Genomic DNA, 49,642 nt, shown 5'->3' with positions numbered 1-49,642 from the left:
CGCTCGACCGGAATGCTCGCTGGATCGACCACATGACACTCGATACCGCGTGCCCGTAGCGCCCGATAGATCCAGAACGCGTCCTGGCCGGCTTCTTAACTCACGACAAGGTGCACGCCCGCGGGCAGCGACCACTTCAGCTTCTGTCGTTCGATCACTTCCAGCACGGCCTGTAGGCGCGCGGGGGCTTGCGGTTGCGCTACGGTGTACACCGCCGGCTGCTCCCGCTGCCCGTCGTGCAACGCTACCTTCCACTTCGCCGCAGCGAGTTCGAGTGACACCGCCAGCGCCGGTTCCGCAGTACGCGTGTATCCCTGATCTGTACGCATGATGCTCTCCCGTGAGCAAACCTCGGTACGCCGATTTTAGGCGTTAGCCAGTCGACGACCTGGATGCTTCATAGGATCTGTTTTCAGCGCGGTTGTTCACGCGCGCGCAGGCCTTGACGAAAACCTGCTTCACATTCGCTAGCCCAGGGATCTCTGCTTTCGCGGCCGGGTAGCTTCGCAGCTGGTCGGTGACGATTTTCTTCGGCGCGACAGAACAGGCCGCCAACACCCGTTTGAAGAAGCGTTTGGCCGCCGCCTTGTCGCGCCGCTTCTGAAGCAAGGTGTCGAGTTCAATGCCGTGCTCATCGACTGCACGCCACGGCAGCCAGGGCTCGCCGCGTAGTGTCACGAACATCTCGTCGAGGTGCCATGTGCTGCCCGGCTTGCGCCGGGCAGTCTTGACCTGACGCGCAAAACCGGCACCTTACTTGTCCGTCCACCGCCGGATCGATTCATGGCTGACAACCACGCCGCGCTCGAACAGTAGCTCCTCGATGTCGCGAAGGCTGAGTTGAAAGCGGAAATACCACCGAACCGCGTGGCTGATGACTGACGCCGGGAATCGATGGCCATGGTAGAGCGATTTCGTCGTCTTCATCGCGTCGTCTTAGCTGACCAGCGCGCTAACGTGACAATGCCGATCAGCCTGCATTGCCCGCTTACCGACAAAACGCGGCATCTATTCGGTCTCGCCGAATTCGAGCGAATGAAGCGCAGCGCGTCACTCGTGAACGCCGCGCGCGGCGGTATCGTCGACGAGGGGGCGCTAATCGAGGCACTCGACCGCAAGCTGATCGCAAATGCCGCGCTCGACGTCCTCGAGCAGGAACCGCCAGCGGCCGATCATCCGCTGCTATCCAGCGCGCGCACCGATCTGATCGTGACGCCGCATGTTGCATGGCGGACCCAGGTGGCCATGACGCGGCTCGTCATGCAACTCGCACAAGGCATCGAAGAGCATTACGCGCAGCATTGAGAACAGCACTTGAAGAGGCCGTGCCGCGTCAGCGCCAGCGTGCGAGCGGCGCACGTACAGGTCGAGACGGCCAGCGTCGTCCCAGAGGAGATCCGCCAGCCACAAGCGACGCTCAAAGAGCGCAAGCAGCAGGTGGAGCGGCGGGTCGGACAATCACCACGAGCGTCGCTCCCAAATCAACGCGAGACGTTCGCTTAACAGGATTCGAACCACCGCCTTTCGGCCCTCGTGAACTCTCGCACAATCGGACCTTGCAGACAGTGATGCCGCTTCAATAAGTTTCAATCTCGTCCATGCGCTTTCGACCGCCGAACACTTGCGTTCGCGCCGACACATCGTCGCCTTCGTGCTACACACCCCACCTTAGCGCCGGCGTGTGCACCGCGCTGTCCCAATGCTTCGTCATCTCTTCGTCGAGCATGCAAAGTGTGATCGAAGCGCCCGCCATCTCGAGCGAAGTGGTCAGCGCGCCCACCTGCACGCGCGCAATTTTCAGATCGCGCTTTTGAAGCCAGGCGCGCGTAGAGTTAAAGAGAAGATAAAGCTCGCCAAGCGGCGTGCCACCAAGGCCGTTCACAAGCACCAGCAAGCTAGCCCCCGCAGGTGGCTTGAGATCGTCGACGATAGCCGTTAGCAACTCCCCCGCGATCGTGTCGGCCGACGCAAATTTCGCGCGCCGCCTGCCCGGTTCGCCATGAATGCCGACGCCGACTTCTATCTCATCGTCGCCGATCTTGAACGTCAGCGTGCCAGCTGCCGGCACCGTGCAACTGGAGAATGCGACACCCATCGAAGCCGTGTGCTTGTTGATCCGGTCGCCAAACATCTTGCATTCATCGAGGTTCGCACCGCTTTCAGCCAGGCTGCCCACCAGTTTCTCGACGATCACCGCGCCCGCAACCCCGCGCCGTCCGGTCGTATAGCTGGAGTTCTCTACCGCGACGTCATCGTTGATGAGGACCATCGCATTTGGCACCTCGGACATCTCCGACGCCATTTCGAAGTTCATCAGATCGCCCGAGTAGTTCTTCACGATGAAGAGCACGCCGGCGCCGGTATCGACGGCCTTGGCGGCGGCCATCATCTGGTCCGGCGTCGGCGACGTGAAGATCTGGCCCGGGCAAGCGGCGTCGAGCATGCCATTGCCGACAAACCCTGCATGGAGCGGTTCGTGCCCCGAGCCGCCGCCCGATATCAGCGCGACCTTGCCAGGCTTCAGGTCCTTGCGCCGCACGAACACCGGTTCGCGATTGAGTACGACCAGGTCGGCATGGGCTGCGGCGAATCCTGCCAGACTCTCGGCGAGAAAATCGTCCACATGATTGATGAATTTTTTCACGGTCTCCTGCTCCTTTATCCGTTGGGTTGCGCAAGCCGCGCGCATACCGAAGCAATCATGATCTGGCTGGAGCGCGCGCCGGGATCGATATGTCCGCGCGAACGCTCGCCGAGAAACGACGCCCGTCCCTTGGTCGCCAACATGTCGCGGGTCGCAAGCATATTCTGCTCGGCGACTTGCGGCAGCGTGTCGAGCACCACGCGCGCCGCAGCGCTTTCTGCGGCAAGTTCCTGGAAGCGCTTCGCGACCGGAATCAAAACGTCCATCATCGTCTTGCTACCGACGCCGGTCTTGCCGCGTTGCCCGACGGCCTCGACGGCCGCCGCGAAGATGTGGGCGAAGCCGGTCACATCCATTGCATGGCCCACGGACGCTTTCGCCATTCCGTTCAGCAACGAGAAGAACAATGGCCCGGACGATCCGCCCACCGTGGAGAGCACCTTGGAAGCCGCGATCTCGAGCGCGGGGCCGAACGCTTGCGCCTCGATCTCCGCGCGCACCGCAAGCAGGGCTTCCATGCCGCGCAGCAGATTGAAGATATGATCGCCATCGCCGATCTGCTGGTCGAGTGACGCGATCTCGTCGGTATGCTCCTTCAACGTCGCATAGGCAGCGTCGATGCACGCCATGACCGTTTTGCCGTTCATGTCGGAACCCTCCTGCCGTCGGCACGGAAATATAAAAGGCTGCGCGCCGGCAGCGACACGCCGACCGCTTGCCCCGGCAAAAAATTGCGCTCCGCAACGGTCGTTGCGACGACGGCGGTTCCCGCGCGATCGAGAATCAGCAGATGGCGCAGCGGCGAATATTCGAGCACCGTCAGATTGAGTGCGTCCTGTACGCCACGCGCATCGCCCACGTCAGGGTCATGCAACACGATGTCCTCGGGACGGATCGCGACAGTCGCCGTTCCCTTCGGCAGGTGCGCCGAATCGAACAGCATGGGCGGCAGCAGGTTGATCGGCGGAGAGCCGAGCCGCTGCGCGGCGCTGAGCGACACCGGATTGCCATACACCTCGCGCGGCGTGCCGAGCTGCACGAGACGCCCATGTTCGAGAATGCCGATGCGATCCGCGAGCGTGGTCGCTTCGACCTGATCGTGCGTGACGTAGATGATCGTCGCGCCGATCGTACGATGCAGGCGCTTGAGTTCGATGCGCAACTCTTCACGCAGCTTCGCATCGAGCGACGACAGCGGCTCGTCCATCAGAAACACCTTGGGTTGCCGCACGAGCGCGCGCCCTATCGCCACACGCTGCATTTCGCCGCCGGACAGATGCGTCGCCATGTTCTGGAGCTTTGATTCCATGTGCAGCATCTCCGCGACCGCGTGAACACGCGCACGCACGTCCGCCTCGCTGATGCGCCGTCTTGGCGAGCGCAACGGAAACGCCAGGTTGCCAAACACGGTCAGATGCGGATACAGCGAATATTGCTGGAAGATAAACGCGACGTCGCGATCGGACGGATGCACGCCGGTCGCAAGCGCACCGTCGATCAGCACGTTGCCCGCATCCGGCCGCTCCAGCCCGGCGATCAGACGCAGCGTCGTGGTCTTGCCTGCGCCGCTCGGCCCGAGCAGGACCACGAACTCGCCGTCCATCACATCGATCGAAAGATCGTCGACCGCGACGATATCGCCAAATCGTTTCGACACATTGCGCAACTGGATTTCAGCCATGAGCTTCTCCGTGTGCAGGAATCGTGTGAGCGGCGCGCGGCAGCAGCCGGCCGCTCTGCGCGTCGTACAGCAGCGTGCGTTCCTTGCGGAACGACAAACCGACCGGCGATCCGGCAGGCAAACCATCGTCTTTTCCCACCCGCACCCTCATCACGCCCAGCGCGGTCTCGACCACCAGCACCTGATGCGAACCGAGGTACTCATCGGCGATGACCTTGCCGCGCAGCGGGCCGTTCTGATCGATCGCCACATGCTCGGGACGAATGCCCAGCAGCACACGTTCAGCGGCGACTTCACAGTGAGGCACCTGGACCTGTACCCCGTGCAGACGGACTTCTTCGTGCCCCGCGTCCACGCCGCCATCGACTGGCAGGAAATTCATCGGCGGACTGCCGATGAAGTTGCCGACGAACACCGTTGCCGGAAAGTGATAGATTTCGTGCGGCGGCCCGGCTTGCAGCAATTCACCCTTATTCATCACGACAATGTCGTCGGCCATCGCCATCGCTTCGCTCTGGTCGTGCGTCACATAGACGGTCGTGGCGGAAAGCGCGTTATGCAGCTTGCGCAACTCAAGACACATCAGCTCACGAAAATCCGCGTCGAGCGTGCCGAGTGGTTCGTCCATCAGGAACGCCTTCGGCTGCCGCACGATCGCGCGGCCCAGCGCGACGCGCTGCCGATCGCCGCCAGACAGCCCACCGGTCTTGCGATCGAGAATGTTCTCGATACGCAGCAGGTGCGCGGCTGCATCCACGCGTGCCGCGATCTCCTTGCGCGACACATGCTCGTTCTTCAGCGGAAAGGCGATGTTATTACGCACTGTCATATGCGGATAGAGCGCGAACATCTGGAACACAAACGCGATGTCGCGCTGGCGCGCGCGCAATGCCGTCACGTCCTCACCGTCTATCAGAATCGTGCCGGAGGTGGGCAATTCGAGGCCGGCTATCATCCGCAGCGTCGTCGTTTTGCCGCAGCCGGAAGGACCCAGCAACACGACAAAGCGCCCGGCGCCGATCGTCAGACTGGTGTCGCGCACCGCGACGAAGTCGTCGAAGCGCTTGTGAAGGTTGGCAAGAACGATCGTGGACATGGTGTCAGTCCGGGAAATGGCTGGTCACGACGAACGCGAGCGCGCCTACCAGGATGACCGGAAACGACCATGTGAACAACGTCAACGAAAACGGCTGCACCAGCATCGCCATGCCGAGAACAATCAGTGCAGTCGACACCGCTTCGCTGTAGCCACGGCGCAGATAATGTCTTTGCGGCAAAACGGAGTCTCGTTTCATTTGCGCACCGCTCCGAAGGTGATGCCGCGCAACAAATGTTTGCGCAGCACCACAGTGAAGATAAGGATAGGCAGCACGAACAGGGTCGTCGCCGCCGCGACGGCCGGCCAGTCCTGCCCGCCTTCGCCGATGATGAACGGAATGAACGGCGGCATGGTCTGCGCATCGCCGCTTGTAAGCAGTGACGCGAATGCATACTCGTTCCACGCGAAGATCAGGCAGAAAATCGCGGTTGCGGCAATGCCGGTGATGGCCTGCGGCAGCACCACCTTGACGAAAGCCTGCAGCCGCGTGTACCCGTCGACGAGCGCGGCCTCCTCGTATTCGCGTGGAATCTCGTCCATGAAGCCCTTCAGAAGCCAGACGGCCAGCGATACATTCACCGCCGTATAGAGGACGATCATGCCAACATAGCTGTCGCTCAGGCCGAGTGCCCGATACATCAGGTAGATCGGAATCGCGACTGCGATCGGCGGCATCATGCGCGTCGACAGGATGAAGAACAGCAGGTCGTCGGCGAGCGGTACCTTGAAACGCGAAAACGCATAAGCCGCCAGCGTGCCGAGAAATACCGCGAGAAAGGTCGAGCCGAAACCGATCACGAGCGAATTTACGAAGCGCGGCAAGACCTTCGAAGGCCCGGCGATCACCATGTTTCGCCTGCGCACATCGCGCTCATACCAGGTCTGCGCGGGCGGCAGACTGGCGATGAACTCGGGAGTCTGCCGCGAACGGATCGTGAACAGGTTCACATAGCCTTCCATCGACGGCTGAAACAGCAGCACGGGCGGATAGGCAATCGCGTCTTCCTGCGTCTTGAAACTCGTCAGGAAGATCCACACCATCGGCAAGGTTGCAACCAGCGCGTAGGTGATGACAACCGCCGCGGCGAAGCGCTTGCCGCGTGGCGACGACGCCACCACCGAATGTTGGGTCGTAGTCGGTCTCATCGCTGTTTCACCCGGTTGAGGGCCTTGACATAGATGTTCGCCGCACCGAACACCGTCACAAACAGAATGATGGCTAGCGCCGAAGAGTAGCCCGTCTGCCATTTCTCGAAAGCGGCACGCTTCAATGTGATTGACACGGTTTCAGTCACCGAACCCGGACCGCCCGAAGTCAGCAGGTTCACCATGTCGAACATCTTGAAGTTCTCGATGCCGCGAAACAGCACGGCGAGCATCAGGAACGGCAAGGTCATTGGCAATGTGATCGACCAGAACTGCCGCCACGGTGTGGCGCGATCCACTTCAGCCGCTTCGTAGATGTAGTCGGGAATCGACCGTAGGCCCGCGAGGCAGATGAGCATCACGTAGGGGGTCCACATCCACGTATCGACCATCACGATGGTCCACGGCGCGAGCGACACGTCGCCGATCATCTGGAATGAACCGGGCGCAATGCCGGTGAAGAAGCCGACGATATCGTTGAAGAGGCCCGTTTGCGGTTGCAGCAGAAAGGTCCAGAAGTTGCCCACGACTGCCGGTGACAGCATCATCGGCAGCAGGATCAGCGTGGTCCAGAAGCTATGACCGCGAAACTGCCGGTTGATCAGCAACGCGAGGCCGAAACCCAGTAGAACCTCGAGTCCGACCGACCAGAACACGAAACGCGCCGTCACCTGCATCGCGTACCAGATGTCTTCGTCGCTGAGAATGTCGACGTAGTTGTCGATACCGACAAAGCGCGCCGGCACACTCGGCATATTCGACTTGAAGTTCGTGAACGACAGACGTAACGCCCAGATCAACGGAAAGATGTTGATCGCGAGCAGCAGCAGGATGGTTGGAAGGATGAACAGCCACGCAATGGCTCTGTCCGATAACCCGGCCAGACGTGTGCGCGCATGCGCCGACGCCCGCGACTCCAGCCCCGCCGACGAAAAAGGCTTGTTTGCCAACATGCCTGGCTCCTTTAAGCGGACCGGCGGCATCCGTGCAGGGGCCGCCGGTCCAGTCCTGGATACACGCTAATTCTTACCTTCGGCCTTGAAGACCTTGTCCCAGTCTTTGACCAGCAGATCCAGCGTCTCCTTGGCCGTGCCTTTGTCGGCCACCACATAGTCATGCACGCGTTTTTGCATGTCGAGCAGCAATTCTGCATAGGCGGGTTCAGCCCAGAAGTCCTTCACGATCGACATCGACTTCAGGAATGCCGGCGCAAAAGGCGCACTCTTCGGAAAGTCGGGCGCATCCACCACCGACTTCGCCGCCGAATAGCCGCCCAGCTGCCACCATTTCTTCTGAACATCCGGCTGCGCGAACCATTTGATGTACTCGAGCGCGTCGTCCTTATGATCCGAATAAGAGACGACAGAAATGCCCTGTCCGCCAAGCTGCGTGTACTGCTGCAATTCACGCGGATTGACGAAGAAACCAATCTTGTCGCCGCCGACGTTCGGGTCTTTGTAGAGTCCTGGGAAGAATGCAAACCAGTTCATCTGCATCGCCACCTGGCCAGACTTGAAGGCGTCCAGTCCTTCCTGCATGTACGCGTTGGTCATGCCGGGCGCCGTGCAGCACTTGTAAAGCGCCTTGTAATACTCCAGCCCCTTGACCGCGCCCGGCGAGTTGACGAAGCCGTCCAGGTGATAGGGTTTCTTGGGGTCTTGATACTCGAAGCCGAAGTTGTAAAGCGCATTGGTCACCCCCATCGTGATTCCTTCAGAACCGCGCTCTGTAAAGATATAGGCACCGTACACGGTCTTGCCATCGATCTTGCGGCCTTGGAAGAACTCGGCCGTTTGCTTGAGTTCGTCCAGCGTGCTGGGTGGTTCGAGTTCGCGTTTATATTTCTGCTTGAACTCGGCGCGTAACTCAGGGCGCGCGAACCAGTCCTTGCGATAGGTCCAGCCAACTGCATCCGCCATGGCGGGCAACGCCCAGTAGTTCGGCGTATTCTTTGGCCACTCCGCATAACCGACGACGGTCGCCGGCACGAAGTCGTTCATCGATATCCTGTTCTTCGCGAAAAATTCGTTGAGCTTGACGTAGTGTCCATTGACCGCGGCGCCGCCAATCCACTGGCTGTCCCCGATGATCAGATCACATAGTTTGCCATGCGAATTAAGCTCGTTGATGAAGCGATCGGCGTAACTGGTCCATGGTACGAACTCGAATTTCATTTTGATGCCGGTTTTGCTCGTGAAATCCTTCGACAGTTCGACGAGTGCATTGGCCGGGTCCCATGCCGCCCAACATAACGTCAACTGCTTGCCCTGTGCTTGCGCGCCCGTTGCCATGCCGAGTCCCAACGATATGATGGCCGCCGCTATTACCCTTGCTGACGTAAGACGTAACATTTGTCTTCTCCTTGTCTTTCTCGGGTCTCCAACCTGCTATGGAACAGCGCCCATGCGCCGGGTGCTGTGTTTCGGCTCCAGCGGACTCAGACTGCAATCCACGTGTCGCGAGCTTCAGGCATGCGCATTCTCACGAAGATAAATCCGGGTCTCCGGCGTTGGGATGGCGAGCGCGCCACGCACGTCGTTAAGAAAATTGATGGCGGCGAGGCCTGCCCAGTGAACGATGCCGCGCACATCCTGATCGAGGATCACGTCGATCGCGCGCTCGGACAGTTGCGCGCGAGTCTCCGCGGTGCATTCATGCCCGATCAGTACCAGGCGTGCCTTGTCGCCGGATTCCTGCAATGCCGTGGCGATGCCTGAGATGCCGCCACCTGTCACATACATCCCGACCAGATCCGGGTGACGCGCAAGAAGCCCCTGCACGGCAAGGCCTGCGCCCTCGTCGTCTTCGGCGAAGTCTGGTTCGGCGATCCAGCGCAGGTTGCGAAAGTCCTCTTCCAGTACCTGCGAAAAGCCGGTGCGTCGTTCCAGTTGATCGTGCAGGCGCGACGAGGCCGATAAAATCGCCACCGTGCCGAGTCGCGCGCCGAGAAAGCGGCCCATCAAAAGTCCTGCGGTGCGGCCAGCAATCCGGTTATCGACGCCTACATACGCAGCGCGGCGACTTGCGGGCAGATCGGAGAACACCGTGACAACGGGCACGCCCGCGTCGCTCATATCCTCAACGAGGCGTTCGACCGCGGGGTAGTCGAGCGGCACAAGCACGAGTGCGTCGTAGTCGATCACCTGCTCAGCGAAAGCAATGGTGTCGCGATGACTCGCGAAATCGCAGCGGTAGAACGACGGAATGATGCGGTGCTCGCGAAAGAAGCTGGCGGACAACGCGATATTGCGCTCGACGTGGTCGAGGAAGCGCGAATTGACCTGAGGCAGAACGAAGGCCACCCGATACGTATTGATCTTGGCGGGGCGACCGCGACTTGCGCGTTCGTCGCGCAGGGCCGCCAGCGCGAGATGGACGCGATCTGCCGTTTCCGGACGCACAGCCTGGTCGTCGCGCAACACACGATCGACCGTGGCCACGCTAACGCCCGCGCGACGCGCAATCATCATACGTGTAGCCGGCATGTGTCTCCTCCGGTGCCGAACAGAAGCTTTTGGTTAAATCAAGGTAGTTTTTTCCGCGACAAATGCAAGTTTTTTTGCGGCAATAAATGCATCATTCCTGACGGCAATAGGGAATCGCGTTTGAGCGTGCATGTCTGAATGCATGAACTGCCTAAATCAGAGGGCGGTGCGTTGCACAAAAATGTACTGGGGCACCGCCTTGCATCGACTACGAGGAACACTGCACAGAACGCGATTGGATTGGTGCCTTATTCGGGGTCGTGGCCATTTTGTGTGCTGTGCGCGTGAGCTTCGTAGCGGGCAATCGGTGACCGCGGTCAAAGCGTTGTCGCGCGATCGCTCGCATTCGGCGCAGCGCGCGTGGATCGCTAAAGATGTGCCGCTATGCGGATATCGATAGACGGTCGCCGCCATTGACGCGTAGCTGAGAATCCGCACCCATCATTCGCTGGTTGTCCGGCACCGGCACGGTCCAACAGATAGCCGAACTCATCCGTGTATTTGCTGCGCCTTAAGCTACTGCCGCGAATCGACGGCCAGCTTCAGTGAGGGACGCAAGTGGTTTTGGTATCGCGGCGGAACGCCGTTCGATCATTCGCATCCGCTTCATCTGCAGATGGTCGAAGCTGGATCGTTCCGCGAAGATCTCTACTATCGCCTGAGCGGCGCGACGCTGCGGATACCGCCGCTGCGCGAGCGCACCGATATCCGCGATGTGATCGATACGGTGTTCAACGAGGAAGCCCAGGCGGCCACGCATGCGCTGATGCTCGATCCGCAATTCGCCGGGCGTCTTGCCGCTTTTTCGTGGCCCGGCAACATCCGGCAACTGCGCAACGTGCTGCGCTATGCGTGCGCGGTCTGCGATTCGGCTCGCGTCGAGTTGCGGCACGTGACGCCGGACTTCGCGGCGCAACTCGCGCCCGCCGTCACGCCGGCGCTCGCGGCGAACTCCACGTCGCCGGCCAGCGCCGACGACGAGCGGGCACGGATCGTCGCGGCACTCACGCGTTGCCAGTGGCGGCCTAACGCCGCCGCGCTGGCATTAGGCATATCGCGCGCGACGCTGTACCGGCGCATCGCGCGGCTGGGCATCGTCGGGCCGCATCGCACATAAGCGGCATCGCGATCGCCCGTCTGAGTCTGCCACTGTGCAGACAGCGTCCGATTCCCACGCCCTCACCCGCAGAGTGAAATCTTTTCGCAGTTCGTCCATCGCGAGCGAAAAGATTTTATTTCGGCACAACCCTGCTCCCATGCGCAGTTTGTGCCGACAGACAGGCATGACTTGCCGGACTCAGTGATCGGTCGCAACGAGAGACCACCCACGAGCGCGCATCGAATGTCCTGAACGGCTCACGCGACGCACTCGCGACCCGAAGGACTCCCCAACTTCTCTCCGGATTCCTTGCGGGCCGCCTCGCGGCAGCTCGCGCTATTGTCATGATTGCGCGACGTCAATTTCTTGGTTGTCTCACTGCGCTCGGCGGAAGCGTCGTATTGAGCGCGTGCGGCGGTGGTGGTAGTGGTGGTGATAGCGGTACTGCGGATGCCGGCGGCTCTTCCACGGGCAATTCCACGAACCCGTCGAGCACGACGGCGGCACCCTCTGCGGGCACGGCAACCTCCGGTATCGCGACCTCGACGGGCTCGACCAGCTCCGGTATTACGACTTCGACTAGCGGCACGACGACGGTGGCGAACGGCTCATCGCCGACCGCCTCGACTGGAACGGCCTCCACCGGTTCGTCCGGCTCGACCTCGGGCGACAGTTCTGGCGCTCCATCGGACCCGAACTCGGGGTCACCCGGCAACGCTTCGAACGCTTCGCCACAGAACACGACCATCCCCCCGGCGACGGTGATTATCGACAGCCAGAACGCGTCGTGGACCCTGGTCGGCGGATCTGTCTACAGGAACGGTGTCGCAGCGGGCAACGCCTACAACGTCTCGTTGATACTCTGGTACGGGGGTACGATCTATCACGAGGGAACCGGCGGCCAATTTTACGGATGGAATGGTTCGGGATGGCAGTCGTGCAATGACCCACGTTTGGGCGGCACCTCCGTCGACGGCACCATGATCCCGCCCGCGTCGTATCTGATCGACAAGGTCGGCGCGATATGGACCGTCGTGAACGGTGTCGTGTACCGCAATCGGAGTGCCGTCGGCACGATGTCGAATGCTGCGCTTCTGCTGTGGTACGGCGGCAAGTTCTGGGCACAATCGACCGGCGGTCAGTTCTACGTGTGCGCCGATGCGGATGAATGGTTGCCGTGCAACGATCCGCGCATCGCGACCGCGGCGCCGGCCGGCTCGTTTCACGGTATCAACGGGCATTACGATTATTTGTATTCGACGTCGCAGCTCGTGTCGATCATGCAAGCCCTGGGCTGCTCGACGTACCGGCTCAGCTGTACCGACTACGCACCGCAACTCGCCGCGGTCGTGGCGTTGGCACAAGCATTCCAGCCAGCGGGCTTGACCCTTTTCGTGCTGATCGATGCCGGCATCTACGACGGTAACGGCAACCTGTTCACGAGCGAATCGACCGCCTACACACGCGGCTTCAATTGCGCGGTAACTGTTGCGACGGCGTTGCAACCCCACGGCGTGACCCTGTATGAATGCGGCAACGAACTGACGCGCACGAACGGAATCATTCTCGACTCCACCAACGCAGGAACGAGCGTCGTCGACTTCAACAATGCGAACTGGCCGCTAATGCGCGGCGTGATGCGCGGCATGATCGACGGGGTCAAGTCGGTGCAGGCGGATGCTAAATGCGGCGTCAACTTTTGCGTCGCGGACACCGGTGCATCCGACGCTCTGTGGGATGGCAAGCAGCCCGATGGCACGAGCGGCCATCCGACCGTCAGGTGGGACTTGACTACGTGGCACAACTACGAGGTGTACGGCGACATCTTCGATATCGGCTCCGACGGGTCCGGCCCCGGCTTCGATTTGCCCACCTATTGCAAGGCCCGATATGGCGTCCCCTTCGTGATCTCGGAATGGAACACAGGACCGGAACAGACCGAGGCGTACCGGGCCAACTACATCACGTCGCGCCTGCTCACTTACTATCAGGCGAGAAAGACGAAGAACATTCAATCGGCGATGTATTACGACCTCGATAGCGGGGACGCAACTTACGGTCTGATGATCAACGGCACGGCGCTTGCGCTTCCGTACAATGCGTTCGCGAGTTTTGTCGCGAGCCATCCCGATAGCTGAGCGTCCGCACTCGCTGAGTCCGCGCGCTGCCTACGGTCGATTCGACCTGCGTGAGACGTTGACGGATAACCCGTCCCGGCCGAGACCGCGATAGGTCTCGTAGCCCGGGGCGACGAGTTGCGAGAGTCAGGCGACCTCTGTTGCAACGCGGCTGTGTCCGTGCATCACGTTACGCCCACAGCCGCATCGCTACAACGCACGATTCGTGCAATCAGAAGATCAGAACTGGTGTCGCAGTCCCACGGTGACCGCGACCTGCGTGCCCGTCGACGATGGCGAGAGGGTATTGATCATCGCATCTGCGAGCACGGAATCCGCCGGCGCGCCATGAACATGCTGATAGACGCCTTCCAGGTACACGTCGGTACGCTTGCTCAACGAATAGTCGGTCTGCAGCATGACCGAATTCCATTTTGGAGAGGCTTTCGTAGCCCCCTGGTTGTAAGCACCGTCAGTGAACGTATAGGCACCGGATACGCTCCACGCAGACGTCACCGAGTAGTGTGCGTTCACCTCGTAATTGTCCAATCGCAGATTGCCGCCAAGCGGCAGATAGCTGCCGAGGCCCAGCGAGATGACGCCCGCCATGTTGTCGATCTGAGTATGGCTCCACACGAATCCGACAGTTGCGGGGCCGAACGTGTAATTGCCGCCGGCGCCCCAGATACGCTGGCGCTCCGCGATGAAGTTCGCGCTGCCGTCGCCCTGCGCGATTGCCCCATTCGGATTCGTGCCCGATACGCCACCGCCTGCGTTATTGAACTGCAGGTACCCGCCAGCAAGATTCACTGGGCCCTGCGCATAACCTACGCTAAAGCCGTACGCGCGATTGTCAGCGAATCCTCCCGCCTTGTTGCTGAACGAATACATGCCTTCGAACGTCACGCCGGCATAGGTCGGGCTCACATACTTGACCGAGTTGTTGACGACCACCGAATCAGCCGCCAGGTTGTCGTTCTCGAACGGGTGTGCGGCGAGGTTGCCACCCCACGTGTTGCTCCCCGCAGTGATCGGTCCGAGCTGGTCGTTCAGCACATCGAACTGGCGGCCCAACGTCACGGTGCCGAGATTGTCGCTTTGCAACCCGACCCAGGCCTGAGAACCGAAGGCGTCGCCCGGAAAGGCCTGGCTACCGTTGTTTAGATTGAAGCCCTGCTCGAGTTTGAAGATCGTACGAACACCACCTCCCAGATCTTCAGTACCCTTGAGGCCAAACACCGTATTCTGCGTGGAGCTGGTCGCCATTTGCCAATTGCTATGACCGGCCTGGTTGTTGGTATAGATGAGTCCCGTGTCGATAAGACCGTACAGGGTCACGCTGTTTTGCGCATACGCGGAAACCGAAAATGCGCCGAGGACCCCGATTGCCAGCAAGGTTTTTTTCATGTCTTTATGCCCCATTTGCGATTACGGAAAAATAGAACAGCTTTTTCTTAATTGGAGTTCTATCCCGGGACATTCCACCTGGGATGGTCAGCCCGCGCCGATCTGCTTCTAAATCGAAATGTGCTTTCCAATCGCATCAAACAAGCAGAATGGCCACAAGCTGACCGGCGGTCGCAATCACGATCGCCAGATCAACCGGATTGGCCAGAAGAAATCCGAGAAAATCTGAATCGACGGCGCGCGTGCGCCACATCCCGACAAAGCCGACCGACAGAATCAGCCCGAATAAAAAGTCGAATCCGAATCCTGCGGCGAGCCATCTGTTATGCCTGACGACATGTTCGGCGAATGCGAACATTGCCAAAAAGGCGATTTGCGACATGAGAACAACCAGTACGACAACATGCTGCTGATTATTCTTTTTCATCGGCTGGCGGAAATCCGGTTGCTCGAACCCGGCACGACCTCCTCGCTCGTCTGGCCGAACTTCGGCAGTACGGGCGCGTACCTGGCAGACACCCGCATGCTCTCAAGTACGAAGGGTGCTCCGACTTCTGTCGCGGCCTGGCCGCTGTAAGCGCCAGGCCCCAACCCAAGGCACGCAGGCGCCCTGCCCCGCATGGCAGCGATGCCGGCAGGTACGCGGCACCCCAAAGGAGGGGCGGTGACCGTCGTACCCGCTCCATCCGCGGCGCAACCGTTATTCGACCGCCTCGCCATGCAGCACCAGGTCCAGTCCTTCGCGCTCTTCTTCCTCGGCGACACGCAACCCCATCACTGCGTCGATTGCCTTGAGCAGAACAAACGAGACCACCCCGCTGTAGATCAGCGTCGTCGCGACACCCTTGAGTTGCAGCATCACGTCACCGTCCGCGCCGCCGATGTCCTTGACCGCGAACACGCCGGTCAGCAGCGCACCGACGATCCCGCCGATGCAGTGCACGCCGAACGCGTCGAGCGAATCGTCGTAACCGAGCTTGTGCTTGAGCCACGTGGCCGCCCAGAAGCAGACCACACCCGCGACGATACCGATCACGAGCGCGCCGAGCGTGCCGACGAAGCCCGACGCCGGCGTAATCGCCACCAGACCCGCGACCGCGCCCGACACGATACCGAGCACCGACGGCTTGCCCTTGGCTGCCCATTCGGCGAACATCCACGCGAGCGCCGCCGCGGCGGTCGCCACCTGCGTCGCGAACATCGCGAAGCCGGCACGGCCATCCGCTGCCACCGCCGAACCCGCGTTGAAGCCGAACCAGCCGACCCACAGCATCGCGCCACCGATCAGCGTGAGCGTCAGGTTGTGCGGCGCCATCGCTTCCTTGCCATAGCCGACGCGCTTGCCGAGCACCAGACAGCAGACCAGACCCGCGATACCGGCGTTGATGTGCACCACCGTGCCGCCCGCGAAGTCGAGGATGCCCGCGCTAGCCAGCCAGCCGCTCGGCTCCCACACCATGTGCGCGATCGGCGAGTAGACGATGATCGACCACAGCGTCATGAACACCAGCATCGCCGAGAACTTCATGCGGTCCGCGAACGCACCGGTGATCAGCGCCGGCGTGATGATCGCGAAGGTCATCTGGTAGACGAAGTAGACCGTCTCGGGGATCGTCGGCGCGAGATGACTGACGGTCAGCGTCGTGGCCTTGTCGCCCTTGATGTAGTTCATGCCCGTCATGAACACGCGCGAGAAGCCGCCGATGAACGAGCCGCCCGGCGTGAACGCGAGGCTGTAGCCGACCACGGTCCAGACGATCGTCACGACACAGGTGATCGCGAAGCTTTGCATCAGCGTCGCGAGCACGTTCTTCTTGCGGACCATGCCGCCGTAGAACAGCGCGAGACCCGGGATCGTCATGAACAGCACCAGCGCGGTGGAGGTCAGCATCCACGCGGTGTCGCCGGAGTTGATCTTCGATGAATCGACCGAGAACGGTGCGGTTGGGGCGGCCGGTGCCGATGCAGCGGCATCCGCCGCGGCCGGTGCCGCTGGAGCCGCGGACGCTTGCGCGACCGGCACGGAGGCGACCGCGGGCGCCGAGGCGTCTTGCGCGAATGCGGAGCCCAGCCCGCCGGCGAGCAATGAGCCGGCCATCAACAACGTCATCAACAGTTTGCGCATCTCTCTTTCCTCTTATCCCAGTGTTTTTTATAGGGCGTCGGCGCCGGTCTCGCCGGTGCGGATCCGGATCACCTGTTCGATCGGCGTCACGAAGATCTTCCCGTCACCAATCTTTCCGGTACGCGCCGCACGCTCGATCGCCTCGATAGCCTGATCGACGATGTCGTCCGGGACGGCGACCTCGATCTTCACTTTCGGCAGGAAATCGACGACGTACTCCGCGCCCCGATACAGTTCGGTGTGCCCTTTCTGACGCCCAAAACCCTTGACCTCCGTAACCGTGATTCCAGAGACGCCAAGCGATGACAAGGCTTCTCGAGCCTCATCAAGCTTGAATGGCTTGATGACCGCACTGATTAGTTTCAATTTGCCTCTCCGTTGATCGCCCATCCCGATGCTCGCTGCGAATGACCGCGGCTCAGCGCGCGGAGACGTTCAAAGCAACTTTCATGCCATTCGCACGACAGGTATTGGAGCGGGGAATTATCGGAGGAGCCGAACTTCGGGTCCTCCGGCGGTCAGACGGATGTTGTGAGGAAGGGAGCGGGATTGGGCGGCAGCACTGTCAGAAGGCTTCTTGGCGGAATGCGGCAGACGGACTGAATGTACCCAGGCACCATGTGCGAGCGCGTTCCCCTGTCGTCCGCCCAATCGGGGGCACGCGTGCACGGTTCTGCCGCTTGTCATTACATTCATTAATCGAAGCTTCCAGGTTTCCACTCGCACGCCCGACGCTCGCGAGCGTTCAAGAGGTCGAGCGCAACTCCGCCGTGATAACGTGCAAAGACATCGCAACTCGAACAGGAACAGACCAGGATGATTTCGCATGTTTTCGTTGGGGTTAATGACTTTGACCGTGCGTTGAAGTTCTATTCGGTCGTCATGAGCGAGTTGGGACATCGACTGAAGTTTTGCGAGCCAGATAAACCGTGGGCTGGTTGGATGGCTGAGAGTATGCCGCGCCCGCTCTTCCTTATCGGCAGGCCATATGATGGCAACGCAGCAGAACACGGAAACGGTCAAATGGTGGCATTGCTTGCGCCTGATCGTCGTTCAGTCGACAACGCATACGCTAGCGCGCTGGCAAACTCAGGTTCTTGCGAAGGTCCTCCCGGCTTGCGAGCACACTATCACCCGGACTATTACGGGGCGTACTTCCGCGACCCGGAGGGAAACAGGATTTGCGTTTGTTGTCACGATCCCGTGACTCCGTAGCATTCGCAAAGCCCCGAACACGCTATACACCGGCCTATTTTCGAAGCGGTACCCGCTTCGACTTGAAAATTGCCGTCGAGGCGGCGCGAGCGGTCGACGGGATCGGGTCGGCTACTGTTCAGTGAACCTAACATTCGGTTGACTTCCTGAGGCATTCGTCACCCCCGATGATCCCGTCGAGGGCTTCCATTCAGCAAGTCAGTCGTTAGTCGAGGTAATCTTGATGAACGGCCTCAGTTCAGGATTTGACAGAGCGAGAAGATTGAGCGTCGCCCCGCCGAACCGACGCGCGAACTCATCGTCCAGCGTATTGTTGTAGTCGGCCACCGGCAGTTCTAAAGGAAACTGTCGCGTGGTAACCGCCAGCACCTTTTCAACGTCAAGCGTATAGGAGACTAGTGCCTGCTTTTCCTCGGACCACATGACCACGACACATCGCTTTTGGGGGTGAGTTACCATTCAATATCCTCTGCATCGTTGATAGTTCTGAAATGCTCTCTGCGAGCACACATCCATGAATCTCTGCCCACCCATTGCCATCCGATAGGCAGTGCATTCGTCCATGTCTCGTTCGTACTGCGCGTGGCATTCTGCGTCGTGCGCTTCGCTCACTCCGCGCGCCGCGATGCTCTGCACATCGTCGCTTATCGCGTCCGGTGTGTACTTGAACGGCTGCGCATTGTCGAAGTTCTGCGGCACGCGTGGGGTGTCGCGGTAGAGCGACCTTAGCATGTCCGCGTTGGCCAGTTTCTGCGCGCGTACGGCGGCTGAGCGGGAAGCCTTTTCCCGCTGCTGCCGTATCGCCTGCACGCACTTGCGCATCTCGTCCCGTTCGGGAACAAAGAGCAGGTTGCCGTTCTTCACTTCGTTGTATAGAGCCTTGGCGATCTCATGGTCGTCCATCCTGTGCATATGAAAGCGGTTTTCACTCCGGCCGAGCATATCGCGTAACTCGTATGGCTGATGCGACACCAGCACGGATGGGCTATGTTGTAGCCACGCTGCGCGCGCTTCTTCCATGGCCTGCACAGTGTCGTCGTGTGCTTCGCGAGGTACGCTCGCCGGCAATGCAAAGTGGAACCACCGGTCCACGTCAAACAGCCAGGGAGACTCGATGTGAAGGTAGAACGATCTGCTAAGGCTGATCGAAAAGAAATGTCCGTGCCGCCTTTCATTGGCGCCGCGATGAGAGCCCAGGGAAACTGAATGCATAGTGCCTCACAGGCAATAAAGGAGGCCCGATTGTGCAACAAGGCACCATCTCAAAAAACCCCGAATTAAAGCGTGTTAGGAACTCCGATTGAGAGCTGGGATCCTGGCGGGATGAAAAGAGCAGACTGAAAAGGTTATCCGACTGATGCGTCGGATGAAAAATGAAGTTTCGCGGCGCCGTGCGGCGGCCGGTCGCGAGAGCGAGCCACGCGCACGTGCTTTGGAAAAACGCTCTAAAGAATACTGTCCAACGCCTTGGCGAGCCTGGCGACCACGCCTTCGACGTCATGCAGTTTGTCCAGGCCAAATAATCCGACGCGGAAGGTTTTGAAGTCTTCTGGCTCGTCGCATTGAAGGGGAACACCGGCCGCGATCTGCAAGCCGGCATCGGCGAATTTCTTGCCGGATCGTATGCCGTCATCGTCCGTATAGCAGACCACGACGCCAGGAGCCTGAAAACCTTCAGCAGCCACGCTTTTGAAACCTTTGTCACTCATGAGCGAGCGAATGCGCTTGCCGAGTTCAAGCTGCTCAGCTTTGACTTTCTCGAAGCCATATGCCTCGGTTTCCTTCATGACGTCGCGCAGCGTCGCGAGACTGTCCGTGGGCATCGTGGCGTGATACGCGAACCCGCCGTTCTCGTAGGCTTCCATGATCTGCAGCCATTTCCCAAGATCACAAGCGAAACTGCTGCTGGTCGTTGCGTCGATTCTTTCGCGGGCGAGAGGGCTGAGCATGACCATTGCGCAGCAGGGTGACGCGCTCCATCCTTTTTGCGGTGCGCTGATCAGGACATCGATGCCGCTGGCCTGCATGTCCACCCAGATCGTACCGGAGGCGATGCAATCCAGGACAAACATGCCGCCGACGGCATGCACCGCGTCGGACACCGCGCGCAAGTAGGCATCAGGCAGCATCATCCCGGATGCGGTTTCGACATGCGGCGCAAAGACCAGATCCGGCTTGTTTTCCTTGATCGCAGCGACGACTTCTTCGATCGGAGCCGGTGCATATGCGGCCTGCCTACCTCGTTCGACCGGACGCGCTTTCAACACCACCGATTCAGACGGAATGTCGCCCATGTCGAAAATCTGCGACCAGCGGAAACTGAACCAGCCATTGCGGATGACCAGACACTTCCTGTTCGTCGCGAACTGCCGGGCGACGGCTTCCATGCCGAAAGTCCCGCTGCCCGGGACGATAACGGCCGACTTCGCGTTGTAGACTTTTTTCAGGGCGCCGGAAATATCGCGTACGACTCCTTGAAAGAGCTGCGACATGTGATTGATCGATCGGTCGGTGTAGACGACCGAATATTCGAGGAGTCCATCGCGGTCGACATCGGGAAGTAACCCTGGCACGTTCGCCTCCGGTAATTGACGAGTAAAAGAATCGAAAACAGATTCTAACGAAAGCTGCCTGCAACGGCATCGGCCGAGACGCCCCCGCCCTTCTTCGATCGCAGTCGCCCCCAAAGGTGGCGCCGCTCGCCTCGTCCCGACTGCTTCTCAGGGGAAGATCGGTGTCGTGGGCTCCGCGCCCTCGATATCGGCCTTCGGAAAATGCTGCGCGACCATCTGCTCGATCTCCTGTTCGCGCGATCCAGGCACGTCGGCCATGATCAGGAGCTGGCCGTCACGGATGGCGTCCCGAAAGCGCTCGAGTCGTGCATTCGGTTCGGCGACGCCGATCATCGCGGCCGTCCAGGCCCCGAAGCCGGCACCCGCCAACGTCAATGCGATGACGGCTCCGCCCGCAATAACGAGCTCCGCGGGAGGAAACGCCAGCGCCACGAGGCCGACAAGCGCTCCGGTCGCACCGCCGAGCGCCACGCCTCGTTCGAGCGAGTGCACGACGTCGCTGCTCTGCAGCAAAGTTGCCTCGGGTAACTGTTCGAGTGCGACGCTGTGATTCGCGAGAACATGGATATGTCGCCATGTGATCCGCGCCCGCAGCAAGTCGTCTACGATCGCCTTCGCCGTCGACGTGTCAGATGCGAGGAAATAAAGACGTCTCATCTCGACCCTCCATCAATCAAGCCGTCCTCAAACGGGACTATGCCGTTCATCGTACGCCTGCGGCAGGCAAAAGTTGGCTCTGGGCAGGTGCGTGCCGTGTTTGGATGGATGGTCGCCGCTGTATGCCAGCTTACAAATTCGGAAAACTTCTCCTGGAGACATAGGGTTGAGCAAACATCTGCTGCCAGACTATTTCGCGTAGTTCCGGCAAACCATGCAGGTTTGCGGTCCACATTACGTTAGGCGTCTAAACGGAGGCAAACGATGACACGCGTTCGCGTTGCGGGCTTCACCATTTCGCTCGACGGATACGGTGCAGGCCCGAATCAGGACATCAACAATCCGCTCGGCGTTGGCGGGACGGAACTGCATCAGTGGCTAGTCCCAACCCACACGTTCCAGCAAGCCTTGTTCGGCAAGGACGGCGGTACGACCGGGGTTGACGATGATTTCGCCGTCCGCGGCTTTCAGAATGTCGGGGCCTGGATTCTTGGGCGCAACATGTTCGGACCCATTCGTGGGGACTGGCCGGACACAAACTGGAAAGGCTGGTGGGGAGACAATCCACCGTATCACGTTCCAGTCTTCATCTTGACCCATCACGCTCGTCCCCCCATCGAGATGGCAGGCGGCACGACGTTCCACTTCATAACAGGAGGCATTCGCGAGGCGCTCGACCGTGCACGCGAGGCCGCTGCCGGAATGGACGTGCGGATTGGCGGTGGGCCGGACACAATTCAGCAGTATCTTCGCGAGGGCCTCATCGATGATCTGCACATTGCCGTCGCGCCGGTCCTGCTCGGCCGGGGAGAATCGCTGTTCGAAGGGGTCGACTTGCGGGCTCTGGGATACGAATGCGTTGAATTCGTAGCGTCGGAGAAGGCCGCGCATGTCGTCCTAAGGCGCCAAGGGCACACGGACGCCTAAGCACTCGCTGAAGGCCTCTTGTACCGCATACTTCAGTGAATCACACCACCGAAAGGATCGACATGGTTGCTGACCTTGCACGCTCCTGGTTGACCTGGAGCGCGCCTGCAGCCGCTGCGCAGGCCTCCGGTCGCCCGCTCGTGGCGCTGGAATCGACCATCATCGCCCACGGCATGCCCTACCCGGAGAACGTTCGCACTGCGCGCGAAGTGGAAGCCTTGATCCGTGACGCGGGTGCCGAGCCGGCGACTATTGCGCTGATCGATGGGCGAATCCACATCGGCCTTTCGGATGACGAGCTGGAAACGATCGGCCGATCGGACCACGTACATAAGGTCAGCCGCCGCGACCTGCCGGCCGTGCTGGCCGGCGGCGGGCTGGGCGCCACGACCGTGGCTGGCACGATGATATGTGCGGCGTTGGCCGGCATCGAGGTCTTCGTCACCGGCGGCATTGGCGGCGTACACCGAGGCGCGCATGAAACCTTTGACATCTCGGCCGACCTGCAGGAACTGGCGAAGACCTCGGTGGCGGTGATCTGTGCCGGTGCGAAGTCCATCCTGGACATCGGGCTCACATTGGAATACCTGGAAACCCACGGCGTGCCGGTGCTCAGTTGCGAACAGGACAATTTTGCGGCGTTCTACACGCGTGACAGCGGCTTTCGCGCGGACTTCAGGCTGGACGACGCGGAGGAACAGGCACGGTTCATCCGCACCAAGTGGGACCTGGGCCTCGACGGCGGTGTGGTGTTGAGCACTCCGGTGCCGGAAGCCGCAGCGATGTCGTTCGAAGAGATCGACGCGCTGACCCAGCAGGCGCTCGACGAGGCCGCTGCACAAGGAATCACTGGCAAGGCCGTCACCCCCTTCCTGCTGGCGCGCATCAAGGCGTTGACAGGCGGGCGCAGCCTGGCGACAAACATCGCGCTCGTGAAACACAACGCCGAGGTCGGCGCAAGGCTGGCGCTAGCGTTGGCACGCTCAAAGCCCAGCACAGGCGCGGTGTAGCCTCACTGCCGTTTCGCGCGGCTGGCGATTTCCTTGACGGCCACCGCGCTGATTCGAGCCAGTGCCGAAGCTGCCGCCGCCCCGGGGCGCAGGGCTCCACGAAGCCAGCCCCGTGCTATCTTTGACGGATTCGACACCTTCCTCTCAGGAGGGCGCGTGGACGTCGCCGTGTGGCTGCACAGCCTCGGAATGGAGCGGTATGAACCGGTGTTTCGCGAGAACGCCATCGACGCCGACGTGCTTCGCGATCTCACCGCGGACGATCTGAAAGAACTGGGTATTGCGTCGGTTGGTCATCGCCGCAAACTGCTCGATGCCTTGACTGAATTGCGGGCGCGAACCGGGCCCCGGCATAGCGGCGCGAGCCCAGGCGAGGCGAAAGGCGAACGACGGCAGGTCGTCGTCCTGTTCGCCGATCTGTGTGGCTTCACGCGGATGAGCCGTGACGTCGACGCGGAGGAAGTACTCGCCGTGCTCGATCGCTACTTCGAGCAGGTTGACCGCACCATCGAGCAGCATGGCGGGCACGTCGACAAGCACGTCGGCGACTGCGTCATGGCAGTATTCGGCGCGCCGGTCTCGCATGGCAATGATGTCGAACGCGCCGTGCGGGCGGCACTCGCGATCAGGGACGGGATGCCCGACCTGTCGCGTGCGCTCGGCCGCCCGGTCTGCGTGCATATCGGCATCGCCGGCGGCGAAGTCGTCGCAAGCGGCACCGGTAGCGCGACTCACAGGGAATACACCGTCACCGGCGACACGGTCAACCTCGCCTCGCGTCTCACCGATGCGGCTGAGCCGGGGACGATCCTGATCTCGGAAAGCGTGCGACGCCCGCTGGCTGATAGCCTGGACTGTGTCGAACGCGGCGCGCTGTCGGTCAAAGGTTTCGCGCAAGCGGTCACGGCGTGGTGTATTGCCGGCCTTCGGCGCTCACGCCCGGGCCGGCCGTTCGTCGGCCGGCATCATGAGATGCGGCAGTTTCGATCCGTGCTCCATTCGTGCCGCGACACCGGAGGCGGACGCACCGTTCTGCTGCGCGGTGAGGCCGGGATCGGTAAAACACGCCTGGTCGAGGAATTCGAACGCGAGGCGCGGGAGTCAGGATTCCTTTCTCATACTGGCCTCGTGCTCGACTTCGGTGCGTCAACCGGACGTGGCGCAATCCGGTCTCTCGTGCGCGGCCTGTTGGCAGCCGACGGCTCAACTGACGGAGCTGCGAGTGCCACTGGCGTCGAGCACGCGCTCGCCAGCGGTTTGATCGACGCTGGCGACGCACTCTTTCTCGAAGATCTGGTCGATTTGCCGATGGGGTTCGAGGACCGGGCAGTCTACGACGCCATGGACAATGAAATGCGCGTTCGCGGCCGACGCAACGCCCTGACCCGCCTCGTCCAACGCGCGAGCCGCCAGCAACCTCGGGTACTGGTCGTCGAGGATATTCACTGGTCGGACGAATCGACGCTTCGCGACCTCGCCGGACTGTCGGAAACCATGACGGGATGTCCGGCCGTACTCGTGCTGACAGTGCGGACGCACGGCGATTCGAGTGAAGAGCCGTGGCGCGTGGCGACCGGCGGACCTTATTCGCTGATCGATCTGGGTCCGCTGAGCGCCGGCGACGCGCATGCGATGGCCAGATCGTTTCCCGGGACGCAGGCAGCTCTGGCGGGACGCTGCATCGAGCGGGCGGCGGGCAATCCGCTGTTTCTCGAACAGTTGCTGAACGATGCGCAGGACGGCGAAGGGACCGGCGTGCCGGGGTCGGTGCGAAGCCTCGTACAGGCGCGGCTCGATCGGCTTGATCCCGCCGATAAGACTGTGCTGCAGGCTGCCTCGGTGCTCGGCCAGTTGTTCGAGAAGGAGGCGGTCGATTTTCTCGTCGATGGCGCTGGCGCCGATGCGGATGCCGGCGTTGCGCTGGAACCGCTTGTGATCGGTCTGCTGTTACGACGTCAAGGCACCGGATTCATCTTCCATCACGCACTGATTCGCGACGCCATTTATGACGGGCTGCTGAAAAGCCGGCGCCGCGATTTGCATCGTCGCGCCGCACAGTGGTACGGCGAGCGCGACCTCGTCCTGCGAGCCGAACATCTCGATCGCGCGGGAGAACCCGGGGCAGCGCTCGCCTATTGCGAAGCAGCGCGCTCGCAGGCGTCGGGGCACCGCCATGAAGCCGCGCTCCGGCTTGTCGAACGAGGTCTCGATCTCGCGGATCAACGTAGCGACCGCGCCGCACTCGAGTGTCTACATGGCAGCGTCCTGCATGACCTGGGCGACATGAAGTCGGCACTTCATGCATTCGAAATCGCCCTCGAATATGCGACGACGGACGCGGAGCGTTGCCGCGCATGGATCGGGCGGGCCACGGTGAAGCGGATCATCGACGATCTCGACGGTGCATGGGCCGACCTCGACTCCGCCGCTGAAGCCTCCCAAGGCCTGCTGCGCGAAGAGGCGCGCATTCACTTCCTGCGCGGCAATCTGTGTTTTCCCCGCGGCGATATCGACGGCTGCGTGCGTGAGCACGGGCGCAGCCTTGCCCTCGCGCGCGACGCGTGTGATCCCGAACAGGAGGCGGCCGCGCTCGGCGGCCTTGGCGATGGCGAGTACATGCGCGGCCGGATGATCAGCGCCCACGTGGCCTTCAGCCGCTGCATCGAACTCTGCCAATGCCATGGCTTCGGACGGATCGAGGTGGCCAACCTTCCGATGCGGGCGATCACGACGTGGTTTACCGGCGAAGCCGCGCGCGCGCTCGACGCCGCGCTTGCCAGCGTCGCCGCAGCGCAGAAGGTGGGGCATCCCCGCGCACTCGCCGTCGCCCATCACGCTGCCTGGCACTGCCTGCACGATCGCGCGGAGTGGGATCGCGCGTGGGAGCACGTCGCTCCTGCGCTACAGTGCGCGCGCGAGCTGAAATCAAGGCGCTTCGAAGGTGAAGCGCTCGCGTTTCGCGCGGAATTGCATCGGGTCGCCGGCCGTCCGCGCGAAGCGCGCGCCGATATCGAAGCGGCGCTGTCGATCAGCCGGGAGACCGGCATGAACTACCTGGGCCCCGCTTATCTCGGTGTGCTCGCGCGCACGACGGACGACCCCGTTGTCTTCGCACAGGCGCTCGCGGAGGGCGAAGCTTTGCTCGCGGCCGGAGCGGTGAGCCACAACCACTTTCTGTTTCGACGTGATGCGATAGATGCATGCATCGACCGCAAACGCTGGGATGCGGCCGCGCATCATGCTGCGGCCCTTGAAGACTATGCACGCCGCGAGCCAACGCCCTTTTCCGGATTTTTTGTGGCGCGCGCACGGGCGCTTGTCTCGTATGGAACCGGCAATCGCGATCCGGCATCGCTGAAGGAACTCCAGCGGCTACGGCAGGAGGGCAGCGGCCTGGGTTTCCTTTATGCGCTCCAGGCGATCGAGGCCGCGCTTTCGGGCGAGGCCGATAGAGGAGGATAGGGTCGCCGCGCTCACTCCTGTTGACGCCGTCCAACCATCACCGTATCTTGCAATCCAAGGTAAAGCGACATGACACGGCAGTTGTGTCTGACTGTTCTCCGTTGACCTGGCCACGACGATGAACATTGACGATCGGCTTCTCGAGAGCAAAATGATCGCGATCGAGCAGGCGAGATCATGGAGTCCGCGCGTCATTTCCAAGCTCGAGACTCTGATCAGGAGCGGCGACGAGCTGTCCGTCTACCGGGTCAATCCGCTGGCGTTTGCGCGAGATCGCGGCATAAGCGAGGCTGAATGCATTGACCTCTTTCTTCATGCGGCGCGATACGGATTGTTCGAGATGAACTGGGACGTTCTTTGTCCGCAGTCGGGAATGGTCCTCCACAGCTTCGGATCATTGCGCACTCTCAAGACCCATTACGTCTGTGGGCTATGCGACGTTACGGGCGAAACCGACCTCGACGATTTCATCCAGGTCACGTTTTCAATATCGCCCGAACTTCGGAGGCTGACGTTCCACGATCCCGAGTCGCTTTCCGTGGAAGATTTCCACTGGAAACTGCGATTTAACGGTGACGGTCGGTTCGCCGGCCAGCAAGTCCGGTTTCTCGACTTCTTGCGGGGGCTCGTGCGCGGCCTCACGTTCCTGCCGCCAGGTTCGACGACGACCCTGCAGGCTGTTCTTGGCCCCGGTGCCTTGACGGGTGTGAATGTCGAGACACAAGCCGCTCTCATCGTTCCGATCGCTGGTGAGGCCGCTACCTCGCCGACACTGTTGCAGGTCGGTTATGACGGTCAACGGTTTGCCCCGGCGCTCTCCGTTGTGCCGCCTGGTCCTGTCGTCATTCAGGTAAGGAATACCGGGAGCACGCGCGGGTCGCTGCTCTTGATCAATTGGCCTCCAGAGGTCGTCGCTCAGGCCATCAAGCCGCCGCTCGAATTCGAACCGTATCTCTCCGGAGGGGCGCTGGTGGCGCGACAGACCTTCCGGCGCCTGTTCCGCTCGGAGAACGTTGACGAGAAGGAAGGCCTTGGGATTCGGCAAGTGACGTTCGTTTTCACGGATCTCAAGGGTTCGACGGCCATGTATGAACGCATCGGCGATCTGAATGCGTACGGCCTCGTCAGACAGCATTTCGCCTTGCTTGAGATGATCGCACAACGGTATTCCGGCGCTATCGTAAAGACGATTGGCGACGCTGTGATGGCCGTCTTTTGTCGACCAACGGACGCAGTTTCCGCGTCGTTGAGTATCGTGGAGGAAATTGGGCGCTTCAATCGCGAACGTGGAGAACCGGCGATCATCCTGAAGATCGGGGCACATTGCGGGCCGTCGATTGCGGTGACACTGAACGACAATCTCGATTATTTCGGTCAGGCCGTCAACGTCGCCGCGCGCGTGCAGTCTCTCGCCGACGCCGGGGAGATTTGCATTTCGGAAGCGCTCTATAGTGCGCCTGGGGTCCGCGACCTCCTTGGTGGCCGCACTGTCGTCGAATTTGAGGCTCCGCTTCGCGGCCTCCAGGGCAGGGCAAGCGTGTATCGCATCGTGTCCGAGTGGTGACGGCTTACGGCGCCGATCTTGCCTCCTCCTGGGGCTATTCTTGTTTGCTCAACGTCGAACCCGACAGGTGCCGAGATGGAGAAGAACGACGCAGCCGGTTTGCTCCCTATGCACGGCGTTCAGCCGCGTTCCGAGGAAACGCTCGATCCGGACGATTGGGTTGCGCTGCGGACACTCTCGCACCGCATCGTCGACGATGCGGTCGACTACCTGCGCGACGTGCGCAGCCGGCCAGTGTGGCGAAGCATGCCCGAGGAGGCCAGGGCCTTATTCGAGCAGGCGCTGCCACGCTCGGCGTCACCAGTGGAAAGTATTTATCACGAGCTTGGCGAGAATTTGATGCCCTATCCACTGGGCAACGTACATCCTCGCTTCTGGTCCTGGTATATGGGGGCAAGCAACTTCACCGGCGCACTGGGAGACTTCCTGGCGGCAATTCAGGGTTCCAACCTGGGTGGCGGCAATCATGCGGCGGCTTTGATGGATCAGCAGGTCGTCAACTGGTGCAAGGAGATGGTTGGCTTTCCAGTTTCCGCCAGCGGCACATTGGTCAGCGGCGGCTCGATGGCAAATATCATTGCCCTGACAGTGGCACGCAATGCGAAGGCTGGAATCGACGTGCGCGAGCATGGTGTAGCCGCCATCGACCGACCGTTGCGATTTTATGGCTCCGATCAGATGCATAGCTGCCATCGTAAGGCGATGGAGTCGCTAGGCCTGGGAAACGCGGCGTTGCGGCGGGTCCCGACCGACGCGGCGCTGAGAATCGACGTTGCCGCTCTGCGGATTGCGATCGCAGAGGACCGGTCAGCGGGATTTCAGCCTGCTTGCGTGATCGCAACGGCGGGGACAGTCAATACAGGTGCGATCGACGATCTGATGGCGCTGGCGGATCTGGCCGCTGAACAGAACGTCTGGTTACACGTAGACGGATGCATCGGCGCGCTGCTTCAGATCGCACCCGACAATTCATATCGCGTCGCGGGCATTGCGCGCGCTGATTCGATCGCCCTCGATCCTCACAAGTGGCTGCACGCTCCGTTTGAGGTCGGCTGCGCCCTCGTTCGCGACGCTGCGGCGCATCGAGGCGCATTCGCGGTGACATCGGAATACCTGCAACCAACAGCGCGCGGAATTGCTTCGGCCCCCTGGCTCTACGAGTATGGATTGCAGACGTCTAGAGGTTTCCGTGCGCTAAAAGTCTGGATGGCTCTGAAAGAGCATGGAGTCGAGAAGTTCGGCCGTCTGATCGACCAGAACATCGCGCAGGCTCGCTACCTCAGTGACCTCATCGAGTCCGAGCGACACCTCGAGTTAGTCGTGCCGACCAACATCAACATCGTATGCTTCAGATATCAACCGGAGGAGATGGAAGAGGCAGCATTGAAGGCGCTCAACATCGAGATCATGTTGCAGCTTCAGGAAGCTGGCATCGCGGCCTTGTCCGACACAACGGTGCACGGCGTGCATTGCCTCAGGGTCGCGATATGCAACCACCGAACCCGCAAGGACGACCTGGATCTGCTGGTCGAAGAAATCGTTCGACACGGACAGCGGATTTTGCAAGGTTGACAGAACCCAAAGGAGCCAGCATGAACATAAGCAATGCGAGCAGAATAATCGGCGCAATGTTAATTGCGGCCATCGCGAGTGGCGCGGCCTATGCGAACGCGCAACAAGGTATGAGCGCGACGGCCGGCGCGGTCGCACAAAGGGTGGCGGCCTCGGGCTCGCCGCCTCGACCCAGGCCGGATACTTCGATAGTTCGTGACGTTCGCCGCGCCCTCAGGCGGGTACCGGATATGGATGATTCAGAGATTCACATCAGGGCGAGCCACGGCGTCGTCACGCTCAGCGGATCGGTGCCGGAAAGCTGGCAGATCTCGCGCGCTGGCAATGCAGCAAGATCAGTGCTGGGAGTCAAGGCGGTGACGAACAGATTGACAATGCGAAAGAGCGATGCAGCAAGCATTGAGCAACGTCTCGCGGCATCGGCCGGATAGGCTCGATGTTGATCTCATCACTTCGGCGTAGACGATGCTCTAGTGAGAATCTCCGGATCGACCTGAAGCTCCACGAAGGCGCAACGCGCGACTGTTGCGCGAAAACCTGATTTCGGGGTCGTTCGCGCCTCAGCTCGCTGCATTTAGCCCTTCATGCAGAAAGCCGCAGCTGACGGCCTGTTGCAGTCCTACTCGCCGGCGGCCGCCGACAAGATCGAGACGCACGACAAGGATCCGAAAGGCCTGTACTACGCGATGGTCGGCAACTACCCGAGCTTCATCTACAACTCGGCGGTGCTGAAGAGCCCGCCCAAAACTTACGCAGACCTGCTCGCGCCGCAGTTCAGGCAGAAGATCCAGTACTCGACGCCGGGACAGGCCGGCCGCGAATTGATCCGGATGGGCGATATCGTCGACAAGAATCTGATGGAACTGGCGCAGAAAAAGATCAAGGCGCAGGTGAGCTTTTCGGCTGAAGGCGCCGAGGATCTGCGCGCGCTGCACCAGTTAGTGATCGACAGTTTTCACCGTGCTCAGGCGCTGCTCGTGTCGGGAAGGATGCAGACTGCGGCGCAGTTGCTCGAGGACAAACAGGCGCTGCGGCGTCTCGAACGCGCCGCACGGGATTCTCATCTCGACCGCCTGCGCGAGGGCAAGCCCGACAGCATCGCGTCAAGCTCATTGCATCTCGACGTGCTGCGCGACCTCGTGCGGATCCAGTCGCACATCTGTGCCCTCGCTTCGATGCGCAGGTCGCATGAGGCAAAACACGACGCTATCGAGCGACGACATTCGCTGCGTCTCGAGCATACTGCGTGGGCGGCAGCCCGACATGACGCGTGAACGCGACGCTGAATGCGCTCGCCGAGCCGTAACCGACACGTTCCGCGATCACCGCGATGCTGACTTCGTTCCGGCGCAGCAGGCTCCTGGCGACGGCCATGCGCCACGACAACAGATACTCCATCGGTGCCACGCCGACTGCGCGGCTGAATCGATCGAAGAAAGAGGACCGTGAAAGCGCGGCGGTTTTTGCGAGTTGTGCGATCGTCCAGGGCTTGTGCGGACTCTCGTGCATATGACGGATGGCGAGCGCGAGACGGGCGTCGGCGAGGCCGCGCACGAGTCCGGGCGACGCCCCCGTCCCCGTGGCTCGCAACGCTTCAATGAAGAGCACTTCGAGCAGTCGCGCCAGCACGACCTCGCGCGCGGGCCGCTGCGCGCGCGATTCTTCCCTCACGAGCTTGACGAGCGTCGCCAGCCTGGGTTCACCGCGCACGTGCGCGAGCTTGGGCAAGAGCGAGACAAGCAAGGCCGCATCCGGCGAACCGAACGCGCAGAGGCCCGCAAGCCATTGGGCTTCTGGCGCGACCGATGCATCGCCGAAACGAAAGCTGCCGTCGGGCAGTGCCGCGGGCGCGATATCGGAGACGTCGTCATCGTCGGGCGGGTTGATGCTCGTCATCGTGAAGCTAAAAACTTCGGGCACGAGCACGAAGTCATCGGCCTGAAGAATGAGCGGCTCGCAACCATTGACGGATAGACGGAAGGAACCTTCGAGCACCACGCAATAGAACGGCTGGCCGACTTCCGTGCGGCTCGCGCGCCAGCGCCCGGCGCCGCTCAGCACTTTCGAGAACGTGGGCGTCGGCTTCAGCAATGTGACGATTTCGGCGAGCGGGTCGATCATGATCGGACGATTTCGAATGAAACCTGGACGCTCAATTGTAGCGAGTCCGGGCGGTCAGGACTTATTGTGTTGGGACTGTCACCAACCACAGGATTCGACATGAAGACCGTCTTGATTACCGGTTGCTCGTCCGGCTTTGGCCTCGAAATCGCGCGTTATTTTCTGGATCGCGACTGGCGCGTTATCGCCACGATGCGCGCGCCACGCGAAGACGTCTTGCCGCGCTCCGATCGTCTTTCGATTCTCGCCCTCGACGTGAAGGACCCGCAAAGCATTCGCGCCGTCATCGATGCCGCCGGTCCGATCGACGTGCTCGTCAACAATGCGGGTATCGGTTTTCTGAACGCGCTCGAAGGAACGCCGATGGACACCGTGCGCGATATCTTCGAGACCAATACGCTCGGTACCATCGCGATGGCGCAAGCCGTGTTGCCGCAGTTCCGCGAGCGCCGCGAAGGTGTGATCATCAATGTGACATCGACCGTCACCTGCAGACCGCTGCATTTGCTGTCGGTCTACACCGCGAGCAAGTCCGCGGTCAACGCGTTCAGCGAATCGCTCGCGCTCGAACTGGAGCAGTTCAATGTGCGCGTGCGTGTCGTGCTGCCGGGACGCGCGCCTTCCACCCGCTTCGGCGAGAACGCGCAGGCACGTATGAAAGACGGATTCGCCGAGCCGTACGGCGCGCTCGTGGAGCAGATTTTCGCAAACTGGCAGAAAGAAACGGCCGTCACGCACGCATCGGATGTCGCCGAAGCGGTTTGGCTCGCAGCGACCGATTCATCGAGCCCGTTCCACATCCCCGCCGGCGAGGACGCCGTCAAGTGGTACAACGCGGCCGCTAAATAGCACGAGTAAAAATCGCGGAGGTGAGCGCCTCGGGCCTCAGACCTGGCCGATGCCGCCGTCATTCATCAAATCCGCGCCCGTCATATAGGAACTCTGTTCGGAGGCGAGAAAGAGCGCCGCGCTGGCCATCTCCTCGGCGCGGGCGAGTCGACCAATCGGGACCATGCTCTTGTACATGCTCACCAGATCCTCGCGTGTCGCCGACTGGGCGTCGAGAATCGGGGTGTCGGTGACACCGGGGCTCAGCATGTTGACGCGAATGCCGCGATCCTTGAATTCGGCGGCCCAGGTGCGGGCATAGGAACGCAACGCGGCCTTGGTCGCCGCGTAGGCGGTATGACCAGGGATGCCCATGACGTGCATGGCCGACGAAACCAGGATGATCGACCCACCACCTGTCATCATCGGCAGCAGCTTCTGCACCAGAAATACCGGGCCGCGCGCCATGAGGTTGAATGCCTTGTCGAAATGCTCGGGCGTGATGGTGTCGATCGAAGCCTGCTCGGTAAAGCCCGCGTTCGACACGATGATGTCGACGACACCTTTTTCGTCCCTGACTGCCGCAGCGACACGGTCGAGGTCATCGAGATTCGCGGCGTCGGCCTGAAGCGCGGTAACGTTGCGTCCGAGCAGTTTGACGGCCTCGTCGAGCTGGCCTTGGCGCCGACCGAAGATAAAGACGTGAGCGCCTTCGGCGACGAATCGCCTGGCGATCGCCAGGCCGATACCCGTCGTTCCGCCGCTAATCACGGCGATCTTCCCTGTGAGAGTAGACATTGAAGCTTCTGCCTGTTCGTGAATGGAAGTGACATCGTAATTGCGGCCCCTGCGAATGATAATCGGCGGATTTATCATAAGATCCATTCACCGAGAGAATAGATCGCACGAGAGAAATACAATGGATCGGTTTCACGAATTGAACGCCTTCTTCGCCGTCGTTGAAGCGGGTGGCTTTTCCGCCGCGGCGCGCAGAACCGGCGAGTCACAGTCCGCGATCAGTAAGTCGATCGGCGCGCTGGAAAAGCGCCTGGGCGTGCTGCTATTGAACCGAAGCACACGCAGCGTGACGCTGACGGATCAGGGGCAGAAATACTACGAACGCACCAAGCCGTTGCTGGACGAGATTGAGGTGGCCGACAGCGAACTGACCAGCAGCACGCTGGATGTCTCGGGGCTTGTCCGGATCGCCTCTGCCTCTACGTTCGGTCGCCTGCACGTTGTTCCGCTCATTCCCGAGCTGCTGTCGCGCTATCCTGGTCTGCGGGTCGATCTCGTGTTGTCGGATTTCGTACGCGATATGGTCGAGGATCGAATCGATCTCGCGATTCGAGTGGGCTCCGTCAACGATCCGGATTCGGTCGTGAAGCGGATTGCCAGCACCCCGCTGGTCTGCGTCGGATCGCGTCGCTATTTCGAGCAATACGGTGTACCGAAGGATCCTACCGAACTCGCCAATCACAATTGCCTGCTCTACGGCGGTCTGATGGAGTCGGCAAACTGGCCGTTTCATGGGCCACGAGGCCGATTCAGCGTACCGGTGCGAGGCAACCTGTCGTCGAATAGCGTCGAGACAATACGATCGGCCGTGCTCGCCGGCGTGGGAATCGGCCTCTTCGCGAAGCTCTCGCTCGCCGACGAACTCAAGCATCCCGACATTGTGACCGTGCTAGACGACTTCATTCGCGACGCCCGTGATGTAAGCATCATCTGGCCGAGGCGTCGTTTCGTGCCTGCGCGCGTGCGCCGGGTGACTGACTATTTTGCGGCTGCGCTGCCGCAGCGCTTGTAGGATCGCGACGTCCGTGAACTAAAAGATGGCTCGCGGCACTGCGTGCGTCTTAATCAGTCGATTCCGGCGCGCACTTCAAACGCCGTCCGTCACGCAATGTTCGCGAGCGGCGTGCGTTGAGTGCCAGCGTCGCTCGACATCGAATCCCGCACATGGCGCGCGAATTCCTGTGCCGCTGGCTGAACCGTCGCGGGCAATCGCAGACAGATCGCGAACGGAGGCAGTGCAGGCAAGCCGCTGACTCGAAACGTGAGCGTCTCCAGATCGGCCGGCACCGTGGAGGCGAGCCAGGCCGTGATCGCGAGGCCCGCGCGCACCGTTGCGGCGGTCGCCTCGATGTTTCCGCTCTCGAACACCGTGCGCCACGCAATGCCCTCGTCCGCGAGCGCGCCGAGCACCACCGGACGGAAAGCACAACGCTCGTCTACCATCGACAGCGGCAACGGCCGCTTCTGCCATGCATCACTGCCGCGCCCCTTGACCCACACCAACTGCTCGATGCAGACCACTTCACCTTCGGCTTCGCTTGCGACATATTCGACCAACGACACGTCAACGCGACCGCTATTCACCGCTTCGCTCAGCTCTCGCGACGCCGCGCACACCAACGAAATTTCGACGTGCGGATGCGCCTCGGCGAATGCTTTCATCGCGGGCGCGAGCCGCGTCACGAGATCGTAAGGCACGCCCACACGCAAGGCGCCGCGCAACGGCTGGCCGGTCATGTCGGCCCAGATTTCGTCGTTCAGCCGCAGCAGCTTGCGCGCCTTCACGAGAAACTGCTCGCCCTGGTGCGACAGTTCCAGCCGGCGCGTCTTGCGAACGAACAGAAGGCAATCCAGCACATCTTCGAGGCGCTTCACCTGTTGGCTCACGGCGCCTTGCGTCATGTGCAGCAGATTCGCGGCGACCGTCATGCTGCCGCTATCGGCGACGGCAACGAAGGTGCGGATCAGATCGAGGTCGAGATTTCGGCTCATCTATGCATTATGCGGCGTAATGTACCGCATCAATATTATTAGCTTTCACGTTGCTTTGACGATCCGTACAGTGCGAATTCACTGATCCGAATGTGCACCGATGACCTCGATTCTGCCGCTTCTGCTCTTCGTCGCCGTCGCGACCGTGACGCCCGGCGGCGCGACCACGCTCGCCGCCGCCTCAGGCGCACGCTTCGGCTTCGTACGCTCGATACCGCTGATGCTCGGCATCGCGATGGGCCTCGCCTTGCTCGCTGCGCTCGCCGCACTCGGGCTTGGCGGTCTGCTTCTCACGCTGCCGTCGCTGCAAACGGCGGTGAGGACGCTCGGCTCCGCGTATCTGCTGTGGCTCGCATGGCGCATCGCGCGCAGCGGGCCGCCAAACGCGAGCAATGGCCCCGTGCGCCCGGTTTCGCTCGTCAACGGTTTCCTGCTGCTCTGGCTCAACCCGAAAGGCTGGGCGATGACGGTTGGCGCGGCGGCGTCTTTCGCGCTGCTCGCAAACAATCCGAACCGCCTCGCGATGCTGCTCGGTGCAGCGTTCGGGGTGACTGCGTGCGCGTCGCTCGCGCTGTGGTGTGCGCTCGGCGTTCTATTCGCGCGGCTGTTTCGGACGCCGCGCCACTGGCGCATTCTCAATCTCGCGATGGGTGTGCTGCTCGCTGCGTCCCTCATTCCGACTTGGAGATAAGCATGTCTTCCCATCCGCTCGCCGAATCGTTCGACCTTGAAGCCGCGTTCGCCGATGTGTCGGATCATTGGTCGCCGAAAGTTGTCGCACGGGTCAACGATCAGTACGTGAAGGTCGCGAAACTGCGCGGGCAGCTCGTCTGGCACGACCACGAGCACGAGGAGCTTGCCGAAGAACACGAGCACCCCGATATCGAGACCTTGCTGGATGAAGCCATTCGAGACGCCGGAGACGTCGGCATCGTCTGGCCGAGGTGCCGTTTCGAGCGTGCATGGCGCCTCCGCTCGAGTCGACGCTGAAAGGCGTGCTCAGTGCAGTTTGACGTGCGGCGCGGTGCTTCGACGGAGCCGATGCGCGAGGGTATTGACGATCATGCGTGCATAGCCATGCAGCGCTGCAACGTGCATCCGATACAGCGACAAATACATGAAGCGAGCAAGCAGTCCGTCCACGAGCATGCTGCCGCCGATAAGACCTCCCATCAGACTCCCTACCGCATTCGCGTGCCCGAGCGACACTAGCGAGCCGAGATCGCGATAGGCAAACTCCGGAAGCTTTTGCCCCTCGATGCGTCGCGCAAGTGCCTTGACTAAAAACGATGCCTGCTGATGAGCCGCCTGGGCGCGCGGTGGAACATTGCGCTCGAAACCCAACCATGGACAGGCCGCGCAATCGCCGAATGCGAATATATGGTCGTCAAGATCCGTTTGAAGCGTGCGACGCACACTGAGTTGCCCCAGATGATTGACTGTCAGCCCATCGAGCGTTGAAAGCACCGCGGGTGCCTTGATGCCCGCGGCCCACACCGTGAGATCCGCACGTATCGTCTTGCCGTTTTTCGTGCGGATGAGTCCGGGCGCGACCTCCGCGACCCGCTCGTCGACCATCAACTTGACATTGAGTTTGCCCAGCAGTCCGGCCGCTGCGGTGGACACGCGTTCTTTCAACGCCGGCAGAATCCGCGGCCCAGCTTCAATGAGCACGATCCCGACGTCGTGTGTGGGGTCGAGCCGATGCAAGCCGTATGATGAAAGTACCTTCGCCGTATTGCGCAATTCGGCGGACAATTCCACGCCCGTAGCGCCCCCGCCAACGATCGCGACCTGGACACGAGGCGCGTGATCGACGGGCACTCCACATGCACTCCGCTCACCGGCGTCTCGTTGTTGTTCGGCGCGAATGCAAGCTGAAATCAGGCGCTTTCTGAAGCGTTCCGCTTGAGCGACGTTGTCAAGCGCGAGCGAATTTTCCGCCGCGCCCGGCACGCCGAAGTAGTGCGTTGTACTGCCGATGGCAAGAATCAACGAGTCGTACCCGATTCGGCGCGGCGGTACCAGTTCGGCTCCGTCGTCATCGAGCAGTGGCGAAAGCAGGACCTGCCTCGAGCCACGATCCAGTCCGACAAGTTCGCCATGGATGAACTGGAAGCCGTGCCACTGGGCTTGCGCGGCGTACGCCAGTTCCTGTGCGAATGGGTCCAGACTTCCCGCTGCGACCTCGTGCAACAGGGGCTTCCAGATATGCGTCGGGTTGCGGTCGATCAACGTAATGGAGGCACGTTGCGCCCCGCTTCTTCGCCGACCACCATAACGATCGCCTAGCCTCGTTGCGAGTTCGATGCCACCCGCTCCTCCTCCCACGATCACAAAACGATGCATGCAGATTCTCCCTGGACGACGACGCGCGGTACGGAAATCCAACACAACGGTTGAGAACAACTATCGCAGAAGCCCGACAGCAAGAAAATCTCATAGTTCTGATGGCTGCCTTCAGGTTTTCTGATTGAGAGATCTCCTACTGACCTCGCCCTCAACGGCGTACTCGCACTGTCTGGAAACCCCTCCAGGTTCACACGCACGAGCCCCAAGACCCGACGCGCGACTTCACTTCGGCGCAGTCGGCTCGCCGCGATGGCCAGGCGCTCGAACGTACTGCTGAACGCAGTTCGGCGCCCTTCCACTCGGTGTGGTCGTCAAAGGGATGATCGTAGGTGCCGCGCCGACGGCTGGGGGTCGTTCTTCGCCAGATCTGTGGTGATCAGGATGAAGCCATCGACGTTCACACTTTTGGTCGATGGATTGATGCTGTCGGCAGGTATCTCATCGTTGTGGGCCTCAATGGCACGATGACTGCGTCGCCGAACTCGCTGAAACATGCGCCATCGCGGCTAGCGAAAAGATGCCTTGCGACGCCGCCGCCAGTTCGCAGATAGCGTCGCTGATGCAGTTCATTCCGTCTTTATTCTCCAATGCGCTTGAAGCTGGCGTAGTAATCGTCGGTGTAATAGCACTCGCCGGTTTGCTTGCGCGGCCCACCACATACGATCCGACGCTGCCCGCGATCCGTCGCGCCTGGTGTGCGAACCGTATAGGTGTGGTAGTAACCGCGCGGATGCTTCGGCAGCAAAGCCGCACTGTTACGAAACAAGACGCCGTCATCGCTAAACGGGAAGGGGCCGCCCGCTTTGATCAGTCGCAGAGTTTCGGCCGCCTCCGCCGGCAACTGCGCCTTGGTGACGGTGACCAGCGCGCCTGTTCCTTGGGCGCCTGATGCAGCGGTTGCATCGCTCGCACCCTGTGCTGGCTGAACCGGCGCCGAGCTCGCGGATGCGCCCGATGCCTCAGTGGCGCTTTGCGGTCCCTGCTTGCCGCATCCGCCGAAGATCGCGCTCAATGCGACGATGCAGGAGACAGCCCACGCTCTCTTCACGAAACGGTTCTCCCTTCGTTGACCAGCACCCGACGACCTGGATAGACGTAAAGGTATCGCTAATGACGGAGCGAATCAACGTTCGATCGGAAATAGTCTGCGCGCGATCGGAATCCAGTCGTTTCCCCTATCGCGAACATTCGTCGCATGCGGCGAAAAGGGCCTGCGTATAAGGTAAATCAACAGCTAGTTGCCGTTTGGAGCAGTCATGAAGCGGACCATCAGGATCGAATCAGATCCAGTCGACACATCGCCGCGCATCGCTCTGTGGGCGCTCGGATTCAGGCCTTTCTATCTGGCCGGTGCTCTGTTCGGCAGTATTGCCATGCTGCTCTGGCTCGGCGCGCTGGCAGGGTGGTTGCTGCTGGACTCCGCGTCCTATATGTCAGGGAACGCTGTGGCACGTTCACGAAATGATCTTTGGATTTGGCGCCGCGATCGTCGCGGGATTTCTGCTGACAGCGGTTCGCGCGTGGACCGGCACGAATCCCGCGCATGGCGCCGGTCTCGCGGCACTGTTGCTTCATTGGCTCGCGGGCCGGATCTTGATGTGGCGCGGTTCGGGTACGGTCGGCGTCGTCGTGGATGTGGCGTTTCTGCCCGTGGTTGCGCTCGTTCTGCTGCGCGTGCTCCTGCGGGCGAAGAATCGCCACAACGCCTTTCTGCCGGTCGCAGTCGGATTGCTCGCGCTTCTCAATGCCCTCTTCCATGTGTGGGCAACGCATGGTCACGGCGACTTGGCGCTGCGCAGTGCGTGGCTCGCGGTCGGTATGCTCGTTCTGTTCGTGACGATCATCGGCGGGCGCATCATTCCGTCGTTTACTGCCAATGCCGTTCCGGTTTTAGCGCGAGACGCTGGCGATTCGTCGAAGCGACCGTCATTCCGGTGACGCTGCTCGCGTTTCTGCTGGACGCGCTTGGTGCGCCGTGGGCAGCAATCGTTGCTGCGGCCGCCGCGGCGGCGGCCATTCATGGGCTACGGCTCAGCGGATGGCGTTCGTGGCGCGTCGGCTATCGGCCTATCCTCCTGATCCTCCATATGGCCTACGCGGGAATTCCCCTGGGCTTCGTGATGTTGGCACTCGCCGCGCCAGGCGTCGTCGCGCATTCGGTCGCGATTCATACGTTCACGGTCGGCGTCATCGGATGCGCGATCATCGCAATGATCACGCGCACCGCGCGCGGACATACCGGACGCGAGCGCGCGAGAATCGTGGTTTAACGATGGTTTCCACACCTGCAGCGGAGTACGAAATGGACGATCCCTATGATCTTCAGCGCTTCCTCGATGCACAAGAGCCGGTCTACGACCAGGTATGCGATGAACTGAGGCACGGACGTAAGCGAAGCCACTGGATGTGGTTCGTGTTTCCTCAAATCGAGGGGCTCGGAACCAGCGCAATGGCTCAGCGATTCGCGCTTTCGTCGCTGGACGAAGCGCAAGCCTATCTGCGCCACCCGATACTCGGCCCACGGCTGCGCGAAACGACGCACCTGGTCAACCTCGTCAGCGACCGCTCCGTCGAGGAAATATTCGGGTATCCGGATGACCTGAAGTTTCGCTCGTCGGTCACCTTGTTCGCGCGCGCCACGAACGACAACGACGTATTCATCGAAGCTTTGCGCAAGTATTTCGGCGGAGAAGCCGATCCGCGGACCCTCCAGCTGCTCTAGACCATTTTGGTAGCGGTCCCGCGCACGCGGGGCGCAGCGGACCGCGCAATTCCGCTCCCGGTGCAGTGCGTGGTCACTGCCCGCTCACATCGGCTGCACGGGATCGAAAGAGCAGCAGGTGATCCGTGCCGGATTCGGACAGCCAGACCTCGCCCGGACGACCCATCATCTGACGCACGTTCGCGTGGTCACGCGGCAGCGGCAACACGTCGAACCGCTCGGCACGCGGATCGAAGCGCACTAGCGCATTAGCGCTCCATTCGCTGAGCCAGACGATGTCCTGGTCGTCGACGAATATTGCATACGCGTGCGGATCGTTGCCGGGCAGTCGCCATTCGCGCCAATGATGCGTGCCAGGATCGTACACGCCGACTTTTCCGGCGTTCCACTCGCTGACCCAGATGCGCCCCCTGGAATCGGCCCAGACGCGGCGCGCGCCCTGATTCGACGTTGGTGGCTCGATGACCTGTGCCGCGCCCGTCGTCGGGTCGATGCGACCAACGTAATTTCCCGCCAGCGAAGCGAAATACAGATCCCCGGAGCGGGTCACGCAGATACCGTAGGGCCCGGCGCCGCGTGGGGCATCAAAGACGCGCATGCGCGATCGCTGCGGATCGAGTTCGCCGTAGATACCACTTTGCCCCGTAAACCACAGATGCCCCTGTTTGTCGAACACGGCGGTATTCAGATTGGCATCTGGCCGGTCCTTGGGTAGCGGAAAACGCGTTACGGCGAGCGTCTTCGGATCGATACGCACGATTGCGTTCTGACCGCCGTCAGTGACCCACACCGCACGATCGGGGCCGACGATCACGCCATGTGGCGCCGATCCGGCGCCGAGCGCGATCATGTCGGTTTTGCCGCTGCGCGGGTCCAGCCGCCCGACCGCTCCCCGCGCCTGCGCGGTGTACCACACGGTGCCGTCATGCGCCGGTGCGACGTCATGCGGTGCGCTGCCGGCCGGGACGGCGAAGCTCTCGAACGACGGCGGCTGTGCTTGAGCCTGCGCGAGGCCAAGGTTGTCTGTGCTGATCGCGCAAGCGATGGCGTAAAGAGCCAGGGCAATCGCAGACCGGGCAGTCGATTGCGAGGCAAGCTTCGGAAAATGTTTGAAGTCCAAGCGGGCAAATTCCATCATCGCACGAAGTCGCTCGAGCGCCGCATGCCCCGGATGGATCGCGAACATCCACCAAAGAAGCCCCACAAGTAACAGCAGAGGAATCAGCATGGGTGGTCTCGATCGCTGCTTGTGCCAGCTAACGTATCACGAATGCCACTTGCCAAGGTCAACCCGACGTTTCAATGCTTGGCGGCGCGCTACGCGTCTGCCTTCAGCCGATCTCGACCGCCGTCTTCCCTGCCTGCCGACGCTCCTCTAGCGCGGCGTGCGCTTCCTCGACGTTGTCGAAAGTGCGATTCGCCGGGATATTCGTTGCCGGGTTTGCGTGCAATGGAACCGCACCAGGGTAAATACAGATTCGATCGCTCAAAAAGCTTTATAGAATGACCAATATTAGCAAGGAGCAATAATGCTTGCTATAGATTAATAAAAGACATCCCGCAGAACCCGGAGACGCCATGCAGATCGACTACCAAACGATGCGGTTCGACTACGAGCGAGCCGCCGACCACGATGCCGGTGCACCGCTCACCTATCCGGTCGTGGTGATCGGCGCTGGCCCGGTCGGGTTGTCAGCGGCCATCGATCTGGCCCAGCAGGGCGTTCGCACCGTACTGCTCGACAATGACGACACGCTGTCGAGCGGTTCGCGCGCAATCTGTTTTGCGAAGCGGACGCTGGAAATTTTCGATCGGCTCGGCTGCGGCAAGCAGATGGTCGACAAAGGCGTGAGCTGGAACGTCGGCAAGGTGTTCCTGCAGGATGAACTGATCTATACGTTTAACCTGCTGCCCGAGACAGGCCACGCGCGCCCGGCATTCATCAATCTGCAGCAGTACTACGTCGAGGGCTATCTGGTAGACGAGGCCAAGCGAACCGCGAATCTGCAGATGCGCTGGAAAAGCAATGTGATCGGTGTGACCCAGCAAGACGACCACGTCGAGTTGCGGGTCGAAACGCCCGACGGCATTTATCCAATGCGCGCGCAATACGTGGTCGCCGCCGACGGCGCGCGCAGCGCGGTGCGCAAGGCGCTCGGTCTCGACAGTCATGGTCGCACCTTCAAGGACCGCTTCCTGATCGCGGATGTGAAAATGAAGGCGCCGTTTCCGACCGAACGCTGGTTCTGGTTCGATCCGCCCTTCCATCGCAATCAATCCGTACTGCTGCACAGGCAGCCCGACAACGTCTGGCGCATCGATTTCCAGCTCGGCTGGGACGCCGATCCGGTCGCCGAAAAACAGCCTGAAAAAGTGATTCCGCGCGTGAAAGCGCTGCTCGGCGACGATGCCGGGTTCGAGCTCGAATGGGTCAGCGTCTACACGTTTTCGTGTTTGCGGATGGACAGTTTCCGGCATGGCCGCGTGCTGTTCGCGGGCGATTCGGCGCATGGCGTGTCGCCGTTCGGCGCGCGCGGCGCGAATAGCGGCGTGCAGGATGCCGACAATCTCGCCTGGAAGCTGCGGCTCGTCGTCAACGGCGACGCGCCGCCGGCGCTGCTCGATACCTATGCATCCGAGCGCGAGTATGCGGCGGACGAAAACATCCTGAATTCATCGCGCGCCACCGACTTCATCACGCCGAAAAGCGCGGTTTCGCGGATGTTCCGCGATGCCACGCTCAAGCTCGCGAAAGAGTGTCCGTTCGCGCGGCGCATCGTCAACAGCGGCCGTCTGTCGGTGCCGGCGGTTCTGCGCGACTCGCCCCTTAACACGCCCGACGCCGACGCGTTCACCGGTGCGATGGTGCCCGGCGCGGCCAGCACCGACGCGCCGGTCAAGCTCGCTGGCGAAGACGCCTGGTTCCTGAATCAGACCGGACATGGCGGCTTCACGGGTGTGCAATTCTGCGGCCCGGGAGACGACCTGACGAAATGCGCCGAACAGCTTCGCGCGCTCGCATGCCTCGCGGTGCCGGTTCACTCGTTGATCGTCGTGCCGCGTGGCGCGGCCGTGACCGCTCTTGCGGAGATGCCTCATGTCACGGTGATCGAGGACGTCGAAGGCATCGTCACGCATCGCTTCGATGCGCGGCCCGGCACCTTTTATCTGCTGCGTCCGGACCAGCACGTCTGCGCGCGCTGGCGCGCCCTCGACACCGCATCGGTCGCCAAGGCCGTGGATCGCGCAACCTGCAACGGATAACCATCATGACCAAGCTGAACATCGAAACGAATATGGCCGATCCCGATGCGTTCTATGAAAAGCTCATCGACGCGCACAATGGACTGACCGACGAGCAAAGCCATTTCATGAACGCAAAGCTCGTGCTGCTGCTCGCGAACCACATCGGCGATGCCGACGTGCTGCTCGAAGCGCTGGCGCTGGCGCGCGCGGATTGACGACCCAGGCTCAGCGCCCGATCCAGCCGAACCGCCACGACAGCCGTCGTGTCGTGGCGAGCAGCCTCTGCGCGGTCGTGCCGTGCGTGCTGAAATCAAAGCCGCCCGACGGACCGATCACCGCGACCACCAGACTGACGCTGCCCGTATGATCGAACACGGGCGCGGCCAACGCGCCGATGCCCGGCACCGGCGCATCGAGTGCGTCATCGATGCCGTCGCTCACAACCTTCGCGCGACGTGCCAGATAGGCCGGAGCCAACGAGGGCGGGCCCTTTTTCGGCGCCACGAGCACTTCCGCAACCGGCGCGCCCGCGAGTCTGATCGATTCCTGCGACAACAGCCCGACCAATACGTCGTCCGCAAGATGCGCGGCGAACACGCGCCCTATCGCCGTGTTGACGAGCGACATCACGGTGCCCACGCGCAGGCTCACGTGTTGTGGTCTCGCCGATTCTTCGAAGCGGATTACCGTAGGACCCAAAGGTCCAAGAATCGCCACCGCGACGCTCATGCCGGACTCCGCCGCAAGCGTGACGATCTCCGGTTCGGCATCGCGAATCGGCGACATGCGCTGCAATGCGATCAGGCCGAGCTCCATGCCGAGCGGTCCCGCACTGAAAAGACCGGTGTCGTCGCGGCTCAGCAAGCCGACCTTGAGCAGACTCACCAGATGCGGAAACGCCTTGGCGGCGGGCATATCGGCGGCCGCGGCCAGATCGCGCAACGACAGTGGACGGCCGGCGGCAACGAGTGCCAACAGGAGTTCGCCTGTGTTGTCGAGCGCGCTGATTCCGCGCTGAGCTTTCGTGTCGTTGAGTTGGGGCGTGTTCGCGTCGGACGCGTCCGGGGTTTCGATCTGCATGATTCTCAGCTGGGTGTGACCAGCGCTTCGGTGATACGTCGGGAAGTTTCGAGCAACTGACGCGCGACCATACCGTCCCACGCGACTTCGATCGAGCCCGACGAGCCGATCGCCGTCAACGCGAGTTGCATCCGTTGATCGCCATCGAACACCGGCACGCTCAGACTGCTGATGCCCGGACTCGGCGCATCGATTCCTCGCTCGATGCCGCGCGCGCGGATCTCATCGAAGCGTTTGCGCCACTCCGCGCTAGTCGGCCCTTTGGCGGCGCGGCCGCGCGCCGGCGTCGGGTCCGCCGAATGCGCCTGGCTTCGCGCCATTTGCGCGACCTGCTCGGCAGCGCAGAACGCGCAGAATACGCGGCCCGTCGATGTCGCTTCGAGCGACATCACCGTGCCGATGTGCAGATTGACATGCAGCGGCGCACCGCTGCGCTCGTATCGGACGATGGTCGGGCCCTGCACGCCCGCCACGCAGATCGCCACGCTAAGACCGATCCGCTCCGCGAGCGAAGCCGCGTGGGCAGCCGCGATGCGATAGACCGGCTGCTGTTCGATATGCATGAGGCCAAGCCGCAACGACAGCGGCCCCGGCTCGTAGTTGCCGGTCAGGGCATCGCGCTTGACGAGGCCGAGGCGCGTCAGGCTCACGAGATAGGTATGCGCCTGCGCCGACGACAGTTGCGCCTCGCCGGCCAGCTCGGTCAGCCCGAGCGGTTCGCGCTGTCGCGCCAGCGCCTGCAGCAGACGTCCGCCGACCTCGACGCTCTGAATCCCCCGCTGTTTCTTTTCGCTTGTCGTATCAGCCATCGTGTTGTCCGCCCTTGACCCGAAGGAGATTCGGCCCGTCCGGTGTCGCCCGTGGAAGGCCTAGATGGTATCCGATCGGACCGTGCCGACCAACCAACGGAGTTTACCCTAGCTTAGTGAATGACAAGTTATTTTGTCATTGACAAATATCAGCGTGACGACGACTATGAGTCATCCCCCAACGAGTCGTGAGACGGAGATAGACATGGCGAAGGCTTTCGCATCCCAGGCCGACCTGGAAGAGAAGAAGATCACGTGGACCCAATTATCGGAAAACGCGTATGCCTACACGGCCGAAGGCGACCCTAACTCGGGCGTGATCATCGGCGACGACGGCGTGCTGATCGTCGACACCACCGCCACGCCGGCCATGGCGCAAGACCTGATCGCGAAGATCCGCAGCGTCACCGACAAGCCGATCAAATACGTCGTGCTGTCGCACTATCACGCGGTGCGTGTGCTGGGTGCGTCGGCGTACTTCAAGGAAGGGGCACAGCAGGTGATCGCCAGCCGCGGCACCTACGAAATGATCGTCGAGCGCGGCGAAGCCGATATGAAGTCGGAGATCGAACGCTTCCCGCGTCTTTTTGCAGGCGTCGAAACGGTGCCCGGTCTGACGTGGCCGACGCTGGTGTTTGAAAAGGAAATGACGCTCTTTCTCGGCAAGCTCGAAGTGCGCATCGCGCATCTCGGCCCCGGCCACACGAAGGGCGATACGGTCGTCTGGCTGCCGTCGCAGAAGGTGTTGTTCTCCGGCGACCTGGTCGAGTATGAAGCGGCCTGCTATTGCGGCGACGCGCAACTCGAACAATGGCCGGCAACGCTCGAAGCATTGCGCGCCCTGAACGCGGAGAAGCTGGTGCCGGGTCGCGGCCCCGCGCTGCTGTCGCCGGCGGATGTGAACAAGGGCCTCGACTACACGAAAGACTTCGTCACCACGCTGTTGCATGCGGGCCGTGACGCATTCAGGGACAAGCTCGATCTGAAGGGCGCGATGGCGCTCACGCGCAAGGCCATGGACCCGAAGTTCGGCAACGTCTTCATCTACGAGCATTGCCTGCCGTTCGACGTGTCGCGAGCCTACGACGAAGCGAGCGGCATCAGCCATCCGCGCATCTGGACCGCGCAGCGCGACAAGGAAATGTGGGACGCGCTGCAGAATTGATCGCGCCGCGCACTCGGGAAAGGCCGTTCGGTCTTTCCTCTTTTCCGTTCAAACCATGAAGGCGCGCTAGACGCCTCGGGCGCGCTCGTCTTCGCACAGGCGCGCTCCGCACCTGGAGCGAGACATGCAGCATTCCCTCGATGGCAACGCCATTGGCCACGCCGCGCCCGTCGCGAGCGACGATTCGATGTTCAGGAAGGTCGCGTGGCGCATCGTGCCGTTTCTGTTTCTTTGTTATGTCGTGTCGTTTCTGGACCGGATCAACATCGGCTTCGCGCAATTGCAGATGAAGCATGATCTCGGCTTCAGCGACGCGATGTACGGACTCGGCGCAGCTATGTTCTACGTCGGCTACGCGCTGTGCGAGGTGCCGAGCAACATCCTGTTGGCCAAATACGGCGCGCGTAAAACCTTCATGCGGATCATGCTGCTGTGGGGCATCGCGTCGATGTGCATGATGTTCGTGTCGAAGCCCGCGCACTTTTACGTTCTGCGCTTTATGCTGGGCGTTTTCGAGGCGGGCTTTTTCCCGGGCATCGTGCTGTATCTGACGTATTGGTTTCCCGCCAGCCGGCGCGCCGCCGTGATCTCAGTATTTTTCGCGGGCGTGGCGGTCGCGGGCGTGCTCGGCGGACTTTTCTCCGGCTGGATCATGCGCGACATGAGCGGCGTGCTGAACCTGTTCGGATGGCAGTGGATGTTTGCGATCGAAGGCGCACCCGCTGTGATTCTCGGATTGCTCTCGTGGCGCTATCTGGTCGACAAGCCGCACGAGGCACGCTGGCTCACGCAGGACGAAAAAGAGCGACTCGTCGCGCTTTGCGCGCAAGGCCAGTCGAAAGACCACCGGCATGACAGTCGCAGCTTCGCCGCCGCGTTGCTCAATCCGCGCGTCTATCTGTTCGCGTTCATCTATTTTTCGCTGACCTGTGCGTCGCTGACGCTTAATTTCTGGATGCCGTTGATGATCCGCGATTTTGGGGTTCAGGATGTCGTGGCGGTGAGTCTTTATACCGTGGTGCCGAATGCGATCGGTGCGGTGGGTCTGATTCTGATTGCGCGCCGCTCGGATCGAACTGGGGAACGGCGTAAGCATTTTGCTTTCTGCACGGTGGGCGGGGGTCTCGCGCTCGCGGCGCTTACGCTGCATCTGAGCAGCTTTCCTGCGATGCTGGCTATCCTGTCGCTCGCTGCCGTGTTGATTTTCGCGGCGCTGCCGATCTTTTGGGCGGTGCCTACCAGCTATCTGTCCGGGAAAGCGGCTGCGTCGGGGATCGCGTTTATTAGCAGTATTGGGATTACGAGCGGGATCGTCAGTCCGTGGGTGATCGGTCAGATTCGCACGACGACGGGGAGTATGGATCTTGCCGTTTATCTTCTTGCGGGGCTGCTTGTGGTTAGTGGGGTCGCTTTGATGGTCGGCGTTAAGGGGGCGTGATGCGACGGTGATGTCGCCTATGCCGAGTCGTGGTGGTGCCGCTTGCCCGCGTAATCTGGCTTTAAATGGCCCCGCCGAAGCGGGGCTGCGATTTCACGCTCTACCAATTTGCCATATCAAGCAAATCCTTTAAAAACTGATTTTGCGCTTTGCGAAGATTGTAGATGCACTCCTCTCGCAAAGCTGAAAACATCGATCCATCGTGTTCCGTTTTCCACTTTGCCCCGGCATTACGTGGTAATTCGCAGTACCTCACGGATGCATCTTGCGTTTCCATGTACTCGTCGAGCAACTTCGCATGGACGTTGCCGTTCCGCATGGTCGCACGCAACTTGTTATAGATAAATTTGCTCTGGACCGTCAGGTCTTTCTGTAACTCGGAATAGCATTCGGCGTCACCGTAACCGCCCCCCAAATGCTGCAGGCAATCCGAGTTCGACTTAGCGACCACATGACTAGAAGATAATACACCCGAGATAAAAAAAACTACCATGATCCTAATGAGATGCATCGTAAACTCCTGAGACAAATAAACGAGCTTCGGCAATCCGGCGATTCTTGACGCCACGATTCGTTCCCACCCGATACGTCAGTATAAAATCATGCATATCATCATAATGGCCAGAATTAACTTTTCTAATAATTTCGCTGGCGCCGTCTCCTGAGCCACAGTTATATACGATACTCACAAGGGCATCGTATTCGAACTGAAACAACGGGACCTTCATGTCAGCATTCAGACGTCTTTCTACCTCGGCAACGTTCCGCCGTCTGAACTCTCGCGCACGTTCCACGCTGATCACCTGCCCGACTTCGATGCGGTCGGCAGGGACAATGCGATGCCCACATCCAACAGTAGGAATTCCAACATTGTCCCGATAGGCTTTTAAGATGAACCCCTCTGTTACTTGATGACCTTTGTACACGCCATTCAACACCCCTGACTCCCATACAGCGGTAAAAGACAACCCATCCGGGCTAACATGCCACGGCTTGCCAATCCTGGCCGACTGGAGAATTACAAGTGAGTTCGGGTTTGTATCTGTCAGTGCTGCTCCCAGTGCATCAGGCATTACGCCTCCCTGTGACCGATAAAAAGGTGAATAGATCGCGCGCCCTCTGTCTGATAGCGCTTGGTGCGTCCCTGCAAATCGGTAATGCCGTGAACAAGTTCGCCCGATGGAAGTCGGGCGGTGTAATACGTATCAGGGAGTGGGCAGTCTCAAGAGTCAAGTGCAACGTTTAGCTAATCCGGCCTTCTCTAACTCTTTAGCCATTGCTTCCTCGGGGGAGTCCCAGCCGAGCGTC

At 61.2% G+C, this 49,642-nt stretch carries 46 protein-coding genes and 5 pseudogenes; 22 read left to right on the top strand and 29 right to left on the bottom strand.

What is annotated here, in order from left to right; genetic code table 11:
• Positions 1–329, bottom strand: a pseudogene (locus HDG33_RS34135) (IS110 family transposase); the annotation flags it as partial.
• Between the two features lie 58 nt (positions 330–387).
• Positions 388–927 (bottom strand): annotated as a pseudogene (locus HDG33_RS34130) (IS6 family transposase); the annotation flags it as partial.
• 36 nt (positions 928–963) lie between these two features.
• On the opposite strand from HDG33_RS34130, the gene HDG33_RS34125 reads away from it, so the two are divergent.
• The gene (locus HDG33_RS34125) at positions 964–1,305 is read left to right on the top strand and encodes an NAD(P)-dependent oxidoreductase (protein WP_260330682.1); all 342 of its coding nucleotides are present in this window, start codon (positions 964–966) and stop codon (positions 1,303–1,305) included.
• A 349-nt stretch (positions 1,306–1,654) separates the two neighbouring features.
• On the opposite strand, the gene dhaK is transcribed toward HDG33_RS34125, so the two are convergent.
• The 9 genes from dhaK to HDG33_RS34080 all read right to left on the bottom strand — a co-directional run bounded on the left by dhaK (position 1,655) and on the right by HDG33_RS34080 (position 10,055).
• Positions 1,655–2,644, bottom strand: coding sequence for a dihydroxyacetone kinase subunit DhaK (gene dhaK / locus HDG33_RS34120; RefSeq protein WP_184039992.1), 990 nt, complete (start codon positions 2,642–2,644; stop codon positions 1,655–1,657).
• A 14-nt stretch (positions 2,645–2,658) separates the two neighbouring features.
• Positions 2,659–3,291 (bottom strand): dihydroxyacetone kinase subunit DhaL, encoded by a 633-nt coding sequence (gene dhaL, locus HDG33_RS34115; protein ID WP_184039989.1) that lies wholly within the window; start codon positions 3,289–3,291, stop codon positions 2,659–2,661.
• A complete protein-coding gene (locus HDG33_RS34110; RefSeq protein ID WP_184039986.1) occupies positions 3,288–4,325 on the bottom strand; it encodes an ABC transporter ATP-binding protein in 1,038 nt (345 codons plus the stop codon). The genes dhaL and HDG33_RS34110 overlap by 4 nt, the downstream gene beginning before the upstream one ends.
• The gene (locus HDG33_RS34105) at positions 4,318–5,421 is read right to left on the bottom strand and encodes an ABC transporter ATP-binding protein (RefSeq protein ID WP_184039983.1); all 1,104 of its coding nucleotides are present in this window, start codon (positions 5,419–5,421) and stop codon (positions 4,318–4,320) included. The genes HDG33_RS34110 and HDG33_RS34105 overlap by 8 nt, the downstream gene beginning before the upstream one ends.
• 4 nt (positions 5,422–5,425) lie before the next feature.
• Positions 5,426–5,620: a hypothetical protein gene (locus tag HDG33_RS34100; protein ID WP_026226094.1), complete on the bottom strand. Its 195-nt coding sequence runs from the start codon at positions 5,618–5,620 to the stop codon at positions 5,426–5,428.
• Positions 5,617–6,570: a carbohydrate ABC transporter permease gene (locus HDG33_RS34095; RefSeq protein WP_184039979.1), complete on the bottom strand. Its 954-nt coding sequence runs from the start codon at positions 6,568–6,570 to the stop codon at positions 5,617–5,619. The genes HDG33_RS34100 and HDG33_RS34095 overlap by 4 nt, the downstream gene beginning before the upstream one ends.
• Positions 6,567–7,523: a carbohydrate ABC transporter permease gene (locus tag HDG33_RS34090; protein ID WP_184039976.1), complete on the bottom strand. Its 957-nt coding sequence runs from the start codon at positions 7,521–7,523 to the stop codon at positions 6,567–6,569. Before HDG33_RS34090 ends, HDG33_RS34095 begins: the two co-directional genes overlap by 4 nt.
• Before the next feature lie 66 nt (positions 7,524–7,589).
• Positions 7,590–8,921, bottom strand: a complete 1,332-nt coding sequence (locus HDG33_RS34085) for an ABC transporter substrate-binding protein (RefSeq protein WP_184039973.1) — start codon at positions 8,919–8,921, stop codon at positions 7,590–7,592.
• Positions 8,922–9,035: 114 nt separating this feature from the next.
• Positions 9,036–10,055: a LacI family DNA-binding transcriptional regulator gene (locus HDG33_RS34080; protein ID WP_184039969.1), complete on the bottom strand. Its 1,020-nt coding sequence runs from the start codon at positions 10,053–10,055 to the stop codon at positions 9,036–9,038.
• 613 nt (positions 10,056–10,668) lie between these two features.
• On the opposite strand from HDG33_RS34080, the pseudogene HDG33_RS34075 reads away from it, so the two are divergent.
• Positions 10,669–11,172 (top strand): annotated as a pseudogene (locus HDG33_RS34075) (helix-turn-helix domain-containing protein); the annotation flags it as partial.
• A 326-nt stretch (positions 11,173–11,498) separates the two neighbouring features.
• Positions 11,499–13,292 (top strand): hypothetical protein, encoded by a 1,794-nt coding sequence (locus tag HDG33_RS34065; protein WP_221311628.1) that lies wholly within the window; start codon positions 11,499–11,501, stop codon positions 13,290–13,292.
• A 219-nt stretch (positions 13,293–13,511) separates the two neighbouring features.
• Here HDG33_RS34065 and HDG33_RS34060 read toward each other — a convergent pair whose 3' ends face one another.
• Positions 13,512–14,678 carry a porin gene (locus HDG33_RS34060; protein WP_184039961.1) on the bottom strand — a complete coding sequence of 389 codons (1,167 nt, stop codon included), beginning with the start codon at positions 14,676–14,678 and terminating at the stop codon, positions 13,512–13,514.
• A 136-nt stretch (positions 14,679–14,814) separates the two neighbouring features.
• The gene (locus tag HDG33_RS34055; protein WP_260330679.1) at positions 14,815–15,060 is read right to left on the bottom strand and encodes a hypothetical protein; all 246 of its coding nucleotides are present in this window, start codon (positions 15,058–15,060) and stop codon (positions 14,815–14,817) included.
• A 21-nt stretch (positions 15,061–15,081) separates the two neighbouring features.
• On the opposite strand from HDG33_RS34055, the gene HDG33_RS34050 reads away from it, so the two are divergent.
• Positions 15,082–15,255: a hypothetical protein gene (locus tag HDG33_RS34050; protein WP_184039955.1), complete on the top strand. Its 174-nt coding sequence runs from the start codon at positions 15,082–15,084 to the stop codon at positions 15,253–15,255.
• 123 nt (positions 15,256–15,378) lie between these two features.
• On the opposite strand, the gene HDG33_RS34045 is transcribed toward HDG33_RS34050, so the two are convergent.
• Together HDG33_RS34045 and HDG33_RS34040 are read right to left on the bottom strand one after the other, a co-directional pair.
• Positions 15,379–16,803, bottom strand: a complete 1,425-nt coding sequence (locus HDG33_RS34045) for an ammonium transporter (RefSeq protein ID WP_184039952.1) — start codon at positions 16,801–16,803, stop codon at positions 15,379–15,381.
• A 27-nt stretch (positions 16,804–16,830) separates the two neighbouring features.
• Positions 16,831–17,169 (bottom strand): P-II family nitrogen regulator, encoded by a 339-nt coding sequence (locus HDG33_RS34040; RefSeq protein WP_026226100.1) that lies wholly within the window; start codon positions 17,167–17,169, stop codon positions 16,831–16,833.
• A 450-nt stretch (positions 17,170–17,619) separates the two neighbouring features.
• Between HDG33_RS34040 and HDG33_RS34035 the strand changes: the two genes are divergently transcribed.
• Positions 17,620–18,018, top strand: coding sequence for a VOC family protein (locus HDG33_RS34035; RefSeq protein ID WP_184039949.1), 399 nt, complete (start codon positions 17,620–17,622; stop codon positions 18,016–18,018).
• Positions 18,019–18,216: 198 nt separating this feature from the next.
• On the opposite strand, the gene HDG33_RS34030 is transcribed toward HDG33_RS34035, so the two are convergent.
• From HDG33_RS34030 to HDG33_RS34015, 4 genes are all read right to left on the bottom strand, one after another.
• Positions 18,217–18,477, bottom strand: coding sequence for a hypothetical protein (locus HDG33_RS34030; protein WP_184039945.1), 261 nt, complete (start codon positions 18,475–18,477; stop codon positions 18,217–18,219).
• Complete coding sequence (locus tag HDG33_RS34025) at positions 18,478–19,110, bottom strand: hypothetical protein (RefSeq protein ID WP_311548414.1); 633 nt, start codon at positions 19,108–19,110, stop codon at positions 18,478–18,480.
• 353 nt (positions 19,111–19,463) lie between these two features.
• On the bottom strand, positions 19,464–20,591 hold the full coding sequence (locus HDG33_RS34020; RefSeq protein ID WP_184039940.1) for an aminotransferase class V-fold PLP-dependent enzyme: 1,128 nt from the start codon (positions 20,589–20,591) through the stop codon (positions 19,464–19,466).
• Positions 20,592–20,738: 147 nt separating this feature from the next.
• Positions 20,739–21,248, bottom strand: a complete 510-nt coding sequence (locus HDG33_RS34015) for a DUF1269 domain-containing protein (protein WP_184039937.1) — start codon at positions 21,246–21,248, stop codon at positions 20,739–20,741.
• 264 nt (positions 21,249–21,512) lie between these two features.
• On the opposite strand from HDG33_RS34015, the gene HDG33_RS34010 reads away from it, so the two are divergent.
• The 7 genes from HDG33_RS34010 (at position 21,513) to HDG33_RS37845 (ending at position 31,057) form a co-directional block, all read left to right on the top strand.
• Complete coding sequence (locus HDG33_RS34010) at positions 21,513–22,175, top strand: dihydrofolate reductase family protein (RefSeq protein ID WP_184039934.1); 663 nt, start codon at positions 21,513–21,515, stop codon at positions 22,173–22,175.
• Between the two features lie 62 nt (positions 22,176–22,237).
• Positions 22,238–23,185, top strand: coding sequence for a pseudouridine-5'-phosphate glycosidase (locus HDG33_RS34005; RefSeq protein ID WP_090811608.1), 948 nt, complete (start codon positions 22,238–22,240; stop codon positions 23,183–23,185).
• Between the two features lie 156 nt (positions 23,186–23,341).
• Positions 23,342–26,647, top strand: coding sequence for an adenylate/guanylate cyclase domain-containing protein (locus tag HDG33_RS34000; protein ID WP_184039997.1), 3,306 nt, complete (start codon positions 23,342–23,344; stop codon positions 26,645–26,647).
• A 118-nt stretch (positions 26,648–26,765) separates the two neighbouring features.
• A complete protein-coding gene (locus HDG33_RS33995) occupies positions 26,766–28,211 on the top strand; it encodes an adenylate/guanylate cyclase domain-containing protein (RefSeq protein WP_184039931.1) in 1,446 nt (481 codons plus the stop codon).
• A gap of 75 nt (positions 28,212–28,286) precedes the next feature.
• On the top strand, positions 28,287–29,783 hold the full coding sequence (locus tag HDG33_RS33990) for an aspartate aminotransferase family protein (protein WP_184039928.1): 1,497 nt from the start codon (positions 28,287–28,289) through the stop codon (positions 29,781–29,783).
• The gene (locus tag HDG33_RS38170; protein WP_311548413.1) at positions 29,699–30,214 is read left to right on the top strand and encodes a BON domain-containing protein; all 516 of its coding nucleotides are present in this window, start codon (positions 29,699–29,701) and stop codon (positions 30,212–30,214) included. The genes HDG33_RS33990 and HDG33_RS38170 overlap by 85 nt, the downstream gene beginning before the upstream one ends.
• 153 nt (positions 30,215–30,367) lie before the next feature.
• Positions 30,368–31,057 (top strand): ABC transporter substrate-binding protein, encoded by a 690-nt coding sequence (locus HDG33_RS37845; RefSeq protein ID WP_260330677.1) that lies wholly within the window; start codon positions 30,368–30,370, stop codon positions 31,055–31,057.
• On the opposite strand, the gene HDG33_RS33970 is transcribed toward HDG33_RS37845, so the two are convergent.
• Positions 30,990–31,904 carry an AraC family transcriptional regulator gene (locus HDG33_RS33970; RefSeq protein ID WP_184010480.1) on the bottom strand — a complete coding sequence of 305 codons (915 nt, stop codon included), beginning with the start codon at positions 31,902–31,904 and terminating at the stop codon, positions 30,990–30,992. The two genes, HDG33_RS37845 and HDG33_RS33970, sit on opposite strands and share 68 nt — an antisense overlap.
• A 99-nt stretch (positions 31,905–32,003) precedes the next feature.
• Between HDG33_RS33970 and HDG33_RS33965 the strand changes: the two genes are divergently transcribed.
• Complete coding sequence (locus HDG33_RS33965; protein ID WP_184039922.1) at positions 32,004–32,753, top strand: SDR family oxidoreductase; 750 nt, start codon at positions 32,004–32,006, stop codon at positions 32,751–32,753.
• 36 nt (positions 32,754–32,789) lie between these two features.
• On the opposite strand, the gene HDG33_RS33960 is transcribed toward HDG33_RS33965, so the two are convergent.
• The gene (locus HDG33_RS33960) at positions 32,790–33,530 is read right to left on the bottom strand and encodes an SDR family NAD(P)-dependent oxidoreductase (protein WP_184039919.1); all 741 of its coding nucleotides are present in this window, start codon (positions 33,528–33,530) and stop codon (positions 32,790–32,792) included.
• Positions 33,531–33,651: 121 nt separating this feature from the next.
• Between HDG33_RS33960 and HDG33_RS33955 the strand changes: the two genes are divergently transcribed.
• Entirely contained in the window at positions 33,652–34,542 is an 891-nt protein-coding gene (locus tag HDG33_RS33955; protein WP_184039916.1) for a LysR family transcriptional regulator, read from the top strand.
• Positions 34,543–34,631: 89 nt separating this feature from the next.
• Here HDG33_RS33955 and HDG33_RS33950 read toward each other — a convergent pair whose 3' ends face one another.
• Complete coding sequence (locus HDG33_RS33950; RefSeq protein WP_184039913.1) at positions 34,632–35,522, bottom strand: LysR substrate-binding domain-containing protein; 891 nt, start codon at positions 35,520–35,522, stop codon at positions 34,632–34,634.
• A 100-nt stretch (positions 35,523–35,622) separates the two neighbouring features.
• Here HDG33_RS33950 and HDG33_RS33945 point away from each other — a divergent pair, with 100 nt between their 5' ends.
• Both HDG33_RS33945 and HDG33_RS33940 read left to right on the top strand, forming a co-directional pair.
• Positions 35,623–36,213, top strand: a complete 591-nt coding sequence (locus tag HDG33_RS33945) for a LysE family translocator (protein ID WP_090811625.1) — start codon at positions 35,623–35,625, stop codon at positions 36,211–36,213.
• 2 nt (positions 36,214–36,215) lie between these two features.
• Positions 36,216–36,377: pseudogene (locus HDG33_RS33940) on the top strand (cupin domain-containing protein); the annotation flags it as partial.
• A gap of 144 nt (positions 36,378–36,521) precedes the next feature.
• Here the strand turns inward: HDG33_RS33940 and HDG33_RS33935 are convergent.
• Positions 36,522–37,871, bottom strand: coding sequence for an NAD(P)/FAD-dependent oxidoreductase (locus HDG33_RS33935; protein WP_184039910.1), 1,350 nt, complete (start codon positions 37,869–37,871; stop codon positions 36,522–36,524).
• Positions 37,872–38,451: 580 nt separating this feature from the next.
• Positions 38,452–38,922 carry a ribonuclease gene (locus HDG33_RS33930; protein WP_184039907.1) on the bottom strand — a complete coding sequence of 157 codons (471 nt, stop codon included), beginning with the start codon at positions 38,920–38,922 and terminating at the stop codon, positions 38,452–38,454.
• Between the two features lie 208 nt (positions 38,923–39,130).
• On the opposite strand from HDG33_RS33930, the pseudogene HDG33_RS33925 reads away from it, so the two are divergent.
• Together HDG33_RS33925 and HDG33_RS33920 are read left to right on the top strand one after the other, a co-directional pair.
• Positions 39,131–40,123 (top strand): annotated as a pseudogene (locus HDG33_RS33925) (NnrS family protein); the annotation flags it as partial.
• Positions 40,124–40,176: 53 nt separating this feature from the next.
• A complete protein-coding gene (locus HDG33_RS33920; protein WP_090811630.1) occupies positions 40,177–40,596 on the top strand; it encodes a DUF1810 domain-containing protein in 420 nt (139 codons plus the stop codon).
• A gap of 73 nt (positions 40,597–40,669) precedes the next feature.
• On the opposite strand, the gene HDG33_RS33915 is transcribed toward HDG33_RS33920, so the two are convergent.
• A complete protein-coding gene (locus tag HDG33_RS33915) occupies positions 40,670–41,824 on the bottom strand; it encodes an SMP-30/gluconolactonase/LRE family protein (RefSeq protein ID WP_184039904.1) in 1,155 nt (384 codons plus the stop codon).
• Between the two features lie 350 nt (positions 41,825–42,174).
• Here HDG33_RS33915 and HDG33_RS33910 point away from each other — a divergent pair, with 350 nt between their 5' ends.
• Together HDG33_RS33910 and HDG33_RS33905 are read left to right on the top strand one after the other, a co-directional pair.
• Entirely contained in the window at positions 42,175–43,860 is a 1,686-nt protein-coding gene (locus tag HDG33_RS33910) for an FAD-dependent oxidoreductase (RefSeq protein ID WP_184039901.1), read from the top strand.
• 5 nt (positions 43,861–43,865) lie between these two features.
• Entirely contained in the window at positions 43,866–44,057 is a 192-nt protein-coding gene (locus tag HDG33_RS33905) for a DUF2783 domain-containing protein (protein ID WP_013094246.1), read from the top strand.
• A 10-nt stretch (positions 44,058–44,067) separates the two neighbouring features.
• Here HDG33_RS33905 and HDG33_RS33900 read toward each other — a convergent pair whose 3' ends face one another.
• Together HDG33_RS33900 and HDG33_RS33895 are read right to left on the bottom strand one after the other, a co-directional pair.
• Entirely contained in the window at positions 44,068–44,922 is an 855-nt protein-coding gene (locus HDG33_RS33900) for an IclR family transcriptional regulator (protein WP_184039898.1), read from the bottom strand.
• 5 nt (positions 44,923–44,927) lie between these two features.
• Complete coding sequence (locus HDG33_RS33895; protein WP_184039895.1) at positions 44,928–45,731, bottom strand: IclR family transcriptional regulator; 804 nt, start codon at positions 45,729–45,731, stop codon at positions 44,928–44,930.
• 205 nt (positions 45,732–45,936) lie between these two features.
• On the opposite strand from HDG33_RS33895, the gene HDG33_RS33890 reads away from it, so the two are divergent.
• Entirely contained in the window at positions 45,937–46,896 is a 960-nt protein-coding gene (locus HDG33_RS33890; RefSeq protein WP_184039892.1) for an MBL fold metallo-hydrolase, read from the top strand.
• 124 nt (positions 46,897–47,020) lie between these two features.
• A complete protein-coding gene (locus tag HDG33_RS33885) occupies positions 47,021–48,334 on the top strand; it encodes an MFS transporter (protein ID WP_184039889.1) in 1,314 nt (437 codons plus the stop codon).
• Between the two features lie 100 nt (positions 48,335–48,434).
• Here the strand turns inward: HDG33_RS33885 and HDG33_RS33880 are convergent, their stop codons facing one another.
• Together HDG33_RS33880 and HDG33_RS33875 are read right to left on the bottom strand one after the other, a co-directional pair.
• Complete coding sequence (locus HDG33_RS33880; RefSeq protein WP_260330676.1) at positions 48,435–48,845, bottom strand: hypothetical protein; 411 nt, start codon at positions 48,843–48,845, stop codon at positions 48,435–48,437.
• Positions 48,832–49,407, bottom strand: coding sequence for a lysozyme (locus HDG33_RS33875; protein ID WP_184039886.1), 576 nt, complete (start codon positions 49,405–49,407; stop codon positions 48,832–48,834). Before HDG33_RS33875 ends, HDG33_RS33880 begins: the two co-directional genes overlap by 14 nt.
• Positions 49,408–49,642: the final 235 nt, after the last annotated feature.

Source organism: Paraburkholderia sp. Cpub6, assembly GCF_014201065.1.
Lineage (GTDB): Bacteria > Pseudomonadota > Gammaproteobacteria > Burkholderiales > Burkholderiaceae > Paraburkholderia > Paraburkholderia tuberum.
This window is presented reverse-complemented; position numbering and strand designations above follow the sequence as displayed.

Excerpts from the sequence above, each read along its gene's own strand:
- HDG33_RS34125 (WP_260330682.1), top strand. The coding sequence starts at position 964 with ATGCCGATCAGCCTGCATTGCCCGCTTACCGACAAAACGCGGCATCTA.
- dhaL (WP_184039989.1), bottom strand. The coding sequence starts at position 3,291 with ATGAACGGCAAAACGGTCATGGCGTGCATCGACGCTGCCTATGCGACG.
- HDG33_RS34110 (WP_184039986.1), bottom strand. The coding sequence starts at position 4,325 with ATGGCTGAAATCCAGTTGCGCAATGTGTCGAAACGATTTGGCGATATC.
- HDG33_RS34105 (WP_184039983.1), bottom strand. The coding sequence starts at position 5,421 with ATGTCCACGATCGTTCTTGCCAACCTTCACAAGCGCTTCGACGACTTC.
- HDG33_RS34100 (WP_026226094.1), bottom strand. The coding sequence starts at position 5,620 with ATGAAACGAGACTCCGTTTTGCCGCAAAGACATTATCTGCGCCGTGGC.
- HDG33_RS34095 (WP_184039979.1), bottom strand. The coding sequence starts at position 6,570 with ATGAGACCGACTACGACCCAACATTCGGTGGTGGCGTCGTCGCCACGC.
- HDG33_RS34090 (WP_184039976.1), bottom strand. The coding sequence starts at position 7,523 with ATGTTGGCAAACAAGCCTTTTTCGTCGGCGGGGCTGGAGTCGCGGGCG.
- HDG33_RS34085 (WP_184039973.1), bottom strand. The coding sequence starts at position 8,921 with ATGTTACGTCTTACGTCAGCAAGGGTAATAGCGGCGGCCATCATATCG.
- HDG33_RS34080 (WP_184039969.1), bottom strand. The coding sequence starts at position 10,055 with ATGCCGGCTACACGTATGATGATTGCGCGTCGCGCGGGCGTTAGCGTG.
- HDG33_RS34065 (WP_221311628.1), top strand. The coding sequence starts at position 11,499 with ATGATTGCGCGACGTCAATTTCTTGGTTGTCTCACTGCGCTCGGCGGA.
- HDG33_RS34060 (WP_184039961.1), bottom strand. The coding sequence starts at position 14,678 with ATGAAAAAAACCTTGCTGGCAATCGGGGTCCTCGGCGCATTTTCGGTT.
- HDG33_RS34055 (WP_260330679.1), bottom strand. The coding sequence starts at position 15,060 with ATGTCGCAAATCGCCTTTTTGGCAATGTTCGCATTCGCCGAACATGTC.
- HDG33_RS34050 (WP_184039955.1), top strand. The coding sequence starts at position 15,082 with ATGCTGCTGATTATTCTTTTTCATCGGCTGGCGGAAATCCGGTTGCTC.
- HDG33_RS34045 (WP_184039952.1), bottom strand. The coding sequence starts at position 16,803 with ATGCGCAAACTGTTGATGACGTTGTTGATGGCCGGCTCATTGCTCGCC.
- HDG33_RS34035 (WP_184039949.1), top strand. The coding sequence starts at position 17,620 with ATGATTTCGCATGTTTTCGTTGGGGTTAATGACTTTGACCGTGCGTTG.
- HDG33_RS34030 (WP_184039945.1), bottom strand. The coding sequence starts at position 18,477 with ATGGTAACTCACCCCCAAAAGCGATGTGTCGTGGTCATGTGGTCCGAG.
- HDG33_RS34015 (WP_184039937.1), bottom strand. The coding sequence starts at position 21,248 with ATGAGACGTCTTTATTTCCTCGCATCTGACACGTCGACGGCGAAGGCG.
- HDG33_RS34010 (WP_184039934.1), top strand. The coding sequence starts at position 21,513 with ATGACACGCGTTCGCGTTGCGGGCTTCACCATTTCGCTCGACGGATAC.
- HDG33_RS34005 (WP_090811608.1), top strand. The coding sequence starts at position 22,238 with ATGGTTGCTGACCTTGCACGCTCCTGGTTGACCTGGAGCGCGCCTGCA.
- HDG33_RS33995 (WP_184039931.1), top strand. The coding sequence starts at position 26,766 with ATGAACATTGACGATCGGCTTCTCGAGAGCAAAATGATCGCGATCGAG.
- HDG33_RS33990 (WP_184039928.1), top strand. The coding sequence starts at position 28,287 with ATGGAGAAGAACGACGCAGCCGGTTTGCTCCCTATGCACGGCGTTCAG.
- HDG33_RS38170 (WP_311548413.1), top strand. The coding sequence starts at position 29,699 with ATGCAACCACCGAACCCGCAAGGACGACCTGGATCTGCTGGTCGAAGA.
- HDG33_RS37845 (WP_260330677.1), top strand. The coding sequence starts at position 30,368 with ATGCAGAAAGCCGCAGCTGACGGCCTGTTGCAGTCCTACTCGCCGGCG.
- HDG33_RS33970 (WP_184010480.1), bottom strand. The coding sequence starts at position 31,904 with ATGATCGACCCGCTCGCCGAAATCGTCACATTGCTGAAGCCGACGCCC.
- HDG33_RS33965 (WP_184039922.1), top strand. The coding sequence starts at position 32,004 with ATGAAGACCGTCTTGATTACCGGTTGCTCGTCCGGCTTTGGCCTCGAA.
- HDG33_RS33960 (WP_184039919.1), bottom strand. The coding sequence starts at position 33,530 with ATGTCTACTCTCACAGGGAAGATCGCCGTGATTAGCGGCGGAACGACG.
- HDG33_RS33955 (WP_184039916.1), top strand. The coding sequence starts at position 33,652 with ATGGATCGGTTTCACGAATTGAACGCCTTCTTCGCCGTCGTTGAAGCG.
- HDG33_RS33950 (WP_184039913.1), bottom strand. The coding sequence starts at position 35,522 with ATGAGCCGAAATCTCGACCTCGATCTGATCCGCACCTTCGTTGCCGTC.
- HDG33_RS33945 (WP_090811625.1), top strand. The coding sequence starts at position 35,623 with ATGACCTCGATTCTGCCGCTTCTGCTCTTCGTCGCCGTCGCGACCGTG.
- HDG33_RS33935 (WP_184039910.1), bottom strand. The coding sequence starts at position 37,871 with ATGCATCGTTTTGTGATCGTGGGAGGAGGAGCGGGTGGCATCGAACTC.
- HDG33_RS33920 (WP_090811630.1), top strand. The coding sequence starts at position 40,177 with ATGGACGATCCCTATGATCTTCAGCGCTTCCTCGATGCACAAGAGCCG.
- HDG33_RS33915 (WP_184039904.1), bottom strand. The coding sequence starts at position 41,824 with ATGCTGATTCCTCTGCTGTTACTTGTGGGGCTTCTTTGGTGGATGTTC.
- HDG33_RS33910 (WP_184039901.1), top strand. The coding sequence starts at position 42,175 with ATGCAGATCGACTACCAAACGATGCGGTTCGACTACGAGCGAGCCGCC.
- HDG33_RS33905 (WP_013094246.1), top strand. The coding sequence starts at position 43,866 with ATGACCAAGCTGAACATCGAAACGAATATGGCCGATCCCGATGCGTTC.
- HDG33_RS33900 (WP_184039898.1), bottom strand. The coding sequence starts at position 44,922 with ATGCAGATCGAAACCCCGGACGCGTCCGACGCGAACACGCCCCAACTC.
- HDG33_RS33895 (WP_184039895.1), bottom strand. The coding sequence starts at position 45,731 with ATGGCTGATACGACAAGCGAAAAGAAACAGCGGGGGATTCAGAGCGTC.
- HDG33_RS33890 (WP_184039892.1), top strand. The coding sequence starts at position 45,937 with ATGGCGAAGGCTTTCGCATCCCAGGCCGACCTGGAAGAGAAGAAGATC.
- HDG33_RS33885 (WP_184039889.1), top strand. The coding sequence starts at position 47,021 with ATGCAGCATTCCCTCGATGGCAACGCCATTGGCCACGCCGCGCCCGTC.
- HDG33_RS33880 (WP_260330676.1), bottom strand. The coding sequence starts at position 48,845 with ATGCATCTCATTAGGATCATGGTAGTTTTTTTTATCTCGGGTGTATTA.
- HDG33_RS33875 (WP_184039886.1), bottom strand. The coding sequence starts at position 49,407 with ATGCCTGATGCACTGGGAGCAGCACTGACAGATACAAACCCGAACTCA.